The 56,707-nt window shown below is 68.5% G+C and carries 50 protein-coding genes and 2 tRNA genes (1 of these 52 only partly in view); 15 read left to right on the plus strand and 37 right to left on the minus strand.

Translation table 11 applies throughout. From position 1 onward, the window contains the following. The 12 genes from atpB to lysA all read right to left on the minus strand — a co-directional run. Positions 1-857: the 5' portion of a F0F1 ATP synthase subunit A gene (gene atpB, locus D9T14_RS03350; RefSeq protein WP_119160737.1), read on the minus strand. Its footprint begins 28 nt before the window's first position; the window shows 857 of its 885 coding nt (coding positions 1-857); it begins with the start codon at positions 855-857; the stop codon falls past the left edge of the window. Next, positions 854-1,081 carry an AtpZ/AtpI family protein gene (locus D9T14_RS03355; RefSeq protein ID WP_119160738.1) on the minus strand — a complete coding sequence of 76 codons (228 nt, stop codon included), beginning with the start codon at positions 1,079-1,081 and terminating at the stop codon, positions 854-856. The genes atpB and D9T14_RS03355 overlap by 4 nt, the downstream gene beginning before the upstream one ends. Beyond that, positions 1,074-1,523 (minus strand): hypothetical protein, encoded by a 450-nt coding sequence (locus D9T14_RS03360; RefSeq protein WP_119160739.1) that lies wholly within the window; start codon positions 1,521-1,523, stop codon positions 1,074-1,076. The genes D9T14_RS03355 and D9T14_RS03360 overlap by 8 nt, the downstream gene beginning before the upstream one ends. Then, on the minus strand, positions 1,520-2,638 hold the full coding sequence (locus D9T14_RS03365; RefSeq protein WP_119160740.1) for an MraY family glycosyltransferase: 1,119 nt from the start codon (positions 2,636-2,638) through the stop codon (positions 1,520-1,522). The genes D9T14_RS03360 and D9T14_RS03365 overlap by 4 nt, the downstream gene beginning before the upstream one ends. 8 nt (positions 2,639-2,646) lie before the next feature. Next, positions 2,647-3,450, minus strand: a complete 804-nt coding sequence (locus tag D9T14_RS03370) for an L-threonylcarbamoyladenylate synthase (RefSeq protein WP_119160741.1) — start codon at positions 3,448-3,450, stop codon at positions 2,647-2,649. Continuing rightward, on the minus strand, positions 3,447-4,340 hold the full coding sequence (gene prmC / locus D9T14_RS03375; RefSeq protein WP_170175692.1) for a peptide chain release factor N(5)-glutamine methyltransferase: 894 nt from the start codon (positions 4,338-4,340) through the stop codon (positions 3,447-3,449). The genes D9T14_RS03370 and prmC overlap by 4 nt, the downstream gene beginning before the upstream one ends. Next, positions 4,337-5,413, minus strand: coding sequence for a peptide chain release factor 1 (gene prfA / locus D9T14_RS03380; protein WP_119160743.1), 1,077 nt, complete (start codon positions 5,411-5,413; stop codon positions 4,337-4,339). The genes prmC and prfA overlap by 4 nt, the downstream gene beginning before the upstream one ends. A 113-nt stretch (positions 5,414-5,526) precedes the next feature. Further along, the gene (gene rpmE, locus D9T14_RS03385) at positions 5,527-5,745 is read right to left on the minus strand and encodes a 50S ribosomal protein L31 (protein WP_119160744.1); all 219 of its coding nucleotides are present in this window, start codon (positions 5,743-5,745) and stop codon (positions 5,527-5,529) included. Between the two features lie 139 nt (positions 5,746-5,884). After that, the gene (gene rho / locus D9T14_RS03390) at positions 5,885-7,729 is read right to left on the minus strand and encodes a transcription termination factor Rho (protein WP_259340960.1); all 1,845 of its coding nucleotides are present in this window, start codon (positions 7,727-7,729) and stop codon (positions 5,885-5,887) included. A gap of 382 nt (positions 7,730-8,111) precedes the next feature. Continuing rightward, positions 8,112-8,726 (minus strand): bifunctional phosphoserine phosphatase/homoserine phosphotransferase ThrH, encoded by a 615-nt coding sequence (thrH, locus tag D9T14_RS03395; protein ID WP_119160746.1) that lies wholly within the window; start codon positions 8,724-8,726, stop codon positions 8,112-8,114. Positions 8,727-8,762: 36 nt separating this feature from the next. Continuing rightward, the gene (locus D9T14_RS03400) at positions 8,763-10,088 is read right to left on the minus strand and encodes a homoserine dehydrogenase (RefSeq protein WP_119160747.1); all 1,326 of its coding nucleotides are present in this window, start codon (positions 10,086-10,088) and stop codon (positions 8,763-8,765) included. A 9-nt stretch (positions 10,089-10,097) separates the two neighbouring features. Further along, a complete protein-coding gene (gene lysA, locus D9T14_RS03405; protein WP_119160884.1) occupies positions 10,098-11,501 on the minus strand; it encodes a diaminopimelate decarboxylase in 1,404 nt (467 codons plus the stop codon). Positions 11,502-11,621: 120 nt separating this feature from the next. Here lysA and D9T14_RS03410 point away from each other — a divergent pair. The 4 genes from D9T14_RS03410 (at position 11,622) to D9T14_RS03425 (ending at position 15,130) form a co-directional block, all read left to right on the plus strand. After that, positions 11,622-11,693 (plus strand) — tRNA-Arg (locus D9T14_RS03410). 85 nt (positions 11,694-11,778) lie between these two features. Then, on the plus strand, positions 11,779-13,218 hold the full coding sequence (locus D9T14_RS03415; protein WP_119160748.1) for a glycosyltransferase 87 family protein: 1,440 nt from the start codon (positions 11,779-11,781) through the stop codon (positions 13,216-13,218). Next, positions 13,202-14,575, plus strand: coding sequence for a glycosyltransferase family protein (locus D9T14_RS03420; RefSeq protein ID WP_119160749.1), 1,374 nt, complete (start codon positions 13,202-13,204; stop codon positions 14,573-14,575). The genes D9T14_RS03415 and D9T14_RS03420 overlap by 17 nt, the downstream gene beginning before the upstream one ends. A gap of 306 nt (positions 14,576-14,881) precedes the next feature. Next, positions 14,882-15,130 (plus strand): WhiB family transcriptional regulator, encoded by a 249-nt coding sequence (locus tag D9T14_RS03425; RefSeq protein ID WP_119160750.1) that lies wholly within the window; start codon positions 14,882-14,884, stop codon positions 15,128-15,130. Positions 15,131-15,216: 86 nt separating this feature from the next. Here the strand turns inward: D9T14_RS03425 and D9T14_RS03430 are convergent, their stop codons facing one another. The 3 genes from D9T14_RS03430 to D9T14_RS03440 form a co-directional block, all read right to left on the minus strand. Continuing rightward, a complete protein-coding gene (locus D9T14_RS03430) occupies positions 15,217-16,686 on the minus strand; it encodes a sensor histidine kinase (protein ID WP_119160751.1) in 1,470 nt (489 codons plus the stop codon). 77 nt (positions 16,687-16,763) lie between these two features. Further along, positions 16,764-17,051 (minus strand): zf-HC2 domain-containing protein, encoded by a 288-nt coding sequence (locus tag D9T14_RS03435; protein ID WP_119160752.1) that lies wholly within the window; start codon positions 17,049-17,051, stop codon positions 16,764-16,766. Continuing rightward, positions 17,048-17,677 (minus strand): sigma-70 family RNA polymerase sigma factor, encoded by a 630-nt coding sequence (locus tag D9T14_RS03440; protein ID WP_182482044.1) that lies wholly within the window; start codon positions 17,675-17,677, stop codon positions 17,048-17,050. Before D9T14_RS03440 ends, D9T14_RS03435 begins: the two co-directional genes overlap by 4 nt. 177 nt (positions 17,678-17,854) lie before the next feature. Here D9T14_RS03440 and aroA point away from each other — a divergent pair, with 177 nt between their 5' ends. The 3 genes from aroA (at position 17,855) to D9T14_RS03455 (ending at position 21,097) form a co-directional block, all read left to right on the plus strand. After that, positions 17,855-19,186 carry a 3-phosphoshikimate 1-carboxyvinyltransferase gene (gene aroA, locus D9T14_RS03445; protein WP_119160754.1) on the plus strand — a complete coding sequence of 444 codons (1,332 nt, stop codon included), beginning with the start codon at positions 17,855-17,857 and terminating at the stop codon, positions 19,184-19,186. Then, the gene (rsgA, locus tag D9T14_RS03450; RefSeq protein WP_119160755.1) at positions 19,183-20,223 is read left to right on the plus strand and encodes a ribosome small subunit-dependent GTPase A; all 1,041 of its coding nucleotides are present in this window, start codon (positions 19,183-19,185) and stop codon (positions 20,221-20,223) included. The genes aroA and rsgA overlap by 4 nt, the downstream gene beginning before the upstream one ends. Before the next feature lie 61 nt (positions 20,224-20,284). Then, positions 20,285-21,097 carry an inositol monophosphatase family protein gene (locus D9T14_RS03455; protein WP_119160756.1) on the plus strand — a complete coding sequence of 271 codons (813 nt, stop codon included), beginning with the start codon at positions 20,285-20,287 and terminating at the stop codon, positions 21,095-21,097. 465 nt (positions 21,098-21,562) lie between these two features. On the opposite strand, the gene D9T14_RS03460 is transcribed toward D9T14_RS03455, so the two are convergent. From D9T14_RS03460 to D9T14_RS03500, 9 genes are all read right to left on the minus strand, one after another. Then, positions 21,563-23,335: a carbohydrate-binding domain-containing protein gene (locus D9T14_RS03460; RefSeq protein WP_119160757.1), complete on the minus strand. Its 1,773-nt coding sequence runs from the start codon at positions 23,333-23,335 to the stop codon at positions 21,563-21,565. A 133-nt stretch (positions 23,336-23,468) separates the two neighbouring features. Then, a complete protein-coding gene (locus D9T14_RS03465; protein ID WP_197720663.1) occupies positions 23,469-24,344 on the minus strand; it encodes a polyphosphate polymerase domain-containing protein in 876 nt (291 codons plus the stop codon). After that, positions 24,341-24,982, minus strand: a complete 642-nt coding sequence (locus D9T14_RS03470) for a DUF4956 domain-containing protein (RefSeq protein WP_119160759.1) — start codon at positions 24,980-24,982, stop codon at positions 24,341-24,343. Before D9T14_RS03470 ends, D9T14_RS03465 begins: the two co-directional genes overlap by 4 nt. Before the next feature lie 221 nt (positions 24,983-25,203). Continuing rightward, positions 25,204-26,397, minus strand: a complete 1,194-nt coding sequence (gene serA, locus D9T14_RS03475) for a phosphoglycerate dehydrogenase (RefSeq protein WP_119160885.1) — start codon at positions 26,395-26,397, stop codon at positions 25,204-25,206. A gap of 10 nt (positions 26,398-26,407) precedes the next feature. Then, a complete protein-coding gene (locus tag D9T14_RS03480) occupies positions 26,408-27,301 on the minus strand; it encodes an ABC transporter ATP-binding protein (RefSeq protein ID WP_119160760.1) in 894 nt (297 codons plus the stop codon). Continuing rightward, on the minus strand, positions 27,298-28,143 hold the full coding sequence (locus tag D9T14_RS03485; protein ID WP_119160761.1) for an ABC transporter ATP-binding protein: 846 nt from the start codon (positions 28,141-28,143) through the stop codon (positions 27,298-27,300). The genes D9T14_RS03480 and D9T14_RS03485 overlap by 4 nt, the downstream gene beginning before the upstream one ends. A gap of 1 nt (position 28,144) precedes the next feature. Beyond that, positions 28,145-28,963, minus strand: a complete 819-nt coding sequence (locus D9T14_RS03490) for an ABC transporter permease (RefSeq protein ID WP_119160762.1) — start codon at positions 28,961-28,963, stop codon at positions 28,145-28,147. Then, entirely contained in the window at positions 28,960-29,931 is a 972-nt protein-coding gene (locus tag D9T14_RS03495) for an ABC transporter permease (protein ID WP_119160763.1), read from the minus strand. Before D9T14_RS03495 ends, D9T14_RS03490 begins: the two co-directional genes overlap by 4 nt. Positions 29,932-29,938: 7 nt before the next feature. Further along, on the minus strand, positions 29,939-31,459 hold the full coding sequence (locus D9T14_RS03500) for an ABC transporter substrate-binding protein (protein WP_119160764.1): 1,521 nt from the start codon (positions 31,457-31,459) through the stop codon (positions 29,939-29,941). A gap of 222 nt (positions 31,460-31,681) precedes the next feature. On the opposite strand from D9T14_RS03500, the gene D9T14_RS03505 reads away from it, so the two are divergent. The 5 genes from D9T14_RS03505 to D9T14_RS03525 all read left to right on the plus strand — a co-directional run bounded on the left by D9T14_RS03505 (position 31,682) and on the right by D9T14_RS03525 (position 36,170). Beyond that, positions 31,682-31,758, plus strand: a tRNA-Met gene (locus D9T14_RS03505). A gap of 398 nt (positions 31,759-32,156) precedes the next feature. Continuing rightward, positions 32,157-32,702, plus strand: a complete 546-nt coding sequence (locus D9T14_RS03510; protein WP_119160765.1) for a thioredoxin family protein — start codon at positions 32,157-32,159, stop codon at positions 32,700-32,702. 26 nt (positions 32,703-32,728) lie between these two features. Further along, positions 32,729-34,402 (plus strand): cytochrome c biogenesis protein DipZ, encoded by a 1,674-nt coding sequence (locus D9T14_RS03515; RefSeq protein ID WP_119160766.1) that lies wholly within the window; start codon positions 32,729-32,731, stop codon positions 34,400-34,402. 14 nt (positions 34,403-34,416) lie between these two features. Continuing rightward, positions 34,417-35,115, plus strand: coding sequence for a response regulator transcription factor (locus D9T14_RS03520; protein WP_232012502.1), 699 nt, complete (start codon positions 34,417-34,419; stop codon positions 35,113-35,115). Next, positions 35,112-36,170 (plus strand): sensor histidine kinase, encoded by a 1,059-nt coding sequence (locus D9T14_RS03525; protein WP_119160768.1) that lies wholly within the window; start codon positions 35,112-35,114, stop codon positions 36,168-36,170. The genes D9T14_RS03520 and D9T14_RS03525 overlap by 4 nt, the downstream gene beginning before the upstream one ends. Positions 36,171-36,206: 36 nt before the next feature. Here D9T14_RS03525 and D9T14_RS03530 read toward each other — a convergent pair whose 3' ends face one another. The 9 genes from D9T14_RS03530 to D9T14_RS03570 all read right to left on the minus strand — a co-directional run bounded on the left by D9T14_RS03530 (position 36,207) and on the right by D9T14_RS03570 (position 46,580). Next, complete coding sequence (locus D9T14_RS03530; protein WP_119160769.1) at positions 36,207-36,773, minus strand: manganese efflux pump MntP; 567 nt, start codon at positions 36,771-36,773, stop codon at positions 36,207-36,209. A 252-nt stretch (positions 36,774-37,025) separates the two neighbouring features. Continuing rightward, the gene (locus D9T14_RS03535) at positions 37,026-38,207 is read right to left on the minus strand and encodes a zinc-dependent alcohol dehydrogenase family protein (RefSeq protein ID WP_445648493.1); all 1,182 of its coding nucleotides are present in this window, start codon (positions 38,205-38,207) and stop codon (positions 37,026-37,028) included. Between the two features lie 125 nt (positions 38,208-38,332). Beyond that, a complete protein-coding gene (locus D9T14_RS03540) occupies positions 38,333-40,063 on the minus strand; it encodes an ABC transporter permease subunit (protein WP_119160770.1) in 1,731 nt (576 codons plus the stop codon). A gap of 1 nt (position 40,064) precedes the next feature. After that, on the minus strand, positions 40,065-41,594 hold the full coding sequence (locus D9T14_RS03545) for an ABC transporter substrate-binding protein (protein WP_119160771.1): 1,530 nt from the start codon (positions 41,592-41,594) through the stop codon (positions 40,065-40,067). Positions 41,595-41,694: 100 nt separating this feature from the next. Then, on the minus strand, positions 41,695-42,441 hold the full coding sequence (locus tag D9T14_RS03550) for an ABC transporter ATP-binding protein (RefSeq protein ID WP_197720662.1): 747 nt from the start codon (positions 42,439-42,441) through the stop codon (positions 41,695-41,697). Further along, positions 42,438-43,196 carry an ABC transporter ATP-binding protein gene (locus D9T14_RS03555; RefSeq protein ID WP_170175691.1) on the minus strand — a complete coding sequence of 253 codons (759 nt, stop codon included), beginning with the start codon at positions 43,194-43,196 and terminating at the stop codon, positions 42,438-42,440. Before D9T14_RS03555 ends, D9T14_RS03550 begins: the two co-directional genes overlap by 4 nt. A gap of 203 nt (positions 43,197-43,399) precedes the next feature. Then, positions 43,400-44,815, minus strand: a complete 1,416-nt coding sequence (locus D9T14_RS03560) for a sugar porter family MFS transporter (protein ID WP_119160773.1) — start codon at positions 44,813-44,815, stop codon at positions 43,400-43,402. Between the two features lie 134 nt (positions 44,816-44,949). Further along, positions 44,950-45,243, minus strand: a complete 294-nt coding sequence (locus D9T14_RS03565) for a GNAT family N-acetyltransferase (RefSeq protein ID WP_119160888.1) — start codon at positions 45,241-45,243, stop codon at positions 44,950-44,952. Between the two features lie 92 nt (positions 45,244-45,335). Further along, positions 45,336-46,580 (minus strand): alpha/beta fold hydrolase, encoded by a 1,245-nt coding sequence (locus tag D9T14_RS03570; protein WP_119160774.1) that lies wholly within the window; start codon positions 46,578-46,580, stop codon positions 45,336-45,338. Positions 46,581-46,737: 157 nt separating this feature from the next. Here D9T14_RS03570 and D9T14_RS03575 point away from each other — a divergent pair, with 157 nt between their 5' ends. Together D9T14_RS03575 and D9T14_RS03580 are read left to right on the plus strand one after the other, a co-directional pair. Further along, positions 46,738-48,015: a M16 family metallopeptidase gene (locus tag D9T14_RS03575; RefSeq protein ID WP_232012501.1), complete on the plus strand. Its 1,278-nt coding sequence runs from the start codon at positions 46,738-46,740 to the stop codon at positions 48,013-48,015. Continuing rightward, entirely contained in the window at positions 48,012-49,373 is a 1,362-nt protein-coding gene (locus D9T14_RS03580) for a M16 family metallopeptidase (protein WP_119160775.1), read from the plus strand. Before D9T14_RS03575 ends, D9T14_RS03580 begins: the two co-directional genes overlap by 4 nt. 71 nt (positions 49,374-49,444) lie before the next feature. Here the strand turns inward: D9T14_RS03580 and D9T14_RS03585 are convergent, their stop codons facing one another. The 3 genes from D9T14_RS03585 to D9T14_RS03595 are packed head-to-tail and all read right to left on the minus strand — an operon-like array spanning position 49,445 to position 54,020. Further along, positions 49,445-52,363, minus strand: a complete 2,919-nt coding sequence (locus tag D9T14_RS03585; RefSeq protein ID WP_119160776.1) for a UPF0182 family membrane protein — start codon at positions 52,361-52,363, stop codon at positions 49,445-49,447. Next, positions 52,360-52,929 carry a PPA1309 family protein gene (locus tag D9T14_RS03590; protein ID WP_119160777.1) on the minus strand — a complete coding sequence of 190 codons (570 nt, stop codon included), beginning with the start codon at positions 52,927-52,929 and terminating at the stop codon, positions 52,360-52,362. Before D9T14_RS03590 ends, D9T14_RS03585 begins: the two co-directional genes overlap by 4 nt. A 50-nt stretch (positions 52,930-52,979) precedes the next feature. Further along, complete coding sequence (locus tag D9T14_RS03595; RefSeq protein WP_170175690.1) at positions 52,980-54,020, minus strand: YlbL family protein; 1,041 nt, start codon at positions 54,018-54,020, stop codon at positions 52,980-52,982. 212 nt (positions 54,021-54,232) lie between these two features. Between D9T14_RS03595 and D9T14_RS03600 the strand changes: the two genes are divergently transcribed. After that, positions 54,233-55,633: a zinc-dependent metalloprotease gene (locus D9T14_RS03600; RefSeq protein ID WP_119160779.1), complete on the plus strand. Its 1,401-nt coding sequence runs from the start codon at positions 54,233-54,235 to the stop codon at positions 55,631-55,633. Between the two features lie 34 nt (positions 55,634-55,667). Here D9T14_RS03600 and D9T14_RS03605 read toward each other — a convergent pair whose 3' ends face one another. Then, complete coding sequence (locus D9T14_RS03605) at positions 55,668-56,273, minus strand: M48 metallopeptidase family protein (protein WP_232012500.1); 606 nt, start codon at positions 56,271-56,273, stop codon at positions 55,668-55,670. Positions 56,274-56,707: the final 434 nt, after the last annotated feature.

The raw sequence follows: 56,707 nt of genomic DNA on the forward strand, positions 1-56,707 counted from the left end.
ATGTACTGCGCTGTCAGCATCGTGAAGATGTAGGCCTGCAGGAAGCCGATGAAGAGCTCCAAGCACAGCATGACCATGCCGAAGAGCAGCGCCACCACGCCGGTGACGTTGTAGAAAGCGTTGTGCGCCCAGGTGAGCAGTGCCGCGCCGCCGCCGACGAAGACCATGATCGACATGTGGCCGGCGAACATGTTCGCGAAGAGTCGGACCGACAGGGTCAGTGGCCGGGTGATGAAGGCCGAGATGAATTCGAGCGGGATGATCACCGGGGTCAACCAGATCGGTACCCCCGAGGGCACCATGGCGACCTTCAGGTAGCCCAGCCCGTGCTGTTTGAAACCCGACACGACGTATGCCGCGAAGGTGCAGATCGCCGCCGCATAGGCGTAGCTGACCCGCGAGAACGTCGGGAACATGAACAGGAAGAGCTCACCGAACCAGTTGCTGACGAGCACGAAGCAGAAGACGGTGAGCAGATAGGGCACGAACCTGCGGTATCCGGGGCCGATCATGTCGCGGCCGATGTTGCGCACGAAGTTGTAGACGTACTCGGCGAAGAACTGCGCCTTGGTGGGCACGATCCTCAGCTTGCGCGAGGCGATGAGCCAGAACACCAGGATCCCGACGAAGGCGACGAGTGCCAGCAGGAGCGGTTTGTTGAACCACCAGATGCCGAACCAGCCCTCGAACTGGAAGTCCTCGGTGCTCGGCGACTCCCAGCTGCTGGCCGCACCGGTGAGGAGCTGGGAGGCCTTGGTGGCCGCGATCCACACGACGATGACGAGGACCGCGATGAGGGCCGGGCTGGAGCCCTTCTTCGTGGCCTGACCGGGAATCGTTGTCTGGGCAGTGCTCATGCGTCGCCTCCGAACCTCTTGACGATCAGGTAGACGGCTGCCGCCGCACCCAGCACGAGCCCGACGGGCAGGCACAGGCGGGTGTGGAGGAAATGATCGGCGAGCCAGCCGAGCGCACCGTAGAAACCGATGCCGGCGAGCAGATAGGGCACGGCCGCCACACCGTTGCCCGCGGGAGAGGACTCGGCTCCGTTCGTCGGGGTCTCGAGCTGATGATCACTCACCGGCGACCCCCTCCGCATCGTTGCCGTCGTAGATGTAGCTCCGCGTCCGACGCTGAGCCCAGATGATCCCGAAGGACCAACCGCACACCAAGGTTACCGTCGTCCAGGCGAACCAGTCCATGCGATCCCGCTCAGCGAACCAGCCGGCCGCCTCGAGTCCATGCATCACGAGGATCACCGCGGCCGCCCTGGCGACGAACCCTGCCAGGAGCGGGCCGAGGGCCCGCGTGCCCGGCGTGCGCAGGGCGCGGGAGTCCCCGAGGACGCTCGCCACGAAGTACGCCCCGACGACGAGCAGTGCCGTTGCCCAGCCCCTGAGTCCGTCGCCGCCCGCGACGAGGAGGCCGGCGACGGCGGCCGGGATGCTGTACAGCAGCGCCCAGGCCAGCCCCCAGCGCAGCATCGTGCGCTGCCAGGGGCGCTCGGCCGGCCGATCCGTCACGAGGCGTTCTGCCTTGCGGTGCGGCGGGCCCTGCTGAGCGGGCCGATCGTGACGAGGACGGCCACGATGACGAGCAGGACCAGCCCGGTGAGGAGCCAGCCGTTCCAGACCAGGCCGAGGACGATGACGCCGAAGGCGACGAGGGCGGTCCACATGTACATGATGAGGACGGCCTTGACCTGCGAGTGCCCGCGCTGGAGCAGGCGGTGGTGCAGGTGCTTCTTGTCGGCCACGAACCACCAGTTGCCGTTCCAGGTCCGGCGGACGTAGGCCAGCGTCAGGTCCGCCAGCGGGATCGCCATGACGGCGATCGGCAGCAGGATGGGCAGCAGTGCCGGCAGGACGTCGCCGCTGCTGGGGGTCAGGGCGGAGGAGTCGATCTGCCCCGTCAGCGAGATCATGCTGCAGGCCAGTAGCAGGCCCAGCAGCATGGATCCCGAGTCGCCCATGAACATGCGGGCCCGGTGGAAGTTGTGCGGCAGGAAACCGGCGCAGACCCCGGCGATCGTCGCGCTGACCAGCGAGGCCGTCGTCGCGACGACGAACTGCTGCTGGTAGGCCAGCAGATAGGTGTAGACGAACAGCGCGAACGCGCCGATGCCCACGACACCGGCGGCGAGACCGTCCAATCCGTCGATGAGGTTGATGGCGTTCACGCAGACGAAGATGTACAGCACCGTGACGAGCAGCGACGTCGGCGTGTCGAGGGCGATGATCTGGTGCGGCAGGCTCACCCAGTACATGCGCACGCCGTTGAGGACGACGACGCCGGCGGCGAGCACCTGCCCGGCGATCTTGGCCATCCACGGCAGGTCGATCGCGTCGTCGATGGCGCCGATGACGCAGATGACGGCGGCGGCGGCGAAGATGCCCAGGGCGTCGTGCGTCAGTGTGGCGTGGCGCCCGAGGAAGGGCAGGTGGATGGCGAGGAGGAAGGCCGCCAGCACGCCGATGAGCATGGCCATGCCGCCCAGGTAGGGCGTCGGACGCGAGTGCACGTCGCGTTCGCGTACCGGCGCCAGAGCGCCGGTGCGCACGGCGGCACGCCGGCACGGCCCGCAGAACAGGAACGTGCCGAGGGCCGCGATGAGCATGACCAGGACGTACTCGCGCATGGGCCGTCTCAGCTCGTCGTCCGGTCGTGCGTCCCGGCGGGATCGGGGGTCCCGGCCGCTCCGGGAGCCTGGCCGTCCGGCCGTTCGCCGGCGCCGGGATCGGGGGCCGGCGGCTCGGCGTCCTCAAGACCCGGGCTGCACTCGAGCAGTTCCTCGTAGCCAATCGTCCCGGCGCGAAGAATGCGACCGGCGTACTTCTTGGTGAAGTCGACGATCGTCGAAGCCGTCGAGCCGGGCGTCGGCCCGCCGTCGAGGTAGACGGCGACCGAGTCCCCGAGCATGGCCCGGGCACGATCCACGTCGGTGGCGGCCTCCTGCCCGGAGACGTTCGCGCTCGAGACGGCCAGTGGCCCGGTGTGACGCAGCAGTTCACGGGCATCGTCGTTGTCGGGCACGCGGACGGCGATCGTGCCACCGCTCTCCCCCAGGTCCATCCGCAGGCTCGTCGGGGCGCGCAGGATCAGGGTGAGGGCACCGGGCCAGAACCTGGCCACCATGCGCTTGGCGCCCGGCGGTATCGCAGCGGCCAGGGCCGGCAGCATGGCGGGTTCGGCGATGAGGACCGGCGGTGGCATGTCCCGACCGCGGTGCTTGGCGTCGAGAAGGCCCTGGACGGCCTGCGGCGAGAACGGGTCGGCGCCGATCCCGTAGACGGTGTCGGTTGGCAGGACGATCGTTCGCCCGGCCTCCACGGCGCGCCGGGCCGCTGCCATCGCCTCGTCGCGCTGGGTGCGCAGGTCGAAGCGCACGGCGGGCGCGTCGCCGGCAGCGGAGGCTGTCTCGATCTGCTTGGCCTCACTCACGGTGCTCATTCTTCCACCTCGGGGCCGAGTGCCCCGGATCCGCGCACCGCGCTGACGAAGCGAGGCCTGCCGGTCAGGTCCAGGTGATCCTCGATCGTGTGGAAGGCCCCGGTGCCGGCGAGCAGCCGCGGGGCGGTACCACCCTGCGTGTCGTCGTGCTCCGCCACGAACCAGCCGCCCGGTCTCAGGAGCCTGGCCGCGGTGCCGGCGAGCACGCGCAGGGCGTCCAGGCCGTCCTCGCCTGCGAAGAGGGCCTCGTGGGGTTCGTGCCCGAGCACGTCGTCGGGCAGCTGGGCGGCAGCGGACTCGGGGACGTACGGCGGGTTCGCGACGACCAGGTCGACACGGTCGTCGAGTTCGTGCAGGGCATCGGCCATGTCGGCGTGCACGAGCTCGACGCCGCGCGGTTCCAGGTTGAGCCGGGCCCATGGCAGGGCCGCCTCGGAAGCCTCGACGGCCCAGATGCGTGGCCGGCCGGGATACTCCTCGGCGATCGAGGCCGCGATGACGCCCGAACCCGTGCACAGGTCGACGACGACCGGTTCCGGCCCCGTGACCGGGCGCAGGGCGACGAGCGTGCGCAGCGCGAACTGGACGACGGTCTCGGTCTCGGGGCGCGGGATGAACACGCCGGGTCCGACGAGCACCTTGATCCTGCGGAACCATGCCACGCCGGTCAGGTACTGGAGGGGTTCACCGCTGCCGCGGCGGGTGAGCAGTTCCTCGTAGCGTCGGGCCACGAGCTCATCGAGCTCACGCGTCGTGGCGAGCCCGGATGGTTCCATGCGAGCGGCATGGGCCAGCAGCAGCCGGGCGTCGGCCCTGGGCGTCGGCAGGCCGGCCCGCGCGAGCCGCTCGATGCCCTCCTTGATCATCGCGGCGGGACGCCGGGGGCTCATCGCTGCCCCACCCGGTCGAGGCGTTCGGCCAGGTCGGCCTCGTGGAGTGCAGCGAGCACCGGGCCGAGTTCGCCGGCGAGGACGGCGTCCAGGTTGTGCGCCTTGAAGCCGATGCGGTGATCGGTGATGCGGTTCTCGGGGAAGTTGTAGGTGCGGATCCGCTCGGAGCGGTCGACCGTGCGCACCTGGGAACGCCGGGCCTGCTCCGCGGCGGCGGCCGCCTCCTGCTCGGCGGCTGCGACGAGCCGGGCGCGCAGGATGCGCATGGCCTGCTCCTTGTTCTGCAGCTGGCTGCGCTGGTCCTGGCAGGTGACGACGATGCCGCTGGGCAGATGGGTGATCCGTACCGCGGAGTCGGTGGTGTTGACTCCCTGGCCGCCCTTGCCGGTGGAGCGGTAGACGTCGATGCGCAGCTCGTCGGGATCGATCTCGACCTCGTCGTCCTCGACGTCCGGCATGACGAGGACGCCGGCGGCCGAGGTGTGGATCCGTCCGGCCGACTCGGTGACGGGCACGCGCTGGACCCGGTGCACGCCGCCCTCGAACTTGAGGACACCATAGGGTGACTCGTCGGCGCCCTGCCCCGGGCGGGCGCGGAAGGCCACCGTGACCGACTTGTAACCGCCCAGGTCGGTCCCCTCCGCCTCGAGGACCTCGACGCCCCAGCCGACGTGCTCGGCGTAGCGTCGGTACATGGTCAGCAGGTCGGCGGCGAACAGGGCGGACTCCTCGCCGCCCTCGCCGGACTTGATCTCCATGATCGCGTCATTGGCGTCGTTGGGATCGCGGGGTGCCAGCAGGCGGGTGAGCCGCTCGGCGACGGCCTCCCGGCGGGCGCCGAGCGAGACGGCCTCGGCTGCGAACGCCGGGTCCTCGCCGGCCAGTTCCTCGGCGGCCGCGAGATCGTCGGTGAGCTGGTCGTACTCGTCGAGGGCCCTCACGATGCCGGTCAGCTCCGAGTAACGGCGTCCGAGGAGGCGCGAGCGCTTGGAGTCGCCGATCACCGCTGGATCGGTCAGCTGGGTCTGCAGCGCGCAGAACTCGTCGCGCAGCGACTGCGCGGCTTCGAACACGTGGCTCTCCTTCCGGATCGGCCGGGCCCGTTCGGGGGGATCAGTGTGCCGGGAGACGGCGTGGAGACGACTCAGGCGCCGAGGGAACTCCCCCGGCGCCTGTTGTCACGGGTCTACTTGGCCCCTTGACGCTTGCCGTATCGACGCTCGAAGCGGGCCACACGACCACCGGTGTCGAGGATCTTCTGCTTGCCGGTGTAGAAGGGGTGGCAGCTGCTGCACACGTCGGCTGACATGGTCTGGCCGGGGTAGGTGCTGCGTGTGGTGAACCCGTTGCCGCAGGTGCACACGACCTTGACGTCGTGGTACTCGGGATGAGTTGCCTTCTTCATGTTCTTCTCCTGTTTCCTCGTTCCGGGTCGCCCTCAGCGAGCCCCGCGCGGAGTGCGGGGACGGGCGTGAACCGGAGCGCCGCTCAATGGTAGCCGATGGGGCTGGACCCATCCAGCCTCGCTGGATCTCGGTGCGGCATCAGTCGCCGCCGGGCGTCGTACGCGAGATGACGACCAGGAACTCGGAGTTGTTGCGGGTCTTGCGCAGCCGGCCGAGGAGGGTCTCGGTGGCCTTCTGCTCGTCGAGGCCGGACAGCACGCGCCGCAGCTTCCAGATGATGTCGCGCTCCTGCGCGCTCATCAGCAGTTCCTCACGGCGGGTACTGGAGGCGTCCACGTTGATGGCCGGGAAGATGCGTTTGTCGGCGAGCTGGCGCGACAGGCGCAGCTCCATGTTCCCGGTGCCCTTGAACTCCTCGAAGATGACCTCGTCCATCTTGGAGCCGGTCTCGACCAGCGCGGTGGCGAGGATCGTCAACGAACCGCCGTTCTCGATGTTGCGGGCCGCCCCGAAGAACTTCTTGGGCGGGTACAGGGCCGCCGAGTCGACGCCGCCGGAGAGGATCCGACCCGAGGCCGGGGCGGCCAGGTTGTAGGCGCGCCCGAGACGGGTGATGCCGTCGAGCAGGATGACGACGTCGCGGCCCAGCTCGACCAGGCGCTTGGCGCGTTCGATGGCCAGTTCGGCGATGGTCGTGTGGTCCTCGGCGGGGCGGTCGAAGGTCGAGGCGATGACCTCGGCGGTCGTCGTGCGCTGGAAGTCGGTGACCTCCTCGGGGCGCTCGTCGACGAGGACGACCATGAGGTGCACCTCGGGGTTGTTGACGGTGATGGCATTGGCGATGCTCTGCATCACCATCGTCTTGCCCGCCTTCGGCGGGGAGACGACGAGACCTCGCTGGCCCTTGCCGATCGGCGACATGAGGTCGATGATGCGGCCTGTCATGTTGGTCGGAGTCGTCTCCATGCGCAGGCGTTCCTGCGGGTACAGCGGCGTGAGCTTGGCGAACTCGGGTCGCCGCCTCATGTTCTCGGGCGTGGTGCCGTTGACGGTGTCCAGCCGCACGAGCGGGTTGTACTTCTCCCGTCGCTCGCCCTCGCGGGGCTGGCGGATGGCACCGGTGATGACGTCGCCCTTGCGCAGACCGTTCTTGCGAACCATCGACAGCGAGACGTAGGCGTCGCTGGGCCCCGGCAGATAGCCGCTGGTGCGGACGAAGGCGTAGTTGTCGAGGACGTCGAGGATGCCCGAGACGTCCACCAGGACGTCGTCCTCGCGCACCACCGGGTCCTCCAGTTCGTTCATGCCGCCCCGGCGACGGTTGGAACGATCGCGGTTGCGGCGGCGGCGCGAGCGGCGCGAGCCGCCGGACTCCTCATCGTCACGACGGTTGTGGTCGCGGTTGCGACGCTGCTCGCCGCCGTTCGCGGCGGCTCTGCCGGATTCGTTCTCACCGGTCTTCCCGGAGAGACGGTCGAGGCGAGCGCCGATCTCGTCGGCGGTGTCGTTGCCAGTGCCCCGGGAGGCCTTGTCCCGCCCTTCGCCGGAGTCGGCGGCGCTCTCCCGCTGGCGGCGGTCGCCGGAGCGCTGCTCGGCCGCCTCGAGGCGGGCCGCCACGGCAGCGGCGGTGGACAGCGCCGCCTCATCAGCCGTGGTGCTGGGGGGTGCGCCCGGCCCAGCCGCCTGCTCCGCGGCCTCGCGGCTCGCCTGCTCGGCGGTCTCGCGGCTGGAGCGGCTGCTGCTCTGCTGGGACTGTGCGCCGTTCCGGCGGCGGGCCGACTGCCTGGGCGCTTCCTGCTGCTCGCCCGCTTCGGGACGGTGGGCACCGATCACCTCGATCAGATCGCCCTTGCGCATGTTGCCGACGCCCTTGATACCGAGCTTGGCTGCGACTGCCTTCAGCTCGGACAGCTTCATGGCGCTCAGTGCGGCGGTGGTGGAGCCCCCGCCCGCCGCGGCGGAGACAGCCTGGGTTTCGGTCACTGGATTCCTTTCAACAACCGCATGGGGCTCCCGCGCCGTGTCGGGGAGCCGTTCGGCGCCGCACCGGTTCGCCGGTGACGGCTGACGTCTGTTGTGCCCGGACACGGCACGGCACCCTCCGCCGGTGGCGGATCGGCACATTCGTGCGGCGCGTCACGGTGTTGAGGGGTCGGTTCGGCGAACTCCGGATCGCGTCTGGCCCTGCAGCACTGAGCACAGTGAGCCCCTGAGCGAATGAGGATTCGGGTACCGGCCCGTTTGGCTCAACACCCGGGCCATGTGAGGACAAGGGCTGAGGCGCCTCGTCACGGGACCACTGTAGCAGCGCACCACAACGGCGGTGAACTGCACACGGTGTGAACACGAGAATCCCGGACGCTCCTCAGCGGGCCTCGATGCGCTCCGCGGCCTGCTCGAAGAGCCTGGCCAGTGCATCGTAGTCGGTGGCGATGGGCAGATCCGGGAACTCGCTGATGACGTTGGGGGGCGGGCAGAACAACGCACCGTAGTCGGCCTCGAGCAGCATGCGGGTGTCGTTGTAGGAGTCCCCCGCAGCCATGGTCGTGAAGTTCAGCCCGCGGAAGGCCCTGACCGCCTCGCGCTTCTGGTCCGCCATGCGCAGCCGGTACCCTGCGACCCGGTCGTCGTCGATGATCAAGTTGTGGCAGAAGATGGTCGGACGGCCCATCTGAGCCATCAGGGGCTCGGCGAAGTCGTAGAAGGTGTCCGACAGGATGACGACCTGCCAGCGCTCGCGCAACCAGTCGAGGAAATCGACGGCACCGGGCATGGGACCCATGTCCGCGATGACCTCCTTGATGGTGCCCAGTCTCAGGTCGTGCTCGGCCATGACCTTGAGGCGATGCCCCATCAGTTCGTCGTAGTCACTGATGTCCCGCGTGGTCAGACGCAGCTCATCGATGCCGGTGGCCTCGGCGACATTGATCCAGATCTCGGGGACGAGAACGCCCTCCATGTCCAGACAGACAACATGCATGGTGCTCCCTGTTCTCCTCGTCAGCTCCCCGACCACTCAGACGCCCTCGACGCGCATGAAACGTACCTGGCCGTGGACGTAGCTGGTCTTCTCGAGTTCGGTGATGCAGGCCATGACGTCGGCCTCACGCGCCGTGTGGGTGACCATCGACAGGACGGCGAGGTCGGGGCGGTCCTCGAGACGTTCGGCGTGCTGGTGCACGGAGTGGATCGACACGCGGTGCTGGGCCAGCAGACCGGCCACCGCGGCGAGCACGCCGGGCTGATCGGCGACCTGGAACCTCAGGTGGTAGCGGGTGCGGGTCTGCCGCATCGGTGCGATCTGGAGACCCTGGTACACCGAGTGGGCCGGGTTCTCGACACCGCGCAGCCGGTTGCGGGCGACGGTCACCAGGTCACCGGTCACGGCACTGGCCGTCGGCGAGCCACCGGCACCGGGCCCCATGAACATGAGCCGGCCCGCATTGGCGGCCTCGATGAAGATCGCGTTGTTGGCGCCGGAGACCATCGCGAGCGGGTGAGCGTGCGGAACCATGACCGGGTGCACGCGCACCTCGATGCGACCCTCATCGTCGAGCCGGGCGACGGCCAGCAGCTTGATGACGCAGTCCGCCAGCTCGGCTGCCGTGATGTCCTCGCTCGTGACACCGGTGATGCCCTCGCGGTAGACGTCATCGATGCGAACCGTCGAGTGGTAGGCCAGGGAGGCCAGGATGGCGGCCTTGGAGGCGGCGTCGAAGCCTTCGATGTCGGCCGTCGGGTCGGCCTCGGCGAAACCGAGCTTCTGCGCGGTCGCCAGGGCGGTCGCGAAGTCCTGGTGCTCGGTGGTCATCTTGTCGAGGATGTAGTTGGTGGTGCCGTTGACGATGCCCATGACAGCCAGGATCTGATCGCCGACGAGCGACTCGCGCAGTGGCCGCACGATCGGGATGGCACCGGCCACCGCAGCCTCGTAGTAGATGTCGACACCCTCGCGCTCAGCAGCGGTGTAGATCTCCTCACCGTGCTTGGCCAGCAGTGCCTTGTTGGCGGTGACGACGGAGGCGCCGTGCTCGATCGCGGACAGGATGAGCCGGCGCGCCGGCTCGATGCCGCCGATGAGTTCGATGACGATGTCGGCACCGCTGTCGGCGACCAAGGTGACAGGGTCCTCGGTGAGCAACTCGTCGGGGATGCCCGGACGTGGCAGGGAGGCATCGCGCACCGCGATCCCCACCAGCTCGAGCGCACAGCCGCTCTTCGCCGCGAGGTCCTCGTGCTGGGTCAGCAGCGTGTGAGCCACCTGGGCGCCCACCGTGCCGCACCCCAGCAGTGCGACCTTCAGCACGTCACGGGTGCTCGGATTCTTCGTCTCGTCGGTCATCTCGCCCTCTCAGTCACCAACATCCAGACTCATCAGGTCCTCCATGGTCTCACGGCGGATCATCGGGTGCAGTTCGCCCCCGCTCACGCGGACCACGGGCGGTCGCAGCGCGTGGTTGTAGTTGCTGGCCATCTCGCGGCTGTAGGCACCCATCCCCGGCACCGCGATGAGGTCACCGGGGACGACGTCACCGGGCAGGAAGACGTCACGAACCAGGATGTCGCCGCCCTCGCAGTGCTTGCCGACGACCCGGGACAGCACGGCGGTCTCCCCGGAGGCGCGGTTGGCCAGGACACCCGAGTACTCGGCCGCGTACAGCGCCGGACGGATGTTGTCGCTCATGCCGCCGTCGACGCTCACGTACAGGCGCTGGGCGCCCCCGTCCAGGTCCACGACCTTCACCGTGCCGACCGTGTAGACGGCCATGGTGCTGGGGCCGGCGATCGCACGGCCCGGCTCGATGGACATGCGGGGCACCTCGATGTTGTAGGCGCGCGCCTCGTGCTCGACGATGTCCCGCAGGCCGGCGGCCAGGTGATCGGGGGTGGCCGGGGAGTCCGCGCTCGTGTAGGCGATGCCGAAACCACCCCCCAGGTCCAGCTGAGGCGGGTGAACTCCCGTGGCGTCGGCGAACTGACTCATCAGTTTGATGGTGCGGCGCGCGGCGATCTCGAAACCGCCGGTGTCGAAGATCTGGGAGCCGATGTGACTGTGCACCCCCAGCAGCTCGGTGTAGGGACTGTAGTGGCAGCGGACCATGGCGACCATGGCCTGGCCGTTGGCGATCGAGAAACCGAACTTCTGGTCCTCGTGAGCCGTGGCGATGTACTCGTGTGTGTGCGCCTCGACGCCCGGGGTCACCCGCACCATGACCCTGGCCCGCCAGCCGCCTGCCCGGCACAGCTCCTCGATGCGGGCGATCTCGTCGAGGGAGTCGACGATGATGCGCCCCACACCGCTGCGCAGAGCCAGTTCGAGTTCCTCGGTGGTCTTGTTGTTGCCGTGCATGCCGATGCGATCCGGATCCATCCCCCCGGCGAGCGCCACGGTCAACTCGCCACCGGAGCAGACGTCGAGATCGAGGCCCTCCTCCGCGATGATGCGCGCAATCGTGCGGGTCAGCATCGCCTTGCCGGCGTAGTAGACGTCCCAGCCGCGGAAGGACTGGGCGAAGGCACGGGCGCGGGACCGGAAATCGGCCTCGTCGAAGAGGTAGACCGGTGAGCCTTCACGCTCGATGGCGGTCCGCACGTCGACGCCGCCCACCTCAAGGCTGCCCGCCTCGTTGCGCCGGACCGTGCTGCTCCACAGCGCCGGGTCGAGGGCATTGGGATCGGCGGGCCGGGAGAGCCACTGGGGGCTCGGAGCTGCGACATCGGCGTGAACCGCGCCGGCAACATGCATGTGGGTCACGATGCACAATACTTCCAGACCGGGCCGAGGCTTTCCAGGCAGCCGGCACCGGCGCGCCGTTGTTCGCCTCCGTCACCACTGGGGCGCTATGCTGAGGAGCGGTCCGCCACGGCGGGTCATGCTCCCGTAGCTCAGGGGATAGAGCACCGCCCTCCGGAGGCGGGTGCGAGGGTTCGAATCCCTCCGGGAGCGCACAGAGTCAAACCCGCCCCGCGCGCCGAAGCGGGCCTCACGGGTTGACGAGTGGTGCTCGGCAGCTGGCCACGGAAAGGACACGATGACGGCAGACCAGCCACTCATCGGGACAGGGGCGACCGCCGCCACCCCGTCCAGTGTGTCCACTCGCCTCTCACGCCAGATCACCCTGGCCTTCACTCGCGAGCGTCTGCAGTCAGGCCGTTTCCTGTTGTTCTTCTGGTTCGTCGCCCGCCTGGTGGTCTGCTGCATCTGGGCCTTCTTCATCCCGTCGACGCAGGGCGACGTCGTCTACTACTACGAGAAGATCCAGGTCCTGTTCGACTCCGGGCCGTCGAGCACGCTCACCGAGTACCCCACCCCGGTCATCGCCCTGCTCGTCATCCCCTATCTGCTCGGCTTCGGCACCCAGCACGGCTACGTGGTGACCTTCGCCCTCATGATGCTGGCCCTTGACGCGGCCTTCACCTGGTCGCTGTGGCACACCGGTGGCGCCATGAAGGGGCAGGCCGTCGTCTTCTGGACGCTCTTCCTGGCCCTGGTCGGCCCGACCGCCTATCTGCGCTTCGACCTCATCACCTGCGTCCTCGCCGGCTGGTCCGTCATCTTCCTGCTGCGCCGGCACAGCGTCATGGCCGGCGCACTGACCGCGGTGGGCGCGGCCGTGAAGCTGTGGCCCGCGCTGCTGTGGCCCGCGCTCCTGCCCGGCTCCAGGCGCCAGAAGACCACGACGACGATCGGCTTCGCGCTCACCGGGATCGTCCTCGTGCTGGCCTCCATCGGCTTCGCCGGCTGGGATCGTCTCATGTCGCCGCTGCGCTGGCAGTCGGGGCGGGGCCTGCAGATCGAGTCGATCGCGGCCACGCTCCCGATGCTCGGCCGGGCGTTCGGCACCGGTGACTACGTGGTGACCCTCAGCCGCTACCAGGCCTACGAGATCTGGGGCCCGGGCGTCAGTACGATCGTCACGATCGCCGACGCGGCCTTCTACGCCGGCATTGCCGCCGCGCTCCTGGCCTATCTGACCTGGTTGTGGCGTGGCCATGGCCGCATCATCGAGGCCGTTGCCCTGCTGCAGCTGGTGATCCTCATCATGATCGTCACCAACAAGACCTTCAGCCCCCAGTACATCATGTGGATCGGCGGCCCCCAGGCCGCCGCCTACGCCGTGCTCGGCGCCCGCAGCCAGCGCACCGAGAGCTTCTTCACCGACCGGTCGCGCATGAACGCGATCTCGATGTGGATGCTCATGGCCACGGCCTTCACGCTGCTCGTCTACCCGATCTGCTACGACCGTCTGGTCAGCGACTGGAACGTCGGTGACGAACTGCTTCGCCTGCCGGCCACGGTGCTGCTGGCCATCCGCAACATCGCGGTGGTCATCGTCCTCGGACTCGTCGTGCGCTGGGTGTGGAGCTTCCTGCGCCCCTCCGCGGTCCGGGCCGTCCGGGCACGGCTGAGCGGTACCAGGCACGCACAGGCCTCGGACGACGAGGAGTCACGTGGTGAGCCCCACGACTGAGCAGCAGACAGCATCACCCCAGAACCGCCTCCTGCCGCCCGCATTCGAGGCTCTCTGGCTGATCGGCTTCTGGACCCTGAGCCGGGTCGTCATGCTGTGCCTGTGGCTGGCGCTGTGCAGCTTCATCCGCAACGACGTGAACTACTACGCGCTGTCGGTCACCGACCTGCCGATCCCCGTCCTGACCGACCTGACCGGTGTCCTCGTCGAGTACCCCACTCCCCTCGTCTGGCTCATCCAGCTGCTGGAGTGGCCCTCGGGCGGTTCCGTCGATCTGTACGTCCTGCTCTTCGCGGTGGCCGCGGCCACCGTGGACGGCGTCTGCTGCGCCGCCCTCCACCAGCGTGAGAGCAACCGTGCCGCATGGATCTGGGCCCTCTGTGGCGCCCTGCTCGGTCCCCTGCTGTGGTTCCGGCTGGACATCGCACCGGCCCTGTGCGTGCTGGGGGCTCTGCAGCTGATGAGCCGCCGGCCGGCACTGGCCGGGGCGCTCCTGGCGGTGGGAGCGGGGTTCAAGCTGTGGCCGGCGCTGCTCATCGCACCGATGCTGGGCCGTTCACGTACCGCACGACGCCGCGGGGCGGGCTTCCTCGTCACCGGCGGCGTGCTCGTTCTACTCTCACTGGTCACCTCCGGTCTCGGCAGAACCGTCTCGCCGCTGAGCTGGCAGTCCGAACGGGGCCTGCAGATCGAGTCGGTCTGGGCAACGCCGCTCATGCTCTCCCGTGCCCTGGGCGCCACCGGAGTGGACGTCCAGTTCAGCGATTTCAAGGCCTACGAGGTCTTCGCCACCTCCGTCGGGGGGTGGACGATCGCAGCGAGCGTCGTCATGTTCATCCTCATCGTGCTGTCCCTGGTCCTGTCGGCCATCCTGGCCCGGCGCGAGCAGGACCAGGCCCCGGGCGCACCCGGGGCGGTCCCGGACCACGAGTGGGCCGTGCGCCTGGCCGCCCTGGCGATCATCGCCGGGTGGATCGTGGCGAACAAGACCCTCAGCCCCCAGTACATGATCTGGCTCTTCGGGCCGCTGGCCCTCGTCGCCACGGGCCTGGGCAGGACGGGTAGAGCGGGTACGGCCCGGCGTCTCGTCGCCGCGGGACTGGTGGCGACGGCACTGACCCAGCTCGTCTATCCACTCACCTACAGCGGCATCATCTCCGTCCTCGACCCGAACGTCGGTTCGACGATGATCCTCGTGCTGCGCAATCTGTGCGTGATCACCCTGGCCGTACTGGCCTGGGCGGAGGCCTTCCGCGCAGCACTGTGTCCTGAGGCTCCTCGGACATGCCTTCCCCTACCACCCGAGCCCCCAGGGTGGCACTGCCAAATCAGTGACGATTTGTCAAGTCAACACTGATGATGTGATCAGAAATGTATATTCGAGGCCCTCGAGATGCACGATCGACAGCGATCGAGGGCAATCTCTAGCCGGATCTTGTGCTCCATGGCAGGCTTGATGCCGTGAGGTTTGAGGTTCCTGCTGCGCTCATGCCGTGACTGCCCCCACCGGGCCCGGTTCACACGCGGGCGGTGGCGGTGGTCTGGGCCTCCGATTCTTTCAAAGAACAACTACCACGCTCCGCGCTGGACCGGCCCTGCCCCCTGTTCCTGCGCGGACGACGGGTCGGGATGACCCGTCACTCGCCTAAGGAGTCGTACACACATGGACTGGCGTCACGAGGCCGCCTGCCGGCTCGAGGATCCGGAACTCTTCTTCCCCATCGGCAATACCGGCCCGGCTCTCACCCAGATCGAGGAGGCCAAGAAGGTCTGCAGGCGCTGCGGCGTCTGCGATCAGTGTCTTGCCTGGGCCCTCGAGGCCGGCCAGGACCATGGCGTATGGGGCGGCATGTCCGAGGACGAGCGCCGCACCCTGAAGCGTCGTGCGGCACGCGCACGCAAGGCTGCCTGACCTCGCTGCTCTCGTTGGCGGGGCGCCGGCCTACTGGCCGGCGCCCCGCCCAGTTGTGTCCCTGATGTTCCTGGCGCAGCCGGGGTTCACAGGGCCAGGGTCTCGGCCGGGATGACGACTCGCGAGGTGGCGCCGATGCCGTCGGGGTTGTTGAACAGCGTGAAGTCCCCGTGCAGATCGGCAGCCAGCGTGGCGACGATCGAGGTCCCCAGGCTGTCGGTGTGGAAGAGCCGGAAGTCGTCGGCCAGGCCGACGCCCTGGTCGATGACGTCGAGGATCAGCCCGCCGTCGTCCGGGCGCTGCGGTACGACGCGCACCGCGCCATCGCCTGATTCCAGGCCGTGTTCGATCGCGTTCTGGCACAGCTCGGTCATGATGAGCGACAGCGAGGTCGCCACCTTGGCCGGTACGAGCCCGAAGGAGCCCTCGCGGGTGACCCGTACGACCCCGGAACTGGCTGCCATGTCCCCGACCATCTGCAGGATCGTGTCGGCGATCTCGTCGAACTCGGCGGCCTCATCGATGCTGCGTGACAGGATCTCGTGGACGATGGAGATCGACTGCACCCGGCTCATCGCGTCGTTGAGGTCATTCCTGGCCTCCTGGGAGGTGGCTCGCCGCGCTTGGAGCCGCAGCAGGGCCGAGACGGTCTGCAGATTGTTCTTGACCCGGTGGTGGGTCTCGCGGATCATCGCGTTCTTCGTCTGCAGTTCCCGGTCGCGGTAGCGCAGGTCTGTGATGTCCCGGCACAGCGCCACGATCGCGATGCAGCCACCATCCCTGGTCAGGGGCAGGATGCGCAGCCGCATGGACCCGGCAGCGTTCTCCGCCTCGTACTCGCCGGCCTGCCTGCCGTTGAACGCCGTGCGGGTGGGGTCCACCGGCTGCACCTGGGCGCCGAGCCCCTCCTGGGTCAGGATGCACAGATTGTCGCCGATGAGATCACCCACCAGCCCGAGACGCCGGTAGGCCGACACGGCATTGGGACTCGCGTACTCCATGAGCCCCTCGGCGCTGGCCAGGATGAGGCCATCGCCGACGTGCGGGCTGAGCGTGGGATCGCTCGGCGGGTCGATCGGGAAGTCGCCGTGCCAGACCATGTCGGACAGCATGTCGGCGATCCTCAGGTAGGCGTCCTCCATGGCGCCGGGCGCGCGCACCCCCATCCGGTTGGTGTGCCGCTCCAGGATGCCGATGACCTCGTCGTGACGGATGATCGGGATCGCCCAGACGTCGACGGGGATACCGGCCTGCAGCTTGTTGTTGCTCGTCTCGCAGATCACGCGCGACAGGTACGCCTCGACGACCAGGGAATCCGGCTCGTAGCGGATCTCCGAACCGACCACGTCCTCCTCGAGCGCGGTCGGACCGGTCACCGGCCGGCACTGGGCGGCGGCCCAGAAGATGTTGTCGTCAACGTCAGGAACCCACAGGATGAGGTCGGAGAAACTGGTGTCGGCCAGGACGTGCCACTCACGGACGAAGGAACTGAGCCAGGTCCGGTCCTGTTCACCGATCGTCGTGTGCTCGGCGAGCATGCGTTCCATCGTCTGCATGCGCCGATCCTACCGAGGGTCCGGGCGAGGCCGGTCGCGCCGTGCTGCGGCGGACAACGGCGCCGCTGAGGCCGGCGTCAGAAGGCCTGCCGGCTGATCACGGTGAGGCGCCTGATGCGCGCACGCAACTCGCCCGAGGCGCAGGGCGTACCGGAGCAGCTGCGCTGCACCAGGGTGCTGATGGTGGCCTCGATGTCGAAGTCGTCCATGCAGTGCTCGCAGATCATCAGGTGGTGCCGGATCTCGTCGGCAGTCGCCTCGGGCAGTTCACCGTGCAGGAAGGCGTGCACGCTGGCGGCCGCGTAGTCGCAGGCCTCCTCGTCGGTCGCGCTCACGGGGAAGAAGTCCGAATAGAGCTCTTTCATCTGTCACGCTGCCTTCCGATGCCGTGCTCACGTGCGTAGTCCGCCAGCGCCACGCGCAGTTGCGCCCGGCCACGGTTGAGCCGCGACATCACTGTGCCGATGGGGGTACCCATGATCTCGGCGATCTCCTTGTACGAGAAACCATCCACGTCAGCCAGCAGGACTGCCTGGCGGAACTCGTCCGACAGCGAGTTGAGCGCATCGGTGACCGCCTGGTCGGGGATGGCGTCGAGGGCCGCCATCTCGGCCGACTGCAGACCGCTCGAGTCGTGCGAGGCCGCCCTGGCCAGCTGCCAGTCCTCGACCTCCTCGCCGCCACTTATCTGCGGCTGGCGCTGGGCCTTGCGGTAGCTGTTGATGTAGGTGTTGGTGAGGATGCGGTACAACCACGCCTTGAGATTGGTCCCCGGCTTGAACTGCTTGAACGAGCCGAAGGCCTTGGCATAGGTCTCCTGCACGATGTCCTCGGCGTCGCTCGGATTGCGCGTCATGCGCAGCGCAGCGCCGTAGAGCTGGTCGAGGTAGACCATGGCGTCGCGCTCGAAACGGGCGATCCGCTGCTGCTGCGTCTCGGTGTTGCGGATGTCGTCGGCCTGCTCGGTCAGATCGATGCCGGCACCGCTCATCTCATGCGTCGGGTTCATCGCATACGACAGTACCGAATCATTCAGTACCGCCATCGTCATCACACTGGTGCAACACCCGGGTGTCGCACGGTATTCCGCAGGAGCGGTTCCGGGTACCAGCGTGAACGGATCAGACCGGCACCGCACCGGTCCGCTCGGCTCGATAATCTGGAGGCCATGAAGGACCCCGTGGTCAGCAGCCCTGCAACCGGATCGGCAGCCGAGCGCTGGCCGGCGCCGTGCCCTGGGCTGGCCCTGCACGCGACGGTCGAGGTGCCCGGGTCGAAGTCCGAGTCGAACAGGGCGCTCGTCCTGGCCGCACTCAGTGACGGTCCCAGCACCATCCGTGGTGTCCTGGACGCCCGCGACACCCGCCTCATGGTCGAGGCACTGCGCGGCCTCGGCACCGGCATCGACCACGACGGCGACACCTGCCACGTCGCTCCCGGCCCGCTGCACGCGGCGACCCGGCCGATCGACTGCGGTCTGGCCGGCACCGTCATGCGCTTCGTCCCACCGGTCGCGGCGCTGGCCGGTGGACGCAGCTCGTTCACCGGGGACGCGCGAGCCGCCGAGCGTCCCCTCGCTCCCCTGCTCGACGGCCTGCGTCAGTTGGGCGCCAGCATCGACGCCGATCGGATTCCCTTCACGCTCGACGCCGGTGACGGCCTGAGCGGCGGCAGCGTGCGGATCGACGCGAGCAGTTCCAGCCAGTACGTCTCTGGTCTCCTGCTCGCCGGTGCCCGTTTCGAACGGGGCCTGGACATCGAGCACACCGGCAGCACGGTGCCCTCGGCGCCCCACATCATGATGACGATCGAGATGGCCGCCCGGCACGGCGTACGCATCGAGAGCCTCTCCGAGGGACGCCGCTGGCGCGTCATTCCCGGCGCCATCGCGGCACGCGACGAACGCATCGAACCCGACCTGACCAACGCCGCCGCGTTCCTCGCCGCCGGCGTGCTCACCGGCGGGACGGTGGCCGTCGCAGGCTGGCCCCGCCGCAGCACCCAGCCGGGCGCGGTGATCACATCGGTGCTGGCTCGCATGGGCGCCGCCGTCATCACCGCCCCCGACGGGCTGGGCGCCTCTGCCACCAGGCTCACCGGTGCCCGACTCGACCTTCACGAGGCCAGCGAGCTGACGCCGGTCGTCGCCGCGCTGGCGGCTGCCGCGCACGGCACGACGACGATCACCGGTGTCGGCCACATCCGCGGGCACGAAACCGATCGCATCAAGGCCATCACCACCGAACTGAGCCGTCTGGGGGTCCCGGCACGGGAACTGCCCGACGGCCTCACCGTCACCGGGATGGCCGGCCACCTCGACCAGCTGCACCCGAGCGAGGGCGACGGCCTGTTCGCCTGCCACGCCGACCACCGCATGGCGCACCTGGGCGCCCTGCTGGGACTGATCGTCCCCGGTGTGCGGCTGGACGACGTGGGATGCACCGCCAAGACGATGCCGGACTTCCCCCGACGCTGGGACGCCATGGTGAGTGCCCGATGAGTCCCCGACGGACACGTGGCGCCATCGGACGCGGCACCGACTTCGACACCCATGACTTCGGGCGCCCGACCAGGCGCAGCCGTCCGCGCACGAAGGACCGGCCGGACTACTCCGCTGCCCAGGTCGCCAGGGTCATCACCGTGGACCGCGGCCGCTATCACTGCCAGATGGTCAGCGGCGACCAGCACCGGCTGGTCGCCAAGAAGGCCCGCCAGCTCGGCCGCAAGGGCGTCATCGTCGGTGACCTGGTACGTGTGGTCGGCGACACCAGCGGTGAGGAGGGCACCCTGGCGCGCATCGTCCAGCTGGAACCGCGGAGGACGGAGCTGAACCGGACCGCTGACGACACCGACCCTCACGAGCGTCCGATCGTCGCCAACGCGGACCAGCTCGTCATCGTGACCGCCCTCGCCGATCCCCCCGCCCGGCCCGGCATGATCGACCGTGTCCTCGTGGCAGGCTACGACGCGGGAGTGCAACCGGTCATCGCGCTGACGAAGGCCGACCTGGCCGACCCCGCCGAACTCGTCGCGCTGTACGAACCCATCGACGTCCCCATCGTGGTCTGCGAACCCGGCTCCGATCTGTCGCCGCTGCGCGAGCTCCTGGCCGGCAAGACGACCGTTTTCATCGGCCACTCAGGCGTCGGGAAGTCGACCCTCATCAACCGGCTGGTCCCCGGTGCCCAGCGCGCCATCGGGCAGGTCAATGAGGCGACCGGGAAGGGACGGCACACCTCGACCTCCGTCGAGGCGATCGTCCTGCCAGCCGTCGGCGAGCACGATCCGGGCTGGGTCATCGACACCCCCGGCGTGCGCAGTTTCGGCCTGAGCCATGTGGAGCCGGAGACGATCCTGGCGGCCTTCAGCGACCTGACCGGTTTCACGGCCGACTGCCCGCGCGGCTGCGACCACCACACCGACGCCCCCGAGTGCGGGCTGGACGGGGCCGCCGAACGCGGGGAGCTGGCCGTGGCGCGACTGCAGTCCTTCCGCCGCGTCCTGGAAGCCGTCGACCGGCCCGAGGAGTACCGCTGAGCGGTGCGGGACGCGGGCGAGCCGACCCGCCGATGCCGAGATCGCCGGATAGAGTCGGCTCATGGCCGCTGCACCTGACTACACCGATGATCTGCGTCTGGCCCATCTCATGGCCGACAACGCCGATTCCCTCACACTGAACCGGTTCAAGGCGCGTGACCTGAAGGTGCGGGCGAAGGCCGACCACACACCGGTCTCGGAGGCCGACCAGGCCGTCGAGGCCTCGGTGCGGCACACCCTGTCCACCGCTCGTCCCCGCGACGCCGTGCACGGGGAGGAGATGCCGGACACCGGCTACGGCCCCCGCCAGTGGATCGTCGACCCGATCGACGGCACCGCCAACTACGTGCGGGGGGTGCCGATCTGGGCCACGCTCATCGGCCTGCGGATTGCCGGGGAGATGGTCGTCGGTGTCGTCAGCGCACCGGCCCTCGGCAGGCGCTGGTGGGCGTCCAAGGGCGGGGGGGCCTTCACCGGCACGTCACTGTTCAACCCGACACCCATCGGCGTCTCGGGCACCTCGGCGATCCCGGACGCCTTCCTGTCGTACTCCTCGATCCACGGCTGGATCGAGGCGGGACGCGGCCAGGGATTCGTCGATCTCATGCGCGACTGCGGCCGGACGAGGGCCTTCGGCGACTTCTTCAGCTACATGCTGGTCGCCGAGGGCGCCGTCGACCTGGCCTGCGAACCCGACCTGGAGCTGTACGACATGGCGGCTCTCGTGCCGATCGTCACCGAGGCCGGCGGGCGTTTCACGAACCTGGACGGCGAACCCGGCCCGGCCGGCCCGGGCGCCCTGGCCACCAACGGCATCCTCCACGACGAGGTGCTCGCGCGCCTGGCACCCGACCAGGACGACGCCGAGAGCTGACCCCCTCCCCTCCGCTGGGCCCCGCCTCGCCCGCGGTGTGCAGGCGCAACGGATCGGCTCGCACGAGCCGGGTTCGCTGCGCCGGGCCCGGTTCCGCTGCGCCTGTGGGGGCCTTTCCCGCCCGCTGGCGCACAGGTTCGCTGCGCGAACAGGTGCGCCAGATGCCCGGAGCCGAGCCCTGAAAGGCCCCCACAGGCTCCACTCGGCGCCCCCCCCGAGGCATTGTGGGGGCTTGCGCACGACCCCGCGGGCCCCGCTCGGCCGGGCCACCGTTGCCGTGAGCGGAGTTCGGCAGGCCCCTCTGGGCTCGGCCGCGGGCATTGTGATTCACATGTTCGCCGTGGCGAACCTGTGAATCACAGGGCGGGAGGGGCCTGCGGAACGCAGCGAACCCACCCGCGAAGGCGACGGTCCCGGTCAGGAGCGGCGGAACCGGACCTGGCGCGGCGAACCCACCCCGGCTGGCTAGCGGCCGCTGGGGGCGCCGCCGGGGCCCATGCCGCCGCGGTCACCGCCGGGACCCATGGCCCCGCCGCTGGACTGGTTGGCAGTGACGTTCGTCGAGGTGCCGTCGACGCTCACCGTGTAGCTGGCCCCGGAGATGATGTCCGGGCTGCTGACGATGACGTTCTGCGCCGCCTTGACCAGCGTGTAGCGGGCGATCTCGGTGCCGGACTCGTCCGAGACGGTCACGACGGAGCCGACTGTGCCGTTCACCGAGGCCTGCACCCAGCCCTGCGGGGAGTCGGCGTCGGGCGACTCGGCCATGCCCTGGCTGCCCGCGGCGAACAAGGTACCGCCGGTGATCTGCAGCGAGTTGCCGGTGTCGAGGGCGCCATTGTCCCCACCGCTGGGGCCGTTCACGACGGTGTTGCCGCCGCTGATGAGGATCGCGCCGTTGGAGTCCAGGCCGTCGCCGTCGGCGGTGACGGTGACGGTACCGCCGGCGATCGTCAGCGTCGAGTCGGTGGTGGCCATCGGGTCCTGCGCGGCGTCCGAGCCGTCCGAGGCGTTCATGCCGTCATCGCTGGAGGTCACGTCGACGGTGCCGTCGTTGATGGTGATGTCGTTCGCCTCGAAGCCCTCGTTGCTGGTGGTGACGGTGACGGTGCCGCCGTTGACCATCAGGGCGTTGTCCGCATGAACGCCGTCGTCCCCGCTGGCCAGGGTGAGGGCGCCGCCGTCGATCTGGATGACGTCGTCGCTGTGCAGGGCGTCGTCGCCCGCGTCGATCGTGGCGCTGCCGTCGGCGATGCTCACCGCGACGCCGGCCTTGACGCCTTTGGTCGATGTGTCGTCGCTGGAGGTGGTGCCCGAGCCGGAACCGGCCGTGACGTCCACCGCACCACCGGTCTGGATGACGTCGGTGACCGCTGTCACGCCGTCGCCGTCGGCGTCGACGGTGATCGTGCCGTCGTCGATCTCGACGTAGCCACGGGTGGCGTCCTCCTCATTGTCGGCCTTGAGGCCGTCGCCGCCGCTGGTCACCACGACGGTGCCGCCCTGGACGATGAGATAGTCCTTGCCGCGGATGCCGTCGTCGGCGGCGGTCACGGTGATCGTGCCGGAGTCGATGACCAGGCCATCGGTGCTGGCGATGCCGTCGGCCGTGTTGCCGGTCACCTCCAGGGCGCCCGAACCGCTGATCGTCAGGTCGTCCTTCGAGTAGAGCGCGGCATTGGCCGCCCCGTCTGCGCTCGTGTCGTAGCCGGAGCCGTCGGCGAGCCGGTTGGTGGAACCGTCGGCCAGCAGGATCGTGCTCTCGTCGGCGGCCTCGACGATCAGGGCCGGGCCCGAGGAGCTGGTGATCTCGGCGTCGTCGAGGATGAGCCGGACGTCGCCGGTCGAGTTCACCACGACCCGGCCGTCGCTGAGCTTCCCGGTGATCCGGTAGCTGCCGGCCCGGGTGATGGTGACGGTGCCGCCATCGACCGTCACGCCGTCGCCGTTGCTACTCGCACTCGTGCCGGACAGCGTGACGGCCACGACGGCGGACTCGTCATACTCGGTGTCGGTCTCGTCGTAGTGCGAGCCCTTGTTGTTCGCGATGAGCGAGGATGCGGTGGCCTGCTCCCCGCCGGTAGTGGTGGCCGCGTTGCCAGCGGCTGCGCCGGCTGGGGCGCTGGAGGCGGGCGGCGCCGACGTGCCCGCCCCCGTCCGGTCGGCACCTGCGGTGCAACCAACCAGGCACGCCGTGACGGCGAGGCCCGCGATGGTCTTCTTCCACGAGATCTTCATGTGTTCTGCTCCGTGCTGTTGACTGGTCTTGCTGTTCGGGCCCGAGCGGCCCTTCTGGGTGCCACAGCGCCCCGCATCGCGGGGCGGCGCGCGGCGAGGGTTCGCCCGGAAGCACGTGGTGCCTCCGGCGTCATCAGGGGTGCGGTGGCGTCGGGCGCCGAGCGGGGATGCGGGTCACGGGGACGTGTGCCGTGGGCACGGTCCTCGTCGCCAAGTGCTCCTCGAGGACCAGGTCCTGGGCTAGGCGTCCCATCGCCCGGTGCCAGGTGTTGTGCGGCAGGTCGTCGTGGAGGAAGGCCATGCCGGTCGCGTACTTGCTGAAACGGGCCGGACGGTGGCCAAGCTGCCACAGCAGGCGGTCGGCGTCGCTCGGCGTCGCACCCGGTGACTTGGTCTCGACGACGATCGTCTGCCCGAGCTGCCCGGTCCGCCGGGTGAACTCGTCCCGCCAGGTGAGGCCCTGGTCGAGGGTGAGCCTGGCCCGCGAGCTCGGGTCGAGGAAGGTCATGCGCCGATAGCGGGTATCGAGTGCCGGGCGCAGGTCGATCAATGGGACGGTGTTGACGCCCGCTCGGCCGAGCGCCTCGGCGATCATCCGCTGTTCCGCGTCGCCCCACTGGTTCAGCTGCCTTCCGGTCACCTCGATGCGTTCCTTGACCGTGTGCTCGCCGCGGCGGGTCTTGACCTCGAGCCAGCTGGTGCCGGTGTCGAGGTAACTGCGTTCACGGATCTTCCACCGCCGTTTGCGCCGGTACGCGGTCATGTGGAAGCTGTCGAGCGCATCGGTGTCGAAGTAGGTGGAGTCGTAGGTGAAGCTCTGGCGACCGGCGATCGTCAGGACGCAGGTCCGGGGCGGCAGTTCCTCGAGCAGCCTGGTGAGCACGCCTGGCGGGACGAGGTACTTGCGGTCGACACGGATCTGCAGGGCTGCCGTGTCATTCAGCTCGTCCAGGCCGATCGGGGTGAAGCCCGTCAGGGGGTTGCCACGGGTCGTCATGGTGAGACTCATGCCTGGAACCCGTGGGAGCCGCCGAGGGAGTGGCCCGGCTGAGTGAGGCCGGCGCCGATCCCCTGGGACGATGCCGGGCGGCGGGCGGCGTCCTTGTCACTGGCGACCCGGAACCGAACGTCGACCGTGGTGGTGTCGTTGACGAAGTCGAGGCGCTGGACAGAGGCGGTGAGCACCTCACCGCCGAGGCGGGCACCGAGTTCGTGGCGCAGGGCCGTCTCGTCGGCGAGCGCATGGTCGAGCATGACCACCTGACGGCTGACCCGCCCGGTGACCCGGCGCGTGTCAATGATCGCCATGGACAGCACGAGGATGACCATGAGTGCGATGCCGTAGTCCAGCGAGACGCCGACACCGCCGAGCAGGCCCAGTGCAAGGGCGCTGAAGTAGTAGGCCGTCTCGATCTGGCTGAGCTCCTCCGAGCGGAGCCGGATGATCGACAGGACGCCGAACAGTCCCATGCCCAGGCCGGCAGCCGTCGCACTGACGGACAACGCGGAGGCAACGGCCATGACACCGATGTTCACCGTGATGTAGGAGACGACCATGTCCCTGCGGTGATGCCGGGGCAGGTAGACGCCGAACACCAGCAGACAGATCATCACCAGATCGACGGCAGCAAGAACGAGGTCGGACATGGGCACGTCTCCTTCACTAGGGGCCACCGACAATCCAGCGCGCAGATCTGTGTGTTGTCTGTGTAAAATTTGTGACAGCAGCTGTGTCAGGGGGCTCACAGCGGCACCACAGAAACCGCATTCATTTCGAACAGGCGAAGCACTGGGAGGCTACGCAGACACCCCGCTGGCGCAGACCTGGAAATGCCTGCGCAACTGGTCGAGCCCGGTCCGGGCGGGACTCAGCGAATCACTCGGCAGCTGATGGTATTGGGGACCTCGGCGAGGGCACTGAGCCAGCCGGACTCGGCCGCCACGACGTCGGTGACCGCGTACCCGATCTCGCCCCGGGTGGACAGCGCCTGGAAGGCGATGTTCGCATTGTGCTCGGACAGGACCGAGTTCATGGTGCCCATGACGCCCGGGACGTTGCGGTGGATGTGGACCACGCGGTTGCCCTCACGGGCCGGGACGGTCACCTCGGGCAGGTTCACGCTCATCGAGGTGCCGCCAGTGCTGACGTACTCGGTGAGCTTGCCGGCGACGTAACGCCCGATGGACACCTGGGCCTCCTGAGTGGAGCCTCCCACGTGCGGGGTCAGGATGACGTTCGGCAATCCCTGCAGCGGGGAGACGAAGGGCTGGCCAGCCTTCTTGGGCTCGGTCGGGAAGACGTCGACCGCTGCACCGGCCAGGTGACCGGAGCGCAGCGCATCGGCCAAGGCCTTGTCGTCGAAGACGGCACCGCGGGAGAGGTTCAGGAAGAACGAGCGCGGCCTCATGGCGGCGAACTCGTCCTCGCCGAAGAAACCCGTGTTCTCGGGCCGGCCGTCCACGTGCAGGGTGACGACGTCGACCTGTGCGAGCAGGTCCTCGAGGCTGTCGCAGCGCTTGGCGTTGCCCAGGGCCAGACGGTCCTGGATGTCGTAGTAGTAGACGCGCATGCCGAAGGCCTCGGCGAGCACGGACAGCTGCGAGCCGATGTTCCCGTATCCGACGATGCCGAGCCTGCGGCCGCGTACCTCGTGAGAGCCGGACGCCGACTTGTTCCAGGTACCCTCATGCATCTGGGCGTTGCGGTCGGTCAGGTGCCGGGCCAGGACGATGATCTCGGCCATGGCCAGCTCGACGACCGACCGGGTGTTGGAGTACGGGGCGTTGAAGCAGGCGATGCCCTTGGCAGCGGCGGACTCCAGGGCGATCTGGTTCGTGCCGATGCAGAAGGCACCGATGGCCTTCAGGCTCGAGGGAATACGCGCCAGCACCTTGTCCGTGACATTGGTGCGTGATCGGATGCCCAGGAGCTCCACGCCGTCGAGAGCGGCCACCAGCTCATCCTCGCCCAGGGCGCCGGCGCGTGTCTCGACGTCGTAGCCGGCCTCGGTGAGGATCCGGGTGGCCTCCGGGTGGACGTTCTCGAGCAGAAGTGCCTTCATGGCGAGCATCTTATGCGGGCGGGCCCGCCGGACCCGACCGCATCTCACCAGGCATGGCCGCGGTGGCCGGCTGGAGAGGGGTGGCTCTGGCCCGGAGCTTCGGCACCGAGGCCAGCAGGTTCCGCGTGTACTCCTGGGCTGGGCTCGTGTAGACCTGCTCGATCGGCCCGGACTCCACGATCTGGCCGCTGCGCATGACGGCGACGTGGTCGCACACGTGACGGACGACGGCCAGGTCGTGGCTGACGAAGATGAGGGTCAGCCCGCCGCCGCGCACCAGGGCGGCGAACAGGTTCAGCACGTGGGCGCGCACCGAGACGTCGAGTGCAGAGACGGCTTCGTCGGCGATGAGCACATCGGGGCGGGGGGCGATGGCCCGGGCGATGGCGATGCGCTGGCGCTCCCCACCGCTGAACTCATGCGGGTAGTGACTGGCCGCATCGGCCTCGAGCTCGACCTGCTCGAGCACCTCGGCCAGGCGCTCGCGATGGTCGCGCGGGACGTCGGGCCGCCTGCGCAGCAGACGCGAGCGCAGTGGTTCGGTGACGATGTCCCCCACCTTCATGCGCGGGTCGAGCGAGCTGCGCGGGTCCTGGAAGACCATCTGCACGCTGGAGCGCAGGTCCCCGAGCTGCCCGGCCGAGGCATTGTCGATACGGCGGCCGCGGAACAGCACCTCACCGGAGCTCGGGGGCAGCAGCGCGTCGAGGACACGGATGAGGGTGCTCTTGCCGGAACCGGACTCCCCCACGATGCCCAGGCGCTGACCGGTCCGCACGGTCAGGTCGACGCCGTCGAGCGCCGTCGTGAGGACCCTCCCGCGGGTTCCGCTGCGCCGGAAGGTGCGCGTGATGCCCCGGGTCTCGAAGACGGGCACGTCGTGGTCGCGGTCATCGGTGGTCATTGTGGACACCCCTCCTTCCGGTCCCAGAAGTCCTCGATGACCGGCAGACGCCGTCCGGGCTCGATCTGGTCGATGCGCGCGGTGGCGACCAGGCCGGCGGTGTAGGGGTGCCGGGGCTGCTCGAGGACCTGGGCGATGGGTCCGGACTCGACGATGTCGCCGCGGTACATGACCAGCACCTCGTCACAGACCTGGGAGACGACGGCCAGATCATGGCTGATGAACAGGCAGGCTGCGCCGGCGGCATCGAGCTGCTCGTCGAGCAGGCGCAGCACACGGGCCTGAACGGTGACGTCCAGGGCGGTCGTCGGCTCATCGCAGATGACGAGTTCGGGCTGGTTGATGAGGGCCATGGCGATGAGCGCGCGCTGGCGCTGTCCGCCGGAGAGCTGGTGCGGGAAACTCATCGCGATGCGTTCCGGTTCGGCCAGGCCGACTCGACCGAGCATCTCGATGACGCGTTCACGGGCCTTCCCGGCCGGTGCACCCTGGTGCAGGCGCAGCACCTCGGCGACCTGCCGCCCGACGCGCATCGTCGGATCGAGGGCGGTCATGGGTTCCTGGAAGATCATCGAGACCACGTCACCGCGCAGCTGCGCGAAACCGTTGTCGGACAGGCCGACGAGCTGTCGTCCGCCCAGTTCGATGGACCCGCTGACCTGGGCGTTGTCGGGCAGCAGCCCCATCGTTGCGAGCGCCGTCACGGATTTCCCGGAGCCCGACTCCCCGATGAGACCGACCCGGACCCCCTCGTCGATGGTCAGGTCGATGCCGTGCAGCGCCTCACTTCGCCCACGCCCGAAGCCGACGCGCAGATCGCGGATCTTGAGCAGCGCGCTCATCTCAGGTCTCCTGCCTCAGTCTGGGATCGAGGGTCTCGCGCAGTCCGTCACCGAGCAGGTTGAAGCCGAGCACCGTGATGGCGATGAACAGCGCCGGGAGCATGATCTGGGACGGATGGTCGTAGACGAACTTCTGCGCGTCGTAGAGCATGCGCCCCCAGGTGGGTGTCGTCGGCTGGGTCCCGAGCCCCAGGTAGCTCAGCGCGGCCTCGGCGAGAATGGCCCTGCCGAGGGTCGAGGAGACCTGCACGAGTACGACCGGGAGAATGTTCGGCAACACATGACGCCAGGCGATGGCCGGCCATCCGATGCCCGACGACCGTGCGGCCATGACGTAGTCATGACTCATGACACCGCGGCTCGCATTGTTGGCGACGCGCGCGAAGGCCGGGATGGCGCTGATGCCGATGGCGACCATCGCCGTCACCGTCGAGCCCCTGCCGTTGGCCGCGGCGAGCAGGATGGCCAGCAGCAACGCGGGGAAGGCGTAGAAGATGTCGGCCCAGCGCATGATGCGCCGCCCGACGTGCCGACGGCTCATGCCGGCCAGGATCCCGACCGGCACACCGACGAGGGCACCGATCGCAACCGCCATGACACCGACGATCATGCAGATCCGGGCGCCGACGAGGACCCTGGAGAAGATGTCCTGGCCGAAACCGTCGGTGCCGAGCAGATGGGTGCGACTAGGGGGCCGCAGGGCGACCGAGGCGTCGACCAGGCCGGGGTCGTAGGGCGTCCAGAAGAGCGAGACGACGGCAAGGACGACGACGACGGCGACGAGGAGCACGCCGACGACGAGTGAGTACGAACGTTTCATGAGCCTGCGGTCTCCTCGTCCCGGGTGCGCACCCGTGGGTCGAGCAGGCGATGGCAGATGTCGACGGCGGTGTTGATGACGAGGACGATCGCCACGAAGAGCATGACGATCGCCTGGACCACGGGCAGATCGCGCTGGTTGACCGAGGTGAGCAGCTGCGAACCCAACCCGGGCAGCAGGAAGACGTTCTCGACGACGATCGAGCCGACGAACAGCGAGGCCAGCTGCAGGCCGGCCACCGTGATGACCTCAAGGCTGGCGTTGCGCAGACCGTGCCGGATGACGGCCGGGACGAACCGCCAGCCGACGGCGCGGGCGGTGCGGAAGTGGTCCTCGTTGAGCACGTTGATGAAGGCCGACCTCACGTAGCGGATGAGCATGGCGGCCTCGACGACGGCGATGGCGGCGACGGGCAGCACGAGGTGCCGCAGCCACTGCAGCGGGTCGCGGGTCAGCGGCGTGTAGCCGTTGGCCGGCAGCCAGCGCAGTGTCACGGCGAAGACGAGCATGAGGATGAGGCCGACGAGGAAGTGCGGAACGGCCATGGCGAGCTGGGTGAGCCCCGAGATGAGGACGCCGTCGACGCGCTTGCGCCGCACCGCGCTGTACAGGCCGGTCGGCACCGCCAGGACCACTGCGGCGAGCATCGACAAGACGGCCAGCCACGCCGTGACGGCGAGCTTCTGTCCGATCACCGAGCCGATCGGGACGCCAGACAGGGCGGATCTGCCCGGGTTCCCAGTGAGCAGCCCGCCGAGCCACTCGACGTAGCGCAGCAGCAGCGGACGGTCGAGCCCCATCCGCTCGCGGAGAGCGGCGATGGATGCCGGGTCGGAGTCGGGACCGAGAATCGTCCCCGCGACGTCACCGGGCAGCGCATTGATCAACGCGAACACGATGAACGAGGCGATGAGCAGGCTGACCCCGAGGCTCAGGAGCTGGCGCCCGACGGTGCCAAGAGTACGCATCGAGTCGTCAGACGTTGGTCGACGAGGCAGTCGTCAGGTCCATCGACTCGCTCGTCAGGTTCTCGGGAATACCCGAGATGCCCGAGCGCAGGACGACGAGGTTGGCCATCGAGAAGAGGAAGTCGGCGGCGGCGTCATCGGCGAGAATGCGGGCTGCCTGCTTCATCTTCTCGGCCTGCTCGTCTGCCGGACCCGTCTTCGCCTCGGTGACGAGCTCGCGGAACTCTGCGTTGTCGTAGTGCCAGTAGTACTCCGGGTTCGCCCATTTCTCGATGTCGCGGCCCTCGGTGTGACTGACGATCGTCATGTCGTAGTTCGACTTCGTCATGACCTCGTCGATCCAGCGGGAGGGGAAGTCGAGGGGATCGGGGTTGACGGTGATGCCCACCTGGGCGAGCTGGCTGGCGATGAAGGTGGCGGCCGAGACCGCGTACGGCAGGTTCGCCGGGCGCAGGGACAGGCTGAGTCCCTCACCGTAGCCGGCCTCGGCGAGCAGCCTGCGGGCCATCTCCGGGTCATAACCGTAGGTGTCCGACAGGTCCTCGTACCAGGGATCGGTCGGCGCGACCATCGAGCCGATGAGCGTGCCGTAACCCGCCATGACCGTCTGCAGCAGATCGGCCCGGTTGATGGCGTAGTTGATCGCCTGGCGGACGCGCACGTCGGAGAACACCTCCCGCTGGTGGTTGAAGCCGAGGACGACCTCTCCCATCGACGTGCCGTTCAGGATCGTGTAGCGCTCCGTGTCCTCGAACTGGCTGATCGACTGCGGCGCCTGCAGGTTCGATATGACGTCGAGGTCTCCGCTGCTCATCGCCGCGTTCTCCGCCGTGGGGTCGGCGAAGTACTTGAACGTGACGGGATCGAAGACGGTCGGCGTGCCCCAGTAGGACTCGTTCCTGACCAGCACCATCGGGTTGCCCTCGCTCCACGACTCGAAGACGAAGGGCCCCGAGCCCGCCGGGGCCGTGTCGAGCGAGTCGATCCGGCTGGGGTCGTAGATGATGCCGGCGGTCTGAGCCGCGTAGTAGAGCCAGTCGTTGTCGCGCCGGGCCAGTTTGACGACGACTGTCGAGGGGTCCTGGACGGTGACCGACTCCATGGCGCCCAGTTGTGACTTGAGCGTGGCGAGCACCGCCTCGTCGTTCTTGACACGATCCAGCGAGGTCTTGACCGCCTCGGCGTCCAGCGCGGCACCGCTGGCGAAGGTCGCCTTCGGTTGCAGCGTGAAGGTGTAGGTGAGGCCGTCCTCGGACTCGTTCCAGCTCGTGGCCAGCAGCGGCACGATCTGGCCGTCCGAGTCGATCTTCACGAGGGTTTCGTAGACGTTGTAGAGCAGTGCCTGGGAGATGGCCGCGCCACTGTTCGTCGAGGGGTCCAGCGCAGCGGGGGGAGCCGTGGCGCCGATGACGAGCTGGCGCGCCTGCTCCTGGGTCTCCGCGTTGTCGTTCGAGCAGGCGACGAGCGACGCCGCAGCGCCGATCACCGTTGCCCCCAGGAACGAGCGACGTCCGAGCCGGATGTTCATTGACGGTCTCCCTCGATTTCGCGTACGGCGGCTGCGGTCTCCGGGCGAGACGGGTCGGTGTACGCCCGCCGGAACGAGTTCTGCCGAAATCTTACGCCACGGGCACTGCCCCGCCATTGCCAGACCAGCGGGGCACGCTCTGCGCCGGCTCGCCCCGGATGGCAGATCGGGGAGCGTCGGTTTTGGCTTTCTGCCGTGTGCGTCTATAGTTGACGGAGCCGACGCGGGGTGGAGCAGTTCGGTAGCTCGCTGGGCTCATAACCCAGAGGTCACAGGTTCAAATCCTGTCCCCGCTACCATGAAGTCGAAGTCGCCGGGCTCTGCGGACTCCTCCGCAGAGCCCGGCGACTCGTCATGAACGAGCAGTTCGTCATGTGGCGGCAGGGCCATGGGGTCCTGTTCCTCACCCGTCCCCGATCGGACGATCCCCCTCCCAGCTGCAGGATGCGGCAGCTGTCTGCGCACCGGCTGATGTGGGAAACGAGGTCCCCACCCCACCACCACGGTCCCGGCCAGGACCAGCTTCAGCGCTCAGGGGCCCTCCGGCGCGCGGGGACGACGCGGCCAGTGCTGCGGCGTCGCTGCCGTCCCTCGCCCTTACGGGAGCATCACGGACGCCGATAGAAACCATCTGGTCACATTTTCGTAAGGATTCTGCCCTGCTCCACGTCATTCCTGCCCGGCCAGACTTCCTGTCATGAAAAAAATCATTGGTTCCCTGACCGCGGCAGTCCTCGCTGCCGGTGTACTGGCCGCCTGCGGCCCCAACGACAAGAAGGATGCCGACGGTTCGATGAGCCCGGCCATGTCCTCGGACGCCATGAGCCCGGAATCGGCCATGTCACACGATGCGATGTCGCCGGAATCCGCCATGTCCTCGGGCGCCATGAGCCAGGAGTCAGCCATGTCGCAGGACAAGATGATGTCACCAGGAAGGTTCATCAGCCACGACGAGTACAAGGCCAACTCCGACAAGAAGACCGACACGAAGTCGATTCTCTTCTTCAACGCCACATGGTGCCCCAGCTGCCAGGCGATCACCAAGGCCCTCAAGGAGAACCCGGGCAGGATTCCCGACGGCACGGACATCGTCAGCGTCGACTACGATTCCAACCCGGAACTGCGCCAGAAGTATGGGGTGACTACCCAGCACACCTTCGTTCAGGTGGATGCCGAGGGCAATGCCGTCCGCACCTGGAGTGCAACGAACATCGACGACGCCCTCTCCGGCATCAAGAACTGAGCTGAGGGACCGAGGGCTGATCTGCAATGCTGTTCACTGCTGTTCTGTCGCTGCTGGCCGGTGTTCTCACCGTCCTTGCACCGTGTGTCCTGCCGTTTCTGCCCGTCATCGTCGGTGGGAGCCTCAACGGGAGCCGTCATCGCCCCTATGTGATCGCCGGTTCACTGGTCGTCTCGCTCATGGCGTTCACCCTGCTGCTCAAGGCCTCAACGGCACTGATCAAGATTGATCCGCGGGTGTGGACCACCGTCTCGGGCGGGCTCGTGATCGCCTTGGGCGTCATGATGCTCTTCCCCGGGATCTGGACGAGCATCTCGACGAGGATCGGGCTGGAGCAGGGTTCCCACGCCCTGCTGAGCAAGGCCCAGAACCAAGGCAGTGGAACGGCCAGCGCTGTTCTGACAGGTGTGGCCCTCGGTCCCGTGTTCAGCAGCTGCAGCCCCACCTATGCCTGGCTGATCGCCTCCGTGCTGCCGGCCAGCCGTACCGCCGGGCTTGCCTACCTGGGGCTGTACTGCATCGGCATGACCGCCGCCCTGCTGGGGATCTCCCTGCTCGGCCGCAGGCTCATCGACAAGGTGAAGTGGGCGGCCAACCCGCGGGGCGCCTTTCAGCGCGGCATCGCCGCCCTGTTCATCATCGTCGGCCTGTTCGTCGCCACAGGCCTGGACCGGAAGGTCCAGACCTGGGCCGTCGAGAAACTGCCAACCCTCAGCGCGCTGGAGGAGAAGGTGCTGCCCAAGGACCAGTCCGGCAACACCGGGGACGGCCAGCCGAAGGCCATCGGTCAGGACATGTCCCACCAGGCTCCCGAGCTGGAGGGCATCCAGCAGTGGATCAACAGTGATCCGCTCACCCTGGAGCGGCTCCGCGGCAAGGTGACGCTGATCGACTTCTGGACCTATTCGTGCATCAACTGCGTGCGCACGCAGCCCTATCTGAACGCCTGGTACGACAACTACCGCGATCAGGGGCTGCAGATCATCGGCGTGCACGCACCGGAGTTCGCCTTCGAGAAGGAGCCCGAGAATGTGGCCAAGGCGGTGCGCGAGGCCGGTATCAAGTACCCGGTGGCCCTCGACAACGACTTCGCCACGTGGCGGGCCTATGGCAATCAGTACTGGCCCGCCAAGTACCTGATCGACCAGGAGGGCAAGGTGCGGTACACCCATTTCGGGGAAGGAGCCTATGAGGAGACAGAGAAGAAGATCCGCGAACTGCTGAACTCGACCGGCCCCATGGCGCAGGCCTCCTCCGACGAGCATGCCGCCTCCGACCAGTCCCCGGAGACCTACCTGGGCACCAACAGGGCACGCGGCTATCGCGGCAACCCGTCCCTGAGACAGGGCACGACCGAGCACGAGCCGGAGCGCTCCCTGGCATCCAACGAATGGACCCTGTCCGGACGCTGGAAGGCCGATGGCGAGTCGATCACCTCCGATTCCGACGGTGCGACCCTCACGTACAAATTCGACGGGCGGGAGCTCTACCTGGTCATGGGCGGCCAGAGCGGCACGGTGAAGGTGAAGGTCAACGGCGAGGAGCGGGATCTCGGCCCGGACGCCCCTGGAGGCGTGGCAGAGGTGGACGAGCACCGGTTGTACCGGCTCGTCTCACTGCCCAGCCCGAAGACCGGCACCACCGTGGAGCTCACCTTCAACAAGGGGATCACTGCGAATGCCTTCACCTTCGGCGGGTAATTATGGTGGAGGGCGTGGCACAGGTACTCGTGGTCGATGATGATGACACCGTCCGTGGCGTCGTCAGTGATTATCTTCGGGCTGCCGGAATGCAGGTGGTCACCTGCGATGACGGAATCGATGCCCTGACGCTGGCCGCCCGGACGGACTTCGACCTCATCGTCCTCGACCTGATGCTGCCCGGCATCGACGGCCTCGAGGTGCACCGCCGGCTTCGTCGCGACGGCAACCGCGCCGCCGTGATCATGCTCACCGCCAAGGGCTCCGAGTCGGATCGGATTCTCGGTCTGGAGAACGGGGCCGACGATTATCTCACGAAACCCTTCAGCGCCCGCGAACTGGTGCTACGAGTGGAATCGGTGCTGCGCCGGACCGAGGCCGGCACGAACAGGTCCGACCGGCAGGTGGTGACCGATGGCGACCTGCGACTCGACCTGACCGCCAGGAAGGCCTTCATGGGCGATCGCCCGCTCGAACTCACCCTGCGCGAATATGATCTGCTGGCCCACATGGTCACTCATCCCGACCAGGTGATGTCCCGCGAGGAACTCATGGGCCGGGTGTGGGGCTGGGAGTACGGCGATCAGTCAACGGTCACCGTGCACGTCCGCAGGCTGCGCGGAAAGATCGAGAAAGACCCCTCGACCCCCAGACGGCTGGTCACCGTCTGGGGGCGCGGCTACCGCTGGGAACCGGTGAAGGAGACACCATGACCGGCCTGCTCCTGGCAGTCACTGCCGCACTGGGAATGGGGCTGGTCGGCGTCCTGACGACCCTACGTGTAGCCCGGCACTCCGTCCGCTGGGCCACCATTCTCAGCCCGGTCACCGCAGTGCTGGCCATCGGTGCAGGCCTGCTCGTGGGAATCCGGCAGATGCTCATCGGCGACGCCCAGGTGGTGCTGAGCGTTCTCGCTGCCGTACTCCCGGTCGCCCTGCTGGTCGGGATTTTCGTCTCCATCAGGAGCAATCGGATCGCGAGCCTCACCCGAGCCGAGCTGGAGGCGGAGCAACGCGACCGCGCGGTCGAGAAGGGACGGCTGGAGCTCATCACCTGGCTGTCCCACGACCTGCGCACCCCCCTGGCCGGCATCCGTGCCATGGGTGAGGCGCTGAGCGACGGAGTCGCCTCTGAGCCGGAACGCTACTACCGCTCCATCATTGCCGAGGCCGATCGCACCACGGCCATGGTCAATGATCTGATGGCCCTGGCCGGCCTGCAGTCGGGGACGAACCGGATGAGCGACGAACCAGTCAGTCTCGCAGACCTCGTCTCCGACCTGCTCGTCCAGCTGCAGCCGCTTGCAGAGGCCCGCGGGCTTCACCTGGCCGGCGAACTCGCCACGGACAGCTCCGAGGTTCACGGCGACGCCAGCCTTCTCGCACGAGCACTGCAGAACGTCATGGGGAACGCGGTGAACTACAGCCTTCCGGGCAGTCGTGTCCGCGTACTGCTCTACGCGAGTCCCGGCACGGTCACGGTCCGGGTGAGTGACGGCTGTGGTGGCCTGGACGAGGACACGGCCCAGCACATGTTCGAGGCCGGTTGGCGCAAGGACGCGGCCCGAACACCCAGGGCCACCACCGGCTCGGGACTGGGGCTGTCCATCGTACGGGCCGTCGTCGACGCCCACGGGGGCAGGGTCTATGTGGAACCGGGCGATGCAGGGTGCTCGATGATCATCGAGCTCCCGGCCCGCGCATCCAGCCCCGGGTGCTCTGACGAACACTCCCGTGCAGGCGCGACGGACTCGCCTGTGGCCTCCTGAGCATCGCATCCCCGGGGCCGCGGACGAGGCGCGCCGTCAGGCGATGATTCCCAGGTGCTCGAGCAGGATCTTCGTGCCCAGGGCGATGAGCAGGACACCGCCCAGGACCTCGGCAGGCGTGCGGAACCGGGCGCCGAGACTGTGGCCGATCGGCACACCGGCGAGGGCGATGACGAAGGTGGTCAGGCCGATCACCGCGACCGCCTGGATGATCGGTACGTCGAGAACCGCCATGGATATGCCCACCGCTGCTGCGTCGATGCTCGTGGCGACACCCAGCAGCAGGAGTCTCTTGAGCCCCATCCACTCGGCGCGCGGGTTCTCGTCCTCGGGATGCAGAGCCTCCCAGATCATCTTGCCGCCGATGAAACCCAACAGGCCGAAGGCGATCCAGTGGTCGACGGGTTCGACGAGGCCGGCGAACCGAGAGGTGAGGGCCCAGCCGAGAAGAGGCATGAGCGCCTGGAAGAGACCGAAGACGCCGGCGATGAGGAATGCCCTGCCCCAGAGCAGACGCATCATCTGCAGGCCGCTCGCGAGAGAGGCGGCGAAGGCGTCGGCGGAGACGCTGAGTCCGACGAAAAAAATGCTGAGAAATGACAACAGGAGCCTCTCGGTGGTGGCCGAAGGCTCAGGGAGGGACTTCGGCCGTGGACAACAGCCGAAGGTCTCGCTCACTCCGCACCGTGCGAAGCGATACGCCGGGCGGGGTCACCGCCAGTATGTCGACGTATCTCCGGGCCCGCAGAGGACCCTGCATGGGAGCTACTCCCCTTCACTAATGAAGGCTAGCATTACCACACCCGATCCTGTCAAGGATCCGATCTCGGGGTGAACAGCGCGCCTGGGATTCAGTCAGTCTGCGCACACGTGCAGCAGCGACTTGACCGCCCGGCGCTCGTCCATGGCCGCGTAGGCCTCCTGCACGTCATCGAGGTCGAACTCCGCGGTGAACACGCGGCCGGGATCGATCGAGCCGTCGAGGACGGCCTCCAGGAGGATCTGGCGGTCGTAGGTCGTCACCGAGGCCGGGCCGCCGCGCAGGCCGATGTTCCGCCAGAACAGGCCCAGCGAGTCGATGTCGACGTCGTGGGGAACGCCGACGCGGCCGATGACGGAGCCGGGACGCGCGACGGCGATGGCGGTCTGGGTGGACTGGTTGGTGCCGACGCACTCGAGCACCGCATCGGCGCCGACGCCTCCGGTCAGCTCCATCACCCGCGTTACGGCATCGGCCCCGCGTTCGGGCACGATATCGCTGGCCCCGAACTCACGGGCGATCCGCTGGCGGTCCTCGTGCCGGCTCATCGCGATGATGCGCTCGGCGCCGAGCATCCGGGCGCTCAGCACGCCCAGCAGTCCGACGGCGCCGTCCCCGAGGACCACTGCCGTGGCACCCGGGCCCACCTCGGCCATCCTGGCCGCGTGGTAGCCGGTCGCCATCACGTCGGACAGGGTGAGCAGGCTCGCACGCATCGCGGCCGAGTAGTCGCCGGGAACCCCCGGCACCTTCACCAGGGCACCGTCGGCGTTGTAGGCGCGCATGTACTCGGCCTGGTAGCCGGCGTTTCCGCCCGGTTCCGCATTCGGGCAGTTCGCGTCGAAACCCGCCAGGCACACCGGGCAGGCGCCGCAGCCATGGGTGAAGGGCACGATGACGAAGTCGCCCGGAGCCAGCGAGGACACCGCCGGACCTGTCTCGGTGACGACACCCATCGCCTCGTGGCCGGTGAGTGAGCCGTGCTCGCGGTGACTGATGCCGCGGAACCACCACAGATCGGAGCCGCACACGCAGGCGTCGGTGACGCGAACGATCACATCGGTGGATTTCCTGATGACCGGTTCGGGACGGTCCTCGACCCGCACCGTCCCGGGTTCGACGAAGACTGCGGCTCGCATGATGCCCTCCATCAGACGCGGCATAGCCGGCACCGTCCGGCCGGTGCTCCTGGTCCGACGTCTGGTGACGAGATTATCGCAGGCTCCGGTGAAAGAGGCCAGGACGGCCGCCTCGTCGAGCCGACGGTCCAGCACCATGGCTCGCATGGTCACCGGATCCGATGCCCCGCCCCTCGTCGGCTGATCGGGCCTGGCGTCCCCGGCCATGCTCGCGCCGGGCCGCGCAACCGAGGAGCGGGGCCTTCCTGCCCTGGGAGCTCTCCTCACCCGCCCCGCGAGGAGGCTGCGACGGCGGCCACCGAGGCGAGGACGAGGGCAAGGGTCGGTGCCAGCACGACCCACGGCGCCCGCTCGACGTAGTGGATGCCATCGGACAGCAGCAGGCCCCATTCGGGTGACGGGGGCTGTGCGCCCAGCCCGAGAAAGCTCAGGGAGGCGAGTTCGAGGGCCCGGCCGGGCAGGCGGAGCACCGCGTGGCGCGTGATCGTCGGGACGACGGCGGGCAGCACGCCGAAGACCAGCTGCCGGACCCTGCCCACGCCCCACAAGGGCTGCAGCTGAATGTAGGGCCGCGCCCTGACCTCGGCGACGAGATCGGCCGTGTGCGCGGCCAGCGGCGCCCAGGCGGTGATCGCCACCGCGATGGCGGCGCCGATCCAGCTCGGGCCGGTCACGGCGGCGACGAGCAGGCCGACGATGAGGGCGGGCAGCGCATTGACGACCTCGATGAGGCCGGTTGCCCAGCGCCCGCACAGGCCGATGACGATGCCGATGACGAGCGTGGCGGCCACCACAAGGGCGGCGACGCCGAGTGTCGACAGGGCACCGTGAGCGACACGGGCGAGCATGTCTCTTCCCGACGCGTCCGCGCCGAGCAGCAGGCCTGCCCCGGGCGCCTGGAGCCTGCCGTGGTCCACTGCCCCCGGGTCGCGCGGTAGGCCGAGGGCGACCAGTAGGACGAGCAGTCCTGTCGCGACGAGAGCAGTGACGCCGGCTCTCCTCGCACCACAAGCGGCGGGCCTCGGCACGGGGACGGCGCCGGCCCTCAGCGCGGGGCCGAGGATGAGCCGGCGTCCGATGGCGGCCAGGGTCCCGACGACCGCTGCCAGCGCCAGCAGCAGGATCATGTCGGCTTGAACCGCCGGCACATCCTGTGCAGCTGCCGAACCGAGCATGCTGCGTCCCAGGCCGGGGATGGCGAAGATCTGCTCGACGGCCACGGCGCCGGCGGTCAGGGAGACCACTGACAGCGCCACCTGGGACAACAGCCCGCTCATCGCGCGCCGCAGGACGGCCAGGCACAGGCTGCGCTCCGGCACACCGCCCAGCGCCCAGGTCCGCACCCAGGGCTCGCCCCAGGCCCCGGCCACGGCATCGGCCAGCAGCCGGCCGAAGTAGGCCCCGGTGGGAACGCCCATGGCGACCGACGGCAGCACCGCGTAGCGAAGTCCCTTCCAGCCGTAGGGCGGGAACCACTTGAGCCAGACCGCGAAGCAGATGAGCAGCAACGAGCCGAGCAGGAAGCTGGGGAACGAGGACACGGCAGCAGCCCCCAGTCCCGATCCCCGATTGGGGCGAAAGCGCAGGCCATCGCGCATCGGACCGATGAGCATGAGACCGGCGACGAGGGCGGCGACCAGGAGGGAGAAGCCCATGAGGCTCAGTGAGACGCTGAACGGGCGCAGCAGCTCGGCTCCCAGGGGCTCACCAGTGATCCACGAATTGCCCAGGTCGCCGTGCACCAGTCCCCTGAACCACTGCCCGAAGATCACCAAGGGCCCGCGATCCAGACCGAGTTCGGCACGCACCCGGGCGAGATTCTCCGGCGTGGCCTCGAGTTCGGCATAGCGTGCGCGCAGGATCGTCGTCTCCGCCGAAGTCCCGCCCAGCCAGGGCAGAATCCCGATGAGCAGCAGGACGAGCCCCACCGCCAGCAGCCGGGAGCCGGCGAGCACCAGGCCATTGGTGACCTCGGGCAGCAGTCTTCTTCTCATCTCACCTGGTGACATCAGTCTTCGTGGTCACCAGCCGGCGCTCCAGGTTGTCCCTGGCGGCATCGGAGACGCCGGAGGCCTCGCCCTGCAGGGTGCGTTCGTGAACCAGCGGGATGACGGCGTCGAGGGCGAGGATCGCGGCCTCTGCCCTGATGACGGCGTCCTGGCGGTCCTGACCCGGTTCGATGGCGCCGGCCCGGGAGACGAGGGAGTCGACCTCGGGGTCCTTGAGCATGGCGATGTTGAAGCTTCCCGAGCTCGTGAAGTCACTGGCCAGCGTGGACACCGGGTCGCCGCTGTCGATGGTCATCGATCGGGAGAGGATGACGGCGTCGAAGGCCCCGGAGAGGATCTCCTCACTGAGGTAGGTGTACTCGCGCACCGTCTGCTCGACGGTGAAGCCGGCCGCCTTGAAGGCCTGCTCCAGCTGCGTGGCGATCTCGGGCAGTTCGGGCCGGTCCGTGTAGGTGGCCAGTTTGATGGACTTGCCGTTCAGATCGCTCGAGGCCTTGGCGCGGGAGGAGAGCAGATTCTCGAAACCGACGCGCTTGCGGGCCTCGGCGGGCCAGTTCAGTGCGTCGCTGAGCATCTCCGCGGCCGGATCGGCATGGCCCTCGAAGACCTTCTCGACGATCTGCTTCGTGTCGACGGCCTCGCGGGCGGCGGCCCGGACGGCCGGGTCGGTGAAAACGCCGCTGGACGTGTTGAGGTAGAGGGCTGTCGTCCGCGAGTTGGGGATCTCGTGGACCAGGCCCTCCTCGATCTCGTCGAGCTGGCCGATCGGCAGGGCCTCGGCGATGTCGGCCTCGCCGGTGCGCAGGGCCGAGGCGCGTGACGTGCCGTCGGGCACGAAGGTGTCCTCGATGCCCGCGAGCAGGGGCCTGTCGCCCCAGTAGCCCTCGTAACGATCCAGGGAGGCGTTGGCCGTCCCGTTCAGCTTCGTCACGACGAAGGCGCCGCTGCCGTGACCTATGGGATCCACGGTCTCCGCCCCGTAAGCCGACGGTGCGAGCATGCACAGATTGGGACTCGACACGCGGTTTGGCAGCAGGGGATCCGGTGCCGCCGTGGTGATGACGAGTTTGCCGTCCTCGGCGCTGGCCGTCAGTTGGACGCCGGCGAGCACGCGTGGCAGTGGGCTCGCCGCCATGACCTTCGCCAGTGAGTTGACGGCCGTCTCGGCATCGAAGGCGGTGCCGTCGTGGAAGGTCACGCCGTCGCGCAGTGTGAAGACCCACTCGGTGTCACTGCGCTGCTCCCAGCCGGTGGCCAGACTGGGCTGGGGTTTGCCCTCGTCGTCGAGGATGGTCAGGCACTCGATGGCCGACCAGCGGAAGAGCCGGTAGGCATCGTCGGAGAAGGGCGACAGGGAGGCCTTGGGTGCCGACAGCGAGGCGATCTTGAGTCGTTCGGTGCCCGGGGTCTTCGCAGAGCCGGAGGAACCGTTGTCACTGAAGCAACCCGTGAGGGCCGTTGCGCTCAGGCCGGCCAGTCCGACCGCACCCAGCAGGGTTCTACGAGATGTCTTCATACCGCAACCTTTCGATGTAGTGAGGGTTTTGCCGTGGCTCGCATCCAGCAGATCCGTGGCGAGCCGGTTGGCGCCGGGCTGGGCCGGCAGGTGACCGGGGTCAGCATCTGATCCGGGGGATGGCGCTGATCAAGGTCCTGGTCATCTCGTGACGGGGTTCGGCCATCAGTGAGGCGACTTCACCGCGTTCAGCGACACGGCCCCGGTCGAGGACGAGCAGATCGGTGCACACCCGGTTGACACCGGACAGATCATGGCTGACGAGCAGGACGCCGACGCCCTGACACCGCAGCTCGGCGAGCAGGTCCAGGACTTGCAGCCGCAGGGGGGCGTCCAGGCCGCTCGTCGGCTCATCGGCCAGCACGTACCTGGGCGCGGTGACGATGGCCCTTGCCACCGCCACCCGCTGGGCCTCGCCGCCGGACAGCGCGGAGGCCCTCCTGTCGATGAGTCCACCGGGCAGCCCGACACGGGACAATGCGATCTGTACCATCGACTCGTGGTCTCCTCCGACGCCCAGACGCAGCAGTGGTTCACGGACTTGGGAGAGCACCGAGCGGCGCGGATCGAGGCTGCCCGCCGGATCCTGCGGAACGAACTGCACGGCGCGTCGGAAATCACGCAGTGCGCCTCGTGAGATCTCTTTGCCGTCCAGGAGCATACGTCCCGTGTCGGGTTCTGCGAGCCGGATGAGGACGTGCAGCAGCGTCGACTTGCCGCTGCCCGAGGGCCCGACGACGCCCAGTCCCTGTCCCGCGGACAGTTCCAGGTCGACACCGTCGAGAGCACGCACGTCATGACGACCAGTGCGGTAGCACTTGACCAGCGACTGGGCTGCCAGACTCATGCGCTCTCCCCTGCCGTCGAGAGCTCCGACATGGCATGCGCCGCGCTCACGAGCCGGCCGACGTAGTCCTCCCCGCTCCGGGCGAGCAGCGTCGCGATGTCCTCATCGGCGACGATCCGTCCCTCGTGCATGACCATGGCCCGTTCGCACAGGCCGCTGGCCAAGGCGACATCGTGAGTGATGAACAGCAGGGCGGCGCGCCCCGGGCCGGTCTGGTCCCGCACGGCCGAGATGACCTCGGCCTGGCTCACCGTGTCCAGCGCGCTGGTCGGCTCGTCGGCGACGAGAATCCGGGGTCTGCACATGACCGCCAGGGCCAGGCAGACCCGCTGACGCTGGCCGCCGGACAACTGCATGGGATAGGAGCCGAGGACGCGGTCGGGGTCGTCGAAGTCGAGATCGGCGAGTGTCGCGGCGACCTCGTGGGGCTCGTGGCCGGCCAGACGGAACTGCCCACCTACTCTCATGAGCGGATTCAGCGCGGTGGCAGTGGCCTGGAAGACAGCAGCCATGCCCGCCCTGTCCTGGGGACGGGCATGGCTGACATCGGCGCCGTCGAGCTCGATGCGCCCGGTACGCTCCAGTCCTGCTGGCAGGGTCCCGAGCAGGGACTCGGCAGTGAGCGATTTCCCGGAGCCGCTCGCACCAAGCAGCGCGACGCATTCCCCCGCAGCGATGGAGAAACTCAGCCCCCTGACCAGAGCGCGCTGACCAGCGGTGACGTTCAGATCACGTACGGTGAGAATCCCAACCACGCGGAGAATATAACTATTCTCATTCGTAGAAACAAATGCTGAGCCTTCCCTTGCAAACAGCCTTCTCACTGGGCCGAGAGGCGACAGCTGCCGGGGCCGCGGGGACCAGTGGCGATCCGCCCCGGCGAGGGCGGCGTGAGTCCCGATCGGCGACCATGGCAGATGCAGGCGTGTGATTCCGGACAGGGCGGCCCGGGACGGGGTCAGCCGTTCCCGGCGATCCCCAGGCGCTTCTCCATCTCCTCCAGGGGCACGCCCTTGGTCTCGGGCATCACCTTGAGCACCCACAGCAGCTGGCCGCACACGAACACGAAGAAGATGAGGAATGCGGCGCCGCCGCCCAGGCTCGCGATGACCGGCGGGAAGGCGTACGTGGTCAGGGCGGCGAACGTCCAGTGGGTCATCGAGCCAAGGGACTGGCCTCGGCCGCGCACCCGGTTGGGGAAGATCTCCGAGATGAACACCCAGATCACCGAGCCCTGGCCGAAGGCGTGGGCGGCGATGAACACGAGCAGGCCGATGAGCACGAGCACCGACGATGTGGTGTTGAAGTGTCCGGAGAAACCGAACATGACGCCGGCCAGGAAGCCCAGCGAGACGAGATAGCCGATGGACCCGACGATCATGAGGGCGCGACGTCCGATCTTGTCGATCACGGTGAGCGCGGCCATCGTGGCGATGAGGTTCATGAGACCGACGGCCACACTCATCAGGTACGACGAATCGGTCGAAGCGCCGGCTTCCTGGATCACGACCGGAGCGTAGTAGAGGATGGCGTTCACACCGGACATCTGGTTGAACATGGCGATGCAGAACGCCAGGAGAATCACCTTGCGGTAACGCTTCGAGAAGAACTTGACCCGAACCGAGCGCAGTTCGGCCTGTTCGGCGAGCTGGGCGCGGATCTCCGCGATCTGCTCATCGGACTCGGTCTGGGTGCTGCACAGCCGACGGCTGATCGCGATGGCCTCGTCCTCGCGGTCCACGGACATCAACCAGCGGGGCGTCTCTGGAACGGCCAGCAGCAGGATGAGGAAGACTGCGGAGGGCACGGCCATGACGCCGAGCATCCAGCGCCAGGCGACATCCTCAGGAGCGATGAGCCTGATGATGTAGTTGCTCAGATAGGCCAGCAGGATGCCGAGCACGACATTGCCCTGGACGAGGCCGACGAGGCGTCCGCGGCGGGCGGCCGGGGCGATCTCGGCGGTGTAGATGGGCGCGCACACGCTCGACATGCCGACGCCGACGCCGCCGAGGAAGCGGAACACGAGGAAGAGCCCGTGCGCCCCAGCCGGAGCCAAGGCGGTGCCGAGCGAACCCACAATGTAGAGCACCCCGATGCCGTACAGCATGATCTTGCGTCCATGGCGGTCGGCGAGATTGCCCGAGAACAGGGCACCGACGATGGTGCCGATGGTGGCCATGGCCACGGTGAAGCCGAGACCGGACGGGCTGAGGTTGAAGACCTTCTCCAGGGAAGTGGTCGTTCCTGAGATCACGGCGGTGTCGAAGCCGAAGACGAGACCGCCGAGAGCGGCAACGACGGCGCTTCGCAGCACCAGAGCATTGGCTTTGGTGGGATTGGCCGACTGGGCGCCGGCAGTGGTACTGGACATTCGTCTGCCTCCGGATGTTGGGGTTCCATCATCGATGGCCTGTCCCCAGCGAACTTACGCCTGGAGGAGCGGGCAGGGGGGCTGTCCCAAGTTTTTAATCCGGTGCCGCGGCACGGCTCGACGGGACAGGCCCCTCAGTGCCGCACGAGACGCCCGTACTCGGGGTGCTTGGCGATCCAGCCGGCGACGAAGGAGCAGCTGGGCACCACGGTGCGCCCGTTCGCCGCTGCGTCGTCGAGGGCGCGCCGGGCCAGCATCCCGGCCAGGCCACGGCCCCCGAAGGCGGGGTCGACGACGGTGTGCGGCATCGTCACGGTCCCGCCGTCCACCGAGTACTCCAGGAATCCGGCGACGGTCCCGTCGACGAGGACCTCGTAGCGGTGCCGTGCGGCGTCGTCGACGATCTCGATCGTCTCGTCTGTGTTCATGACGTGCTCCTTCTCGCCGATGAGCCGTGCGCCGGCCCGGCGGCTCGACGTCTGGCCGAGGGACCGTGCGCAGCGCCCCCGCACGGGTTCGGTCAACGAATCAGGGTGCCGGCGGCCAGTTTGATGAGACGGTCGAGCACCGCCCCGCCGGAGGCGTTCGAGCCGTTGTGCTCGTACTCACTGGTGATCCAGGTGCGCATGCCCGGCAGCAGCGCTGCCGTCTCGAGCGAGTGATGCAGCGGCACGTAGGCGTCGTGGACGTAGACGGCAGCGGCGCACGGCACGTCGGTCTCGGCCAGCACCTGCGGGTCGTAGAGCCTCGGCCAATGGTGTTCTGCGATGAGCTGGGCGCTGTGCTTCCAGGGACGCAGCGAGGAGTCCTCGTCGAACCACTCGGGGAAGACGTGCTCACCGGTCAGCAGGGTCGGGTCCGCACGGAATGCCTCGGGCAGCGTGCGGGCGGCTGCCCAGTTCGTCACGACGCCGTCGGCGTAGCTCGACTCGTGGATCACCGTGTACAGCACGTTGCGTCCGCCGAAGGGCAGCAGATCCGCCATGTCGTAGCGGAAGCCACGTGACCCGGGGTCGCGTTCGAGCAGGTAGTGCAGCTTCTCGGCCCCGCCCGAGGCGCCGAGCAGGTGGCCGAGTGAGCGGATGCGGGAGGCGCCGACCAGATCGCCGTTGGGCGTGCGGATGGCCTCCTGGCCGGCCAGGTCGATCAGCCGTGCGATGCGGTCCCGGTCCTCGGGGAACCGGCGGTAGTACTCCAGGGACTTGCCGGCCATCGTCTCGTAGCAGGCGGTGTAGATGTCCTCGGCGCTGTGGCCGACGCCGGTGAGGCCGCCGGTGAAGTAGACCGCCAGCAGCGAGTCGGGGTGGGTCGACAGATAGTGCACCGCGGTGAAGCCGCCGAAGGACTGGCCCAGCACCGCCCAGCGCTCGACCCCCAGATGGGCCCGCAGGTCCTCGCAGTCGGCGACGATCTCGTCGGCGCGCAGGTGGGTGAGGTACTCGGCCTGGTCGGCCGCCGAACCGAGCGGTTCGCTGATCGGGCTCGACAGCCCGGTGCCGCGCTGGTCGAGCAGCACCACCTGGTAGTCGGCCAGGGCCCGGCGCAGCCAGCCCGGCCACACCGGGTCGAGGCCGGGGCGTGGCGACTCGCAGCCGGGCCCGCCCTGCAGGAAGAGCAGACAGGGCCGATCCGTGCCGTCCGGGGCTGCGACGACGCGGGCGAAGACGGTGATGCCGCGCTCGTCGTCGGGATTGGAGTGATCGAGGGGGACGTTGATCCGGACCTCGCGGGTCGCGAGACCCGGAATGCTGCGCTGCCACGTCATGGCCCCATGCTAGTGGCCCATGCCCCGAGGGACGGTCATCACCGGCCCTGCTCGAGGGTACCGGACAACAGATCGCGGGCATCGGCCGATGCCCCCGGTGCCGGCACCGTTCTCCGCCCTGCGAGGCCCGGTGGTCCGCCACTCGTAGAATGTCTGCGTGCCGCACATCGCTCTCGACTACCGAATCGTCGAACACACCCTGGACAACGGCCTGCGCGTGGTCGTCAATCACGATCCCGGCGCCCCGGCCGAGGCGGTGAACCTCTGGTACGCCGTCGGTTCGGGCGATGAGTCCCTGGGCGTGACCGGTTTCGCCCACCTGTTCGAGCACCTCATGTTCACCGGTTCCGCCCACGTGGCCGCCAGCGAGCACCTGGCCCGCATGGAGTCGGTCGGTGGCAGCGCGAACGCGACGACCAGCTTCGATCGCACCAACTACTTCGAGACCGTCCCGCCGGGCGCCCTCGAACTCGCGTTGTGGCTCGAGGCCGACCGGATGAGCACCCTGGTGGTCGATCAGGCCAACTTCGAGACCCAGGTCGAGGTGGTCAAGGAGGAGAAGCGCCAGCGCTACGACAACGTGCCCTACGGCGACCAGCTGGAACTGCTGCTGGCGCTGAACTTCCCGTCCGATCATCCCTACGGCCACACCACGATCGGGTCGATGACCGATCTGGACGCCGCCTCGCTGTCGGAGGTGCAGGGTTTCTACCGGCGCTGGTACCAGCCCGGTGACGCGGTGCTGACGCTGTCGGGCCCGGTCGGGGCCGACAGCGCGATCGAGCTGGTCGAGAAGCACTTCGGCCCGCTGGACTCCCAGCCCGCCCAGGCCCCTCGCCCCAGCGCTCCCCTGCCCCGGCACGAGGGGGTTCCCACCGTCACGGTGCGACGCGCCGTCCCGAGCACGATGATCCACCTGTGCTGGCGCAGCCCTGACTTCAACTCCCCCGAGCGTTTCGCCGTCGAGCAGGCCCTCGCGGTGCTGGCCTCCGGCCAGTCCAGCCGGCTGCCGAGCCTGCTGGTCCGCGACCGTGAGCTCGCCGATGCCGTCGGCTCCGGTGACTTCGGTCTCGCCCGTGGCGTCTCGATGGCCTCGCTCAGCGCCCGGGTGCGCTCGGGCCACAGCGCCGAGGAACTCTCGGAGACGATCCTCGAGCAACTCGTCCGGCTGGGCGAGCAGGGCCCCGACGAGGCCGAGCTGGCCCGGGTCAACGCCGGTTTCGACCGCGAATGGCTCACCCGCCTGGCCAGCGTCGAGTCCCGCGCCGACGAGATCAGTGGTTTCACCAGCCTGTCCGACGAACCGCACCTGGTGAACACGCTGCTGACACGCGTGCACGCGGTCACCGCCGAGCAGATCGCCGAGGCCGCCCGGACCTGGCTGGCCCCCGAGCACCGAGCCGTGCTCGTCTACGAAGCTGAGGATGCCCGATGAGTTCTGAGAACCTGCGCCCACCGGTCGACCTGGCCAGCGACTGGCGTTTCCCCCTGCCCGAGATCATCGACCTCGGCAACGGCATGAGCATCTGGGCCTACGACCTGCCCGGCCAGTACGTCATTAGCACGGAGATCGTCTTCGATCTCGCCCTGAGCGACGAGCCCGCCGGCAAGGAGGGCGTCGCCGGCCTGGCCGCGCGGTGCTGCGACGAGGGCTCGCTCGCGCATCCCGGCGAGGCACTGGCCAGGCGCATCGAGGACATCGGCGCGGTCTTCGACAGTTCGGCCGGTTCCTGGGGCACCCGGTGCGGCATCGACGTCGCGGCGCCCTACGCACTGGCCGGCATCGATCTGCTCGACGAGATCGTCCGCACCCCCGCCTACGCGGACTCCGACGTGGCCCGCCACAAGGCCCTGCGTCTGACGGAGATCGAGCAGCAGCGGGCCAACTCGGCCGCCATGGCATCGATCGGCCTGGCGCAGCAGAGCTGGGTCAGCGGCAGCCGCCAGCAGCTGCCCCGTGCCGGCACGTCCACATCGGTCCCGACGATCACGCCCGAGGACGTGCGCGCCTTCCACGACCTCTGGTGGCGGGCCGATGGGGCCACGCTCATCATCGCCGGCGCCCTGCCCGAGGGCCTTGTCGAGCATGCCGCCGAGGTCTTCGGCGCCTGGCCCGCGACCGGGGTGCACAGCAACGCGAAGGCCCCGGCACCGGCCGAGGGCCCCTGCCCCACCTACGTCGTCGACCGCCCCGAGGCGGTCGCCGCCGACATGCGGGTCGGGCTCGTCGTGCCGGGGCGGGACTGGGCGGACTGGGCGCCGATGCAGGTCGCGACGAGCGCCGTCGGCGGGCTGTTCGGCAGCCGGCTCAACATGGAGCTGCGAGAGAGACAGGGCTTCACCTACGGCGTGCAGGCCGGACTGTCCGCGAGCAGGTTCCACGGCAGTTTCTCCATCCAGGCCAGCTTCCGCACCGAGGTGACGGCGCAGGCCTTTCGCGGGGTCTTCGACCTGCTCGACCTGTCACGCCGGCCCCTGGAGAAGACCGAGGCCGAGGACGCGGTGCGCTTCATGGTGGGCATCGCTCCGCTGCGCTATGACACCGCCGATGCGATCGCCGCTCAGGCCAGCGTGCTGGCCTCGCACCGGGTCGACGTCGACTGGGTCAACGAGCTGAACCGGCAACTCGCCGCGACCAGCGCGAACCAGGCCACGTCGGCCTTCGAGGCGACGGTCGGCAAGGCGACCCACGAAGGCATGATGCGCGCCGTGCTGTGCGGCGACGCCGAGCGGCTGGTGCCCGACCTGCGCAGCTACGGCTTCCAGGTCGCGGTCATCGACCCCGTGCTCTGACCGGTCGTGGCGCCCCTCGCGCCCCGGGAGTCCGGGAGTCTGCCGATCTCCCGCACTCTGGGACCCACCGGTCAGCTGTCGAGTTTGCGGTAGGCCTCCTGGGCCTTCGACTGGGCGGTCTCCATCTGGGTCTGGTACTCCCCCAGGTCACCGTTCTTGAGGGCCTCGTCCGCCTTGCTGAAGGCCTCGTTCGCCTCCTTCAGCAGCTTCTTGGCGGCCTCCTCGTTCGTCAGCTGCTCGGTGCCTCCCGAATCGCCGGATGCCTGCTGGTCCACGTCCTCACCCGTGCTCGCACCGGCGTCACCGGCGAAGACCGAGTCGAGGGCCTCCTGCAGGGTGTCCCCGATGCCGATGTGGGTGCCGAACCGGACGACGACGAACCGCAGCACCGGATAGGTGCCGGCCGACGAACCGGACGCAGCCGACTTGCGCTGGGTGTAGATCGGTTCGACGTAGATGAGGCCATTGCCCAGCGGCAGCGTCAGCAGATTTCCGTAGAGCGCGTCGGCCGAGCTGTCAGAGCCCTGGCCGATGAACGGCAGCAGCTTGTCGGCCACCTGCTGGTCGGAGACGATCGCGTTGTAGGTCTGGTTCGGCCCCGGCACCTGGGCGGTGTCGGAGAGTTTCAGCACCCGGATCTTGCCGTACTCCGAACTCGACGCATCGGCCACGACCGACATGTAGGCCGCCATGTTCTCGCGGTTCTTCGGCACGTAGACGGCCGTCTGACTGAAGATCGGGGAGTCGTCGCCGGGCCACTTGATCGACAGGTAGTAGGGCGGCTCGTAGGCGCCGCTGGAGTCCCGCGGGTCGGCCGGGACCTCCCACAGATCCGACTGGTTGTACCAGCTGTCGGGGTTCTGCATGTGGTAGCGGCCCAGCACCTGACGCTGCACCTTGAACAGGTCCTGCGGGTAGCGCAGATGACTCATCAGGTCCTCGGAGATCTCGCCGCGGTCCTTGAGCAGGCCCGGGTAGACCTTCATCCAGGTCTGCAGCAGCGGATCGTCGGTGTCCCAGGCGTAGAGGTCGACGGTGCCGTCGTAGGCGTCCACGACCGCCTTGACCGAGTTGCGCATGTAGTTGATCTGCGTGTCCTCACCGGCGTTCTGGCGTGCCGAGTCCGAGATGGTCTCCTGCAGGTTGACGTGCTGGGAATTCGGGTAGTCGGCGCTCGTCGTGTAGGCGTCGACGATCCACACGACACGCCCGTCGACGACCGCCGGGTACGGATCCTGGTCGACGGTCAGCCACGGGGCGACCTCGCCGATGCGCTCACGCGGGGTGCGGTTGTACAGGATGCGCGATGCGGAGTTGACATTGCTCGACAGCAGCAGGTTCAGGTCGGCGAACTTCGTGGCGTACATGGCGCGTGTCACGTAGTTGCCGATGGCCACGCCTCCGGCGCCGGTGTACGTGTAGTGCTGCTCACCGCCGGACTCGGCGCCGCCGGGGGTGTCCAGCTCGATGGGGGTGGCGCCCTCCTCGTTGCCCGCGACGACCCACTGGCTCTGGGCCTCGCCGTAGTAGATGCGGGACTCGTCGATGTCCAGCTCGCCCTGGGGCGGGATGTCGCCCTCGATCCACACCGGCTCGCCGTTGGAGGAGCTGCGGTTGCCGTAGGAGGCGACCACGCCGTAGCCGTGCGTGTAGACGGTGTGCGTGTTGATCCAGCTCTGGTCGGGCAGGCCGGCGATGTTCATCTCGCGGGCGGCGATGATCGTGTCGGTCGTCTCACCGTCGACCTCGTAGCGGTCGACGTCGAGGACCGAGGGGAACTGGTAGTAGCCACGCACCTGCTGCAGCTGCTCGTAGGTCTCGCCGATGAGCGCCGGGTCCATGAGGCGGATGCCCGGCAGCGCCTCGGCGTCGGACCTGAGCTGGCCGGCGCTGACATTGGTCTCGGCGGAGTAGTCCGAGATCGTCACGTCCTCGATGTCGTAGGCCGCTCTGGTCGCCTCGATCTGACGTTCGATGTAGCTGCGCTCCTGGTTGACCTCGCTGGGGCGCACGGTGAACTGCTGGATCGCGACCGGGTACAGCCCCTGGATGATGAGGCTCGAGACGATCATGAGGATGATCGCGGTGCCGGGCACACGCCACAGCTTGAGCCTGACGTTGGCGAAGAACATGAGCGCGCAGATCCACGCGATGATCGCGATGATGAGGCGTGCCGTGATGCGCGCGTGGTCGTCGGTGTAGCCGATGCCGGTGAACAGGGCGTCGTTGTCGCTCACCGCGAACTCGTAGCGGGACAGCAGGCGCTGGAACCCGTAGACGACCATGATGAGGCCGAACATCACCGACAGGTGCACCTGGGCAGCCGCGTTGAACGGGTTCTTCAGCTCGACAGTCGGCGGGTGGACGCCTTCCTCGTCGGTGGTCTGCGGGCGCACCGCTATCGGGGAGACGTACAGCGATCCGGTGATGACATGGACGGCTGCCGCGGCGATCGTTCCGATGATCAGGGCGGCCATCAGCACCGAGACGATGTACTGCAGGAAGGGCAGCGTGAAGACGTAGAAGGAGACGTCCTTGCCGAAATAGGCGTCGGCCTGACCGAAGGGCGTGCGGTTGATGAACGCCAGGGTCTCGTCGATGTGGGTCACGGCCAGCGAGCCGCCGCCGATCGCGATGACGAGCGAGGGGAGAACGGTGATCACCGCGGTGCGCCGGGCCAGCGCCGAGCGGTAGTGGTCGAGCGTGGGCGAGTCACTGACGGTGCGCTGGGGCCGGTTGCGCCATGCGAGGACCATGCTGAGCGCACAGGCACCCCCCAGCAGCAGGCCCTGTCCAACGGCCAGGGCGGCACCGGTGAGCAGGCGGGTCGTGAAGACCTGGCCGAAATGCAGATTGCGGTACCACATCCAGTCGGTGACGAACTCGCTGACGATCCACCACACGACGATGACCGCCACGAGGATGACGAGGGTCATGCCCAGCGCCGTGTGACGTCTGGGCGCCTTCTTGGTCTGCGCTGCGGTGCTCATGCCTGATCAGTGTCCTCCCACTCGAAGGTGCGCACGAGTGCGCTGGACAGGGCCGGCACGAGGTGGTCGCCGGCCAGGAGTTCATCGGGATGGCTGGCCAGTCTGGCCACGCCGTAGGTGGTGCCGTCGCGCAGGGCGCCCATGACGACACGGATGTCCTCGCGCGAGGGATGGGAGGCCACGAAGTCGGCGGCCTCATCGGGATCATCGGGGATCTCGGCCTCGACCCCGGCGGGAAGGAAGGAGCGCTCGGTGCACACCGCACAGCCCGTCACCGTGTCCGGCCAGGCGACGGCGGCCAGCCCGGCCAGGACGTCCTGGCCGGGGTGGAAGTCGTCCTGCTCGATCGAGGACAGCTGATCGGGTGCGGTCACCGTGAGCTGACCTGCCAGGGAGGGCTCGACCTGGAGCAGCTGGGCGGTCGGCGCCAACGCGAACAGCCGGGCCGGCTGGTCCCAGCCGGAGGCGCCCACGTAGCGTTCGATCTCGATGAGGGCGGCGGCCAGCGGCTCCTGGGCCGGTGTCGGGTCGCCGGCCCGCTGCCGATCCCGGGGCTGCGAACTCATAGGACTCCTCTGCCGTGTCTGCTCATGAGGGGGCTCCGACGATGGCTGCCCTAGCATCGCGGGACCGCCTCGGCGCGGCCCTGTGACAGGGCGTCGAGGGACGAGACCGCATCGGACAGCCTCGAGACCCTGACGAGTTCCATGTTCGTCCCGACATCGGTCACCTCGGAGCAGTTGGCCGCCGGGACGAGGAAGACCTGGGCACCGTCTCGCTCGGCGCCGCGCATCCTCTCGGAGATCCCGGAGACGGCCCCGACCGTGCCGTTGGGCTCGATGGTGCCGGTTCCCGCCACGACACGCGAGTTCATGAGATCCTCACTGCGCAACTTGTCGTAGATGGCCAGGGACAGGACGAGACCGGAGCTCTCGTCGGCGACCTCGGGGACGTTGAACTCGACCTGCGGCTCGTAACGGTACCCGGGACGCATCGTGACCCCCACTCGAGGCACGGATCGATCCGTGGAACTCGCCTGCGTGATGACCGAGACGGTCATCGACGAGCCGCCGCGCACGATGCCGAAATCGGCGGTGGCGCCGACGGCGAGCGAACGAATGATGCCGTTGACCTCATCGGCGGTCCGTACGGCGGTGTCGTTGACGGTCTCGATGATGTCACCGGTCTGCAGCAGCTCGTAGGACGGGCCCCCGGTGGAGACCGAGTCGATGACCGGGTTCTCCTGCACCGGTATCCCGGCTGCGCTCAGGGCCGCGACCGTGGCGCTCTCCTGGGCCACGCTGCGCTCCATGACCTCGTCGCCGGCCAGGTCCGAGGCGCTGCGGCCGACCGGGTAGGCCCAGTCACGCGGCACGACGTCGCGAACATCGCGCGCATAGGACAGGAGAGCCGCCGGCAGGGTCAGTGTCGCATTGGAGGATGTGACCGACACCGAGGTGAGCAGCAGGCTCCCCGTCGTGTCGGTGGTCTCGGCGCCGATGATCGTGATCTCGTCGGTGCCGTCGAGACTGCCGAGCACGTCGTTCGTCACCCCGGAGTCCCACGCGACGTAGGGAACCGGGGTGAGCGCGATGACGCCCGAGAGGACGATGAGGACCAAGGCAGCGACGACCGCCGTCCAGGCCTGACGCGTCATAGCTGCCCTCCCCTGCGTGTCGTCACCGCAACGGCTGTGCCCATTCCCTGGCAGTCTACCCATCGATCAGGGCCTCACCAGGGACGCCGCCCGGTCTGGGAGGAATCCCCCACCGGGGGCTGGGGTCCGCTCCTGAGCATTGATCGGGCGCGCTTGAATGGATGTGCACGCAGCGGTCCGGCAGACCGCGCCGCATCACGAGGAGCCCTGCCATGCGCGATGACAACACCAGCCGTTCTCCCGGTGAACCGGGCGAGGACCCGCTCAGTGAACTGCTGCGCCAGCTCGGCATCAACCTGCCCGAGGGCGGGATGAACCTGGGCGCCATGATGGGACAGCTGCAGTCGATGATGACCCAGGCGCAGGCAGCATCCGACTCGGCGACGGGGATCGACTGGACGATGGCCCGTCAGACCGCCCGGCAGGTCGCCGCATCGCTCGGCCCGGACCCCGTCCCCTCCCAGACCCAGCGCACACAGCTGGCGGATTCGCACCGTCTGGCCGAGTCATGGCTCGATCCGGTTGTCTCCTTCGAGGCCTGCCCGGCCCCGGCGCAGGCATGGAGCCGGGCCCAGTGGGTCGAGGACACGATGGACTCCTGGCGTGCGATCGTCGAGCCCGTCGTCACATCGATTGCCGAGGCCATGAGTTCGGGCCTGGGCGGCGAAGCAGCCGCCGAGATACCCGAGATGGCCCAGCTGACCGGCATGCTCGCCCCTGTCATGCGCATGGCGGCGGGCCAGATGTACACCTCGCAGCTGGCCAGGGCCATCGGCGAGATCTCCACCGAGGTGATGAGCGGGGCCGAACTCGGCCTGCAGCTGCTGTCGACCCCGCGCGTGGTCCTGCTGCCCGCCAATGCGGAGGCCTTCGTCAAGGGCCTGGGTCTGCCCGGCGAGGACACGCTCATGTACGTCGTCGTCCGCGAAGCGGCCCGCCAGCGGCTGTTCTCGTCCGTGCGTTGGCTGGGCCCGCAGATGCTGGCGCTCATCGAGCACTACGCCCGCGAGATCACGATCGACACGAGAGCCATCAGCGACACCATCGACATCGGCGACGTCTCCGAGATGACCCCGGGCCGGCTCGCCGAGATCTCCGAGCAGCTGCAGGGCAGGCTCTTCAAGCCCACCCGCACCCCGGAGCAGGAGGACATCCTGGCGCGGCTGGAGACGTTGCTCGCACTCGTCGAGGGCTGGGTCGACGCGGTGGCCCACGAGGCCTGCGGACGCTGGCTGACCCACGAAGCGGCCCTGCTCGAGGCCGTGCGACGCCGCCGCGCAACGAACGGACCGACCGAGAAGATCACCAGCGCGCTGCTCGGCCTGCAGCTGCGTCCCAGGCTGGTACGAGAGAGCGCCCGTTTCTGGCAGGTCGTGCTCGCCGACCGCGGCGTTGCCGGCCGCGATCACCTGTGGAGCCATCCCGATCTCATGCCGTCGGCCTCCGACATCGAGGACCCGATCGGTTTCGTCCAGGGCGAGCCCCGTCACGAGGAGACCGGCGCCGACTGGGATCTCGAGCTGACCAGGCTGCTGGAGCAGACCGATCCGGGAGACGACGGGGACCGCTCCCCCGGCGATCCCGACGAGGACACGGGGTCCTCGCCCGGCTGAGCGCCCCGTCCCGGGCAGTTCCTTGACGGTTCGGTCAGGCGTCGCGGCGGGCGGCGGCACCGGCATCCCAGCCCTCGAGGAAACCATTCGCCCTCTCGACGAGTTCGTAACGGCGCTCGATGCGACGGAAGTCCGGCCCGTGATCGGCGTGCACAAGGTGGGCGAGTTCATGAACGAGGACTGCGTCGATGACCCAGTCGGGCATGGCGCGCATCCTGTCCGAGAGCCTGATCGTGCGACTGGCGGACGTGCACGAGCCCCAGCGTGTCCGCTGGTTCGAGACCCATCGGACACTGACGGGCTCGGGGGCCTCGGGGACGTATGCCCGGCGGACCCGGGCGGCCCTGGCCATGAGCCCGGCATCCCCTGTCGCACCCGCCCGCCGCTGCTCGCGTGCGGCGACACGCCCGACCATCTCACGGACCCAGCGCCTCTCCTCAGTCTCGCTCATCGCCGCGGGGATCATGACGACGACCTGACGACCCTCACGACGAACGGCCACGCTGCGGCGGCGCCGCGTACTGCGCCGTACGACGACCCGATCGACCCCGGCCGGCAGCACGAGATCGTGCGGGGCCGGAACGACCACGTCCGTGCTGCCCCGCCGGATCGTCCGCCCCGTGCGTTCGCCGCTGCTCACCCGCACCAGCCTAGTCATCGTCGAGCAGAGCCCCAGCCGGCGATCCCGCCCATGCGCGGACGAGATGCCGGGGCCGGCTTGACGCTCACGAGAACGGCCCGGTATGGTTCTCGCGAACCCCCGGTTCGACGTTCTCTCTGCAGGGGAAGGCAGATGAGGAGTCGCCGGGGGTTTCCTCTGCGCCCGCACGTGACAGGCTCTGATGACTCGCGGGGAGCACGGACGCCAGGCCCGCAGCCGGCCGTGCCCGGCGAGTGTTCGGGGACCCGGCGGGGAAGGGGCACCCTCGTCAACCGACAGCGAGGACGAGAGCGCCCGGCCCCGATGGAACCGCGACCCCGGTGATGAGTCACGGCCGGACACCCCTCGACCCGAGCGGTCACGGCGAGTGCGCCCGGTACGAGCCACGAGGGCGCCGCGCCGTCAGCGGGAGC

The sequence above is a fragment of the Propionibacterium australiense genome, assembly GCF_003666605.1.
Lineage (GTDB): Bacteria > Actinomycetota > Actinomycetes > Propionibacteriales > Propionibacteriaceae > Propionibacterium > Propionibacterium australiense.

Bases quoted from the DNA above. Each gene is read 5' to 3' on its own strand.
- D9T14_RS03365 (WP_119160740.1), bottom strand. From the start codon at position 2,638: ATGCGCGAGTACGTCCTGGTCATGCTCATCGCGGCCCTCGGCACGTTC.
- D9T14_RS03370 (WP_119160741.1), bottom strand. From the start codon at position 3,450: ATGAGCACCGTGAGTGAGGCCAAGCAGATCGAGACAGCCTCCGCTGCC.
- prmC (WP_170175692.1), bottom strand. From the start codon at position 4,340: ATGAGCCCCCGGCGTCCCGCCGCGATGATCAAGGAGGGCATCGAGCGG.
- rpmE (WP_119160744.1), bottom strand. From the start codon at position 5,745: ATGAAGAAGGCAACTCATCCCGAGTACCACGACGTCAAGGTCGTGTGC.
- thrH (WP_119160746.1), bottom strand. From the start codon at position 8,726: ATGCATGTTGTCTGTCTGGACATGGAGGGCGTTCTCGTCCCCGAGATC.
- D9T14_RS03400 (WP_119160747.1), bottom strand. From the start codon at position 10,088: ATGACCGACGAGACGAAGAATCCGAGCACCCGTGACGTGCTGAAGGTC.
- D9T14_RS03415 (WP_119160748.1), top strand. From the start codon at position 11,779: ATGACGGCAGACCAGCCACTCATCGGGACAGGGGCGACCGCCGCCACC.
- D9T14_RS03425 (WP_119160750.1), top strand. From the start codon at position 14,882: ATGGACTGGCGTCACGAGGCCGCCTGCCGGCTCGAGGATCCGGAACTC.
- D9T14_RS03430 (WP_119160751.1), bottom strand. From the start codon at position 16,686: ATGCAGACGATGGAACGCATGCTCGCCGAGCACACGACGATCGGTGAA.
- D9T14_RS03435 (WP_119160752.1), bottom strand. From the start codon at position 17,051: ATGAAAGAGCTCTATTCGGACTTCTTCCCCGTGAGCGCGACCGACGAG.
- D9T14_RS03440 (WP_182482044.1), bottom strand. From the start codon at position 17,677: ATGAGCGGTGCCGGCATCGATCTGACCGAGCAGGCCGACGACATCCGC.
- aroA (WP_119160754.1), top strand. From the start codon at position 17,855: ATGAAGGACCCCGTGGTCAGCAGCCCTGCAACCGGATCGGCAGCCGAG.
- rsgA (WP_119160755.1), top strand. From the start codon at position 19,183: ATGAGTCCCCGACGGACACGTGGCGCCATCGGACGCGGCACCGACTTC.
- D9T14_RS03455 (WP_119160756.1), top strand. From the start codon at position 20,285: ATGGCCGCTGCACCTGACTACACCGATGATCTGCGTCTGGCCCATCTC.
- D9T14_RS03460 (WP_119160757.1), bottom strand. From the start codon at position 23,335: ATGAAGATCTCGTGGAAGAAGACCATCGCGGGCCTCGCCGTCACGGCG.
- D9T14_RS03465 (WP_197720663.1), bottom strand. From the start codon at position 24,344: ATGAGTCTCACCATGACGACCCGTGGCAACCCCCTGACGGGCTTCACC.
- D9T14_RS03470 (WP_119160759.1), bottom strand. From the start codon at position 24,982: ATGTCCGACCTCGTTCTTGCTGCCGTCGATCTGGTGATGATCTGTCTG.
- serA (WP_119160885.1), bottom strand. From the start codon at position 26,397: ATGAAGGCACTTCTGCTCGAGAACGTCCACCCGGAGGCCACCCGGATC.
- D9T14_RS03480 (WP_119160760.1), bottom strand. From the start codon at position 27,301: ATGACCACCGATGACCGCGACCACGACGTGCCCGTCTTCGAGACCCGG.
- D9T14_RS03485 (WP_119160761.1), bottom strand. From the start codon at position 28,143: ATGAGCGCGCTGCTCAAGATCCGCGATCTGCGCGTCGGCTTCGGGCGT.
- D9T14_RS03490 (WP_119160762.1), bottom strand. From the start codon at position 28,963: ATGAAACGTTCGTACTCACTCGTCGTCGGCGTGCTCCTCGTCGCCGTC.
- D9T14_RS03495 (WP_119160763.1), bottom strand. From the start codon at position 29,931: ATGCGTACTCTTGGCACCGTCGGGCGCCAGCTCCTGAGCCTCGGGGTC.
- D9T14_RS03500 (WP_119160764.1), bottom strand. From the start codon at position 31,459: ATGAACATCCGGCTCGGACGTCGCTCGTTCCTGGGGGCAACGGTGATC.
- D9T14_RS03510 (WP_119160765.1), top strand. From the start codon at position 32,157: ATGAAAAAAATCATTGGTTCCCTGACCGCGGCAGTCCTCGCTGCCGGT.
- D9T14_RS03515 (WP_119160766.1), top strand. From the start codon at position 32,729: ATGCTGTTCACTGCTGTTCTGTCGCTGCTGGCCGGTGTTCTCACCGTC.
- D9T14_RS03525 (WP_119160768.1), top strand. From the start codon at position 35,112: ATGACCGGCCTGCTCCTGGCAGTCACTGCCGCACTGGGAATGGGGCTG.
- D9T14_RS03535 (WP_445648493.1), bottom strand. From the start codon at position 38,207: ATGGTGCTGGACCGTCGGCTCGACGAGGCGGCCGTCCTGGCCTCTTTC.
- D9T14_RS03540 (WP_119160770.1), bottom strand. From the start codon at position 40,063: ATGAGAAGAAGACTGCTGCCCGAGGTCACCAATGGCCTGGTGCTCGCC.
- D9T14_RS03545 (WP_119160771.1), bottom strand. From the start codon at position 41,594: ATGAAGACATCTCGTAGAACCCTGCTGGGTGCGGTCGGACTGGCCGGC.
- D9T14_RS03550 (WP_197720662.1), bottom strand. From the start codon at position 42,441: ATGAGTCTGGCAGCCCAGTCGCTGGTCAAGTGCTACCGCACTGGTCGT.
- D9T14_RS03560 (WP_119160773.1), bottom strand. From the start codon at position 44,815: ATGTCCAGTACCACTGCCGGCGCCCAGTCGGCCAATCCCACCAAAGCC.
- D9T14_RS03565 (WP_119160888.1), bottom strand. From the start codon at position 45,243: ATGAACACAGACGAGACGATCGAGATCGTCGACGACGCCGCACGGCAC.
- D9T14_RS03570 (WP_119160774.1), bottom strand. From the start codon at position 46,580: ATGACGTGGCAGCGCAGCATTCCGGGTCTCGCGACCCGCGAGGTCCGG.
- D9T14_RS03580 (WP_119160775.1), top strand. From the start codon at position 48,012: ATGAGTTCTGAGAACCTGCGCCCACCGGTCGACCTGGCCAGCGACTGG.
- D9T14_RS03585 (WP_119160776.1), bottom strand. From the start codon at position 52,363: ATGAGCACCGCAGCGCAGACCAAGAAGGCGCCCAGACGTCACACGGCG.
- D9T14_RS03590 (WP_119160777.1), bottom strand. From the start codon at position 52,929: ATGAGTTCGCAGCCCCGGGATCGGCAGCGGGCCGGCGACCCGACACCG.
- D9T14_RS03595 (WP_170175690.1), bottom strand. From the start codon at position 54,020: ATGACGCGTCAGGCCTGGACGGCGGTCGTCGCTGCCTTGGTCCTCATC.
- D9T14_RS03600 (WP_119160779.1), top strand. From the start codon at position 54,233: ATGCGCGATGACAACACCAGCCGTTCTCCCGGTGAACCGGGCGAGGAC.